General features: G+C 68.5%; 50 protein-coding genes, 1 tRNA gene and 5 pseudogenes (1 of these 56 running past the window's edge). 18 read left to right on the plus strand and 38 right to left on the minus strand.

The features are described from left to right. The 6 genes and pseudogenes from ADBZ6K_RS16780 to ADBZ6K_RS16805 form a co-directional block, all read right to left on the minus strand. A pseudogene (locus ADBZ6K_RS16780) lies at positions 1–611 on the minus strand (NAD(P)/FAD-dependent oxidoreductase); the annotation flags it as partial. Positions 612–779: 168 nt separating this feature from the next. After that, positions 780–1,811 (minus strand): annotated as a pseudogene (locus tag ADBZ6K_RS16785) (type III polyketide synthase); the annotation flags it as partial. A 120-nt stretch (positions 1,812–1,931) separates the two neighbouring features. Then, on the minus strand, positions 1,932–2,450 hold the full coding sequence (locus ADBZ6K_RS16790; protein ID WP_526348667.1) for a phosphate-starvation-inducible PsiE family protein: 519 nt from the start codon (positions 2,448–2,450) through the stop codon (positions 1,932–1,934). Between the two features lie 107 nt (positions 2,451–2,557). After that, positions 2,558–3,583, minus strand: a complete 1,026-nt coding sequence (locus ADBZ6K_RS16795; protein ID WP_526348865.1) for an NAD(P)-dependent alcohol dehydrogenase — start codon at positions 3,581–3,583, stop codon at positions 2,558–2,560. Positions 3,584–3,629: 46 nt separating this feature from the next. After that, positions 3,630–4,367: an iron-sulfur cluster assembly protein gene (locus tag ADBZ6K_RS16800; protein ID WP_526348669.1), complete on the minus strand. Its 738-nt coding sequence runs from the start codon at positions 4,365–4,367 to the stop codon at positions 3,630–3,632. Continuing rightward, the gene (locus tag ADBZ6K_RS16805; RefSeq protein WP_526348671.1) at positions 4,367–5,404 is read right to left on the minus strand and encodes an amidohydrolase family protein; all 1,038 of its coding nucleotides are present in this window, start codon (positions 5,402–5,404) and stop codon (positions 4,367–4,369) included. Before ADBZ6K_RS16805 ends, ADBZ6K_RS16800 begins: the two co-directional genes overlap by 1 nt. A gap of 174 nt (positions 5,405–5,578) precedes the next feature. Between ADBZ6K_RS16805 and ADBZ6K_RS16810 the strand changes: the two genes are divergently transcribed. From ADBZ6K_RS16810 to ADBZ6K_RS16835, 6 genes are all read left to right on the plus strand, one after another. Continuing rightward, on the plus strand, positions 5,579–7,072 hold the full coding sequence (locus ADBZ6K_RS16810; RefSeq protein ID WP_526348673.1) for an AAA-type ATPase lid domain-containing protein: 1,494 nt from the start codon (positions 5,579–5,581) through the stop codon (positions 7,070–7,072). A 152-nt stretch (positions 7,073–7,224) separates the two neighbouring features. Next, positions 7,225–7,362 carry a P1 family peptidase gene (locus tag ADBZ6K_RS16815; RefSeq protein ID WP_526348867.1) on the plus strand — a complete coding sequence of 46 codons (138 nt, stop codon included), beginning with the start codon at positions 7,225–7,227 and terminating at the stop codon, positions 7,360–7,362. 484 nt (positions 7,363–7,846) lie between these two features. Further along, the gene (locus ADBZ6K_RS16820; protein ID WP_526348869.1) at positions 7,847–8,875 is read left to right on the plus strand and encodes an ABC transporter ATP-binding protein; all 1,029 of its coding nucleotides are present in this window, start codon (positions 7,847–7,849) and stop codon (positions 8,873–8,875) included. A gap of 52 nt (positions 8,876–8,927) precedes the next feature. Further along, a complete protein-coding gene (locus ADBZ6K_RS16825) occupies positions 8,928–10,103 on the plus strand; it encodes a polyamine ABC transporter substrate-binding protein (protein WP_526348675.1) in 1,176 nt (391 codons plus the stop codon). A 3-nt stretch (positions 10,104–10,106) separates the two neighbouring features. Further along, positions 10,107–10,982 (plus strand): ABC transporter permease, encoded by an 876-nt coding sequence (locus ADBZ6K_RS16830; RefSeq protein WP_526348677.1) that lies wholly within the window; start codon positions 10,107–10,109, stop codon positions 10,980–10,982. Then, entirely contained in the window at positions 10,979–11,836 is an 858-nt protein-coding gene (locus tag ADBZ6K_RS16835) for an ABC transporter permease (RefSeq protein WP_526348679.1), read from the plus strand. The genes ADBZ6K_RS16830 and ADBZ6K_RS16835 overlap by 4 nt, the downstream gene beginning before the upstream one ends. Before the next feature lie 116 nt (positions 11,837–11,952). On the opposite strand, the gene ADBZ6K_RS16840 is transcribed toward ADBZ6K_RS16835, so the two are convergent. From ADBZ6K_RS16840 to ADBZ6K_RS16850, 3 genes are all read right to left on the minus strand, one after another. After that, a complete protein-coding gene (locus tag ADBZ6K_RS16840; RefSeq protein WP_526348681.1) occupies positions 11,953–12,819 on the minus strand; it encodes an EamA family transporter in 867 nt (288 codons plus the stop codon). A gap of 221 nt (positions 12,820–13,040) precedes the next feature. After that, positions 13,041–13,466, minus strand: a complete 426-nt coding sequence (locus ADBZ6K_RS16845) for a tautomerase family protein (RefSeq protein ID WP_526348683.1) — start codon at positions 13,464–13,466, stop codon at positions 13,041–13,043. A 27-nt stretch (positions 13,467–13,493) separates the two neighbouring features. Next, positions 13,494–14,195: an SDR family oxidoreductase gene (locus ADBZ6K_RS16850; protein ID WP_526348685.1), complete on the minus strand. Its 702-nt coding sequence runs from the start codon at positions 14,193–14,195 to the stop codon at positions 13,494–13,496. 100 nt (positions 14,196–14,295) lie between these two features. Here ADBZ6K_RS16850 and ADBZ6K_RS16855 point away from each other — a divergent pair, with 100 nt between their 5' ends. Then, positions 14,296–14,769 carry a winged helix-turn-helix transcriptional regulator gene (locus ADBZ6K_RS16855; RefSeq protein ID WP_526348871.1) on the plus strand — a complete coding sequence of 158 codons (474 nt, stop codon included), beginning with the start codon at positions 14,296–14,298 and terminating at the stop codon, positions 14,767–14,769. Positions 14,770–14,796: 27 nt separating this feature from the next. Here the strand turns inward: ADBZ6K_RS16855 and ADBZ6K_RS16860 are convergent, their stop codons facing one another. After that, entirely contained in the window at positions 14,797–15,861 is a 1,065-nt protein-coding gene (locus ADBZ6K_RS16860) for an alpha/beta fold hydrolase (RefSeq protein ID WP_526348687.1), read from the minus strand. A gap of 12 nt (positions 15,862–15,873) precedes the next feature. Beyond that, positions 15,874–17,424 carry an FAD-dependent oxidoreductase gene (locus ADBZ6K_RS16865; protein WP_526348689.1) on the minus strand — a complete coding sequence of 517 codons (1,551 nt, stop codon included), beginning with the start codon at positions 17,422–17,424 and terminating at the stop codon, positions 15,874–15,876. A 249-nt stretch (positions 17,425–17,673) separates the two neighbouring features. Here ADBZ6K_RS16865 and ADBZ6K_RS16870 point away from each other — a divergent pair, with 249 nt between their 5' ends. After that, positions 17,674–18,558, plus strand: coding sequence for a rhomboid family intramembrane serine protease (locus tag ADBZ6K_RS16870; RefSeq protein WP_526348691.1), 885 nt, complete (start codon positions 17,674–17,676; stop codon positions 18,556–18,558). Positions 18,559–18,562: 4 nt separating this feature from the next. Here the strand turns inward: ADBZ6K_RS16870 and ADBZ6K_RS16875 are convergent, their stop codons facing one another. Beyond that, entirely contained in the window at positions 18,563–20,293 is a 1,731-nt protein-coding gene (locus ADBZ6K_RS16875; RefSeq protein WP_526348693.1) for an amidase, read from the minus strand. Positions 20,294–20,703: 410 nt separating this feature from the next. Between ADBZ6K_RS16875 and ADBZ6K_RS16880 the strand changes: the two genes are divergently transcribed. Then, positions 20,704–21,426, plus strand: coding sequence for a TMEM165/GDT1 family protein (locus tag ADBZ6K_RS16880; protein WP_526348695.1), 723 nt, complete (start codon positions 20,704–20,706; stop codon positions 21,424–21,426). Between the two features lie 81 nt (positions 21,427–21,507). Further along, the gene (locus ADBZ6K_RS16885; protein WP_526348697.1) at positions 21,508–22,434 is read left to right on the plus strand and encodes a LysR family transcriptional regulator; all 927 of its coding nucleotides are present in this window, start codon (positions 21,508–21,510) and stop codon (positions 22,432–22,434) included. A gap of 10 nt (positions 22,435–22,444) precedes the next feature. Here ADBZ6K_RS16885 and ADBZ6K_RS16890 read toward each other — a convergent pair whose 3' ends face one another. The 4 genes from ADBZ6K_RS16890 to xylB all read right to left on the minus strand — a co-directional run bounded on the left by ADBZ6K_RS16890 (position 22,445) and on the right by xylB (position 25,109). Continuing rightward, positions 22,445–22,678, minus strand: coding sequence for a hypothetical protein (locus ADBZ6K_RS16890; protein ID WP_526348699.1), 234 nt, complete (start codon positions 22,676–22,678; stop codon positions 22,445–22,447). Beyond that, positions 22,665–22,895: a DUF6400 family protein gene (locus ADBZ6K_RS16895; RefSeq protein WP_526348701.1), complete on the minus strand. Its 231-nt coding sequence runs from the start codon at positions 22,893–22,895 to the stop codon at positions 22,665–22,667. Before ADBZ6K_RS16895 ends, ADBZ6K_RS16890 begins: the two co-directional genes overlap by 14 nt. A gap of 100 nt (positions 22,896–22,995) precedes the next feature. After that, the gene (locus ADBZ6K_RS16900; RefSeq protein ID WP_526348703.1) at positions 22,996–23,715 is read right to left on the minus strand and encodes an MBL fold metallo-hydrolase; all 720 of its coding nucleotides are present in this window, start codon (positions 23,713–23,715) and stop codon (positions 22,996–22,998) included. Beyond that, positions 23,712–25,109 (minus strand): xylulokinase, encoded by a 1,398-nt coding sequence (gene xylB / locus ADBZ6K_RS16905; protein ID WP_526348705.1) that lies wholly within the window; start codon positions 25,107–25,109, stop codon positions 23,712–23,714. Before xylB ends, ADBZ6K_RS16900 begins: the two co-directional genes overlap by 4 nt. 123 nt (positions 25,110–25,232) lie before the next feature. Between xylB and ADBZ6K_RS16910 the strand changes: the two are divergent. From ADBZ6K_RS16910 to ADBZ6K_RS16920, 3 genes and pseudogenes are all read left to right on the plus strand, one after another. Further along, positions 25,233–25,738: pseudogene (locus ADBZ6K_RS16910) on the plus strand (DUF6328 family protein). A gap of 38 nt (positions 25,739–25,776) precedes the next feature. Continuing rightward, the gene (locus tag ADBZ6K_RS16915) at positions 25,777–26,646 is read left to right on the plus strand and encodes a DoxX family membrane protein (protein ID WP_526348707.1); all 870 of its coding nucleotides are present in this window, start codon (positions 25,777–25,779) and stop codon (positions 26,644–26,646) included. A gap of 77 nt (positions 26,647–26,723) precedes the next feature. Further along, positions 26,724–27,215: an RDD family protein gene (locus tag ADBZ6K_RS16920; protein WP_526348709.1), complete on the plus strand. Its 492-nt coding sequence runs from the start codon at positions 26,724–26,726 to the stop codon at positions 27,213–27,215. Between the two features lie 50 nt (positions 27,216–27,265). Here the strand turns inward: ADBZ6K_RS16920 and ADBZ6K_RS16925 are convergent, their stop codons facing one another. After that, positions 27,266–28,738, minus strand: a complete 1,473-nt coding sequence (locus ADBZ6K_RS16925) for a GntP family permease (RefSeq protein WP_526348711.1) — start codon at positions 28,736–28,738, stop codon at positions 27,266–27,268. Then, on the minus strand, positions 28,735–29,244 hold the full coding sequence (locus ADBZ6K_RS16930; protein ID WP_526348713.1) for a gluconokinase: 510 nt from the start codon (positions 29,242–29,244) through the stop codon (positions 28,735–28,737). The genes ADBZ6K_RS16925 and ADBZ6K_RS16930 overlap by 4 nt, the downstream gene beginning before the upstream one ends. Positions 29,245–29,368: 124 nt before the next feature. Between ADBZ6K_RS16930 and ADBZ6K_RS16935 the strand changes: the two genes are divergently transcribed. Both ADBZ6K_RS16935 and ADBZ6K_RS16940 read left to right on the plus strand, forming a co-directional pair. After that, positions 29,369–30,085 carry a FadR/GntR family transcriptional regulator gene (locus ADBZ6K_RS16935; protein ID WP_526348715.1) on the plus strand — a complete coding sequence of 239 codons (717 nt, stop codon included), beginning with the start codon at positions 29,369–29,371 and terminating at the stop codon, positions 30,083–30,085. 8 nt (positions 30,086–30,093) lie between these two features. Continuing rightward, positions 30,094–30,832 (plus strand): annotated as a pseudogene (locus ADBZ6K_RS16940) (SCO6745 family protein). An 11-nt stretch (positions 30,833–30,843) separates the two neighbouring features. Here the strand turns inward: ADBZ6K_RS16940 and ADBZ6K_RS16945 are convergent. Together ADBZ6K_RS16945 and ADBZ6K_RS16950 are read right to left on the minus strand one after the other, a co-directional pair. Continuing rightward, positions 30,844–31,170, minus strand: coding sequence for a YnfA family protein (locus ADBZ6K_RS16945; RefSeq protein WP_526348873.1), 327 nt, complete (start codon positions 31,168–31,170; stop codon positions 30,844–30,846). Between the two features lie 83 nt (positions 31,171–31,253). After that, positions 31,254–33,188, minus strand: coding sequence for a primary-amine oxidase (locus ADBZ6K_RS16950; RefSeq protein ID WP_526348717.1), 1,935 nt, complete (start codon positions 33,186–33,188; stop codon positions 31,254–31,256). Positions 33,189–33,425: 237 nt separating this feature from the next. Between ADBZ6K_RS16950 and ADBZ6K_RS16955 the strand changes: the two genes are divergently transcribed. Continuing rightward, positions 33,426–34,112, plus strand: coding sequence for a hypothetical protein (locus ADBZ6K_RS16955; protein ID WP_526348719.1), 687 nt, complete (start codon positions 33,426–33,428; stop codon positions 34,110–34,112). Positions 34,113–34,125: 13 nt separating this feature from the next. On the opposite strand, the gene ADBZ6K_RS16960 is transcribed toward ADBZ6K_RS16955, so the two are convergent. The 7 genes from ADBZ6K_RS16960 to ADBZ6K_RS16990 all read right to left on the minus strand — a co-directional run bounded on the left by ADBZ6K_RS16960 (position 34,126) and on the right by ADBZ6K_RS16990 (position 40,556). Further along, on the minus strand, positions 34,126–35,244 hold the full coding sequence (locus ADBZ6K_RS16960) for an LLM class flavin-dependent oxidoreductase (protein ID WP_526348721.1): 1,119 nt from the start codon (positions 35,242–35,244) through the stop codon (positions 34,126–34,128). Between the two features lie 7 nt (positions 35,245–35,251). Next, positions 35,252–36,286, minus strand: a complete 1,035-nt coding sequence (locus tag ADBZ6K_RS16965; protein WP_526348875.1) for an ABC transporter substrate-binding protein — start codon at positions 36,284–36,286, stop codon at positions 35,252–35,254. A 44-nt stretch (positions 36,287–36,330) separates the two neighbouring features. Beyond that, a complete protein-coding gene (locus ADBZ6K_RS16970; RefSeq protein WP_526348723.1) occupies positions 36,331–37,098 on the minus strand; it encodes an ABC transporter ATP-binding protein in 768 nt (255 codons plus the stop codon). Next, positions 37,095–37,883, minus strand: a complete 789-nt coding sequence (locus ADBZ6K_RS16975; protein ID WP_526348877.1) for an ABC transporter permease — start codon at positions 37,881–37,883, stop codon at positions 37,095–37,097. The genes ADBZ6K_RS16970 and ADBZ6K_RS16975 overlap by 4 nt, the downstream gene beginning before the upstream one ends. 177 nt (positions 37,884–38,060) lie before the next feature. Then, positions 38,061–38,783 carry a hypothetical protein gene (locus ADBZ6K_RS16980; RefSeq protein ID WP_526348725.1) on the minus strand — a complete coding sequence of 241 codons (723 nt, stop codon included), beginning with the start codon at positions 38,781–38,783 and terminating at the stop codon, positions 38,061–38,063. A 90-nt stretch (positions 38,784–38,873) separates the two neighbouring features. Continuing rightward, a complete protein-coding gene (locus ADBZ6K_RS16985) occupies positions 38,874–40,058 on the minus strand; it encodes an alpha/beta hydrolase (protein ID WP_526348727.1) in 1,185 nt (394 codons plus the stop codon). Positions 40,059–40,205: 147 nt separating this feature from the next. After that, positions 40,206–40,556 carry a hypothetical protein gene (locus ADBZ6K_RS16990; protein WP_526348729.1) on the minus strand — a complete coding sequence of 117 codons (351 nt, stop codon included), beginning with the start codon at positions 40,554–40,556 and terminating at the stop codon, positions 40,206–40,208. Between the two features lie 125 nt (positions 40,557–40,681). Between ADBZ6K_RS16990 and ADBZ6K_RS16995 the strand changes: the two genes are divergently transcribed. Further along, complete coding sequence (locus ADBZ6K_RS16995; protein WP_526348731.1) at positions 40,682–41,020, plus strand: RNA polymerase-binding protein RbpA; 339 nt, start codon at positions 40,682–40,684, stop codon at positions 41,018–41,020. A gap of 2 nt (positions 41,021–41,022) precedes the next feature. Here the strand turns inward: ADBZ6K_RS16995 and lnt are convergent. The 8 genes and pseudogenes from lnt to ADBZ6K_RS17035 form a co-directional block, all read right to left on the minus strand. Next, positions 41,023–43,471, minus strand: a pseudogene (gene lnt, locus ADBZ6K_RS17000) (apolipoprotein N-acyltransferase). 64 nt (positions 43,472–43,535) lie between these two features. Beyond that, positions 43,536–45,140 (minus strand): amidohydrolase, encoded by a 1,605-nt coding sequence (locus ADBZ6K_RS17005; protein ID WP_526348733.1) that lies wholly within the window; start codon positions 45,138–45,140, stop codon positions 43,536–43,538. Beyond that, positions 45,141–45,680, minus strand: coding sequence for an FxsA family protein (locus tag ADBZ6K_RS17010; RefSeq protein ID WP_526348879.1), 540 nt, complete (start codon positions 45,678–45,680; stop codon positions 45,141–45,143). Between the two features lie 80 nt (positions 45,681–45,760). After that, the gene (locus tag ADBZ6K_RS17015) at positions 45,761–46,144 is read right to left on the minus strand and encodes a PPOX class F420-dependent oxidoreductase (RefSeq protein WP_526348735.1); all 384 of its coding nucleotides are present in this window, start codon (positions 46,142–46,144) and stop codon (positions 45,761–45,763) included. A gap of 31 nt (positions 46,145–46,175) precedes the next feature. Next, the gene (selB, locus tag ADBZ6K_RS17020) at positions 46,176–48,011 is read right to left on the minus strand and encodes a selenocysteine-specific translation elongation factor (RefSeq protein WP_526348737.1); all 1,836 of its coding nucleotides are present in this window, start codon (positions 48,009–48,011) and stop codon (positions 46,176–46,178) included. Beyond that, positions 48,008–49,339 carry an L-seryl-tRNA(Sec) selenium transferase gene (gene selA / locus ADBZ6K_RS17025; RefSeq protein ID WP_526348739.1) on the minus strand — a complete coding sequence of 444 codons (1,332 nt, stop codon included), beginning with the start codon at positions 49,337–49,339 and terminating at the stop codon, positions 48,008–48,010. The genes selB and selA overlap by 4 nt, the downstream gene beginning before the upstream one ends. Positions 49,340–49,399: 60 nt before the next feature. Continuing rightward, positions 49,400–49,495: transfer RNA gene (locus ADBZ6K_RS17030), tRNA-Sec, on the minus strand. A gap of 33 nt (positions 49,496–49,528) precedes the next feature. Then, positions 49,529–50,722 carry an RtcB family protein gene (locus tag ADBZ6K_RS17035; RefSeq protein ID WP_526348741.1) on the minus strand — a complete coding sequence of 398 codons (1,194 nt, stop codon included), beginning with the start codon at positions 50,720–50,722 and terminating at the stop codon, positions 49,529–49,531. 139 nt (positions 50,723–50,861) lie between these two features. Here ADBZ6K_RS17035 and selD point away from each other — a divergent pair, with 139 nt between their 5' ends. After that, positions 50,862–51,851 (plus strand): selenide, water dikinase SelD, encoded by a 990-nt coding sequence (selD, locus tag ADBZ6K_RS17040; RefSeq protein WP_526348743.1) that lies wholly within the window; start codon positions 50,862–50,864, stop codon positions 51,849–51,851. Positions 51,852–51,917: 66 nt separating this feature from the next. On the opposite strand, the gene nrfD is transcribed toward selD, so the two are convergent. The 3 genes from nrfD to fdh form a co-directional block, all read right to left on the minus strand. Further along, entirely contained in the window at positions 51,918–53,003 is a 1,086-nt protein-coding gene (gene nrfD / locus ADBZ6K_RS17045; protein ID WP_526348745.1) for an NrfD/PsrC family molybdoenzyme membrane anchor subunit, read from the minus strand. 61 nt (positions 53,004–53,064) lie between these two features. Beyond that, entirely contained in the window at positions 53,065–54,039 is a 975-nt protein-coding gene (locus tag ADBZ6K_RS17050) for a 4Fe-4S dicluster domain-containing protein (protein WP_526348747.1), read from the minus strand. Then, a protein-coding gene (gene fdh, locus ADBZ6K_RS17055) for a formate dehydrogenase (protein WP_526348749.1) crosses the window boundary here: on the minus strand, positions 54,039–56,441 show its 3' portion. 867 nt of this gene lie beyond the right edge of the window; the window shows 2,403 of its 3,270 coding nt (coding positions 868–3,270); its start codon lies off the right edge, out of view — the gene reads right to left on this strand; the stop codon is at positions 54,039–54,041. The genes ADBZ6K_RS17050 and fdh overlap by 1 nt, the downstream gene beginning before the upstream one ends.

The following is a 56,441-nucleotide window of genomic DNA, read 5'->3' on the forward strand; positions in this document are numbered from 1 at the left end:
TATCGGCCAAGCGCGTTCACGATACCGGCGAACGCCCCGGGCAGCGCCGTCGCGGCGGGCACGAGACGTGAACGCGCCGGCGGGCAGCCGCTCACGCCCAGCAGCGCCGCCGTGATCAGCCGGTAGCGCCGGGACATCCGCCGCCAGCGACGGTCGTAGTCGGCGGTCGATCCGTCCACGACGCAGCGCACCAACAGCTCCGCACCGCCGAATGCCAGGCCGAGACCTTCGCCGGTGAACGCGTCCACATAACCCGCCGCGTCGCCGACCAGTAGGACCCGCCCTGCGGAGCGGCTCTTGACGCGTTGGCGCAGCGGCCCCGCGGCACGGTCCTGGCCACGCTCCCGGCCCCGCAGCCGCTCGTTGAGGACCGGAAACTGGTCGAGGTGCCGATCGAATCGGCCGCGGCCCGACGTCAGTATCGCCACTCCGACACAGTCGTCGGCGACCGGCGTCACGTAGGCCTCCGCCCCACGGCCCCAGTGCACCTCGACGCAGTCCGTCCACGGGGCGATCCGGATATGGCGCCGAATCCCCCACCGGCGCCGCGCCTCGCCGGCGTGTTCCAGCCCGAGGGACCGGCGGATCGGCGAATGCAGACCGTCCGCCGCCGGTCAGCAGGCCACCGTGCAGCGCCACCATCACCGGGTAGTGGCCCGCACCGAATTCACGTGCGCTGCGCGCACGACTCCAATCGAGATTGCGTTTGGAGACCACCAACTCGGCCAATCGCCCGACAGCGACGGCCGAAAGCAGAAGCCCGTAGCGGCGTACCGACATCAGCACCACCGCATCAGGACGAGTTCGGAACAGAACCCCGGGCCCATCGCCACCAGGACGCCAGGACTTCCGGCGGGCGGACGTTTTCGGATGGCGTCGCGCAGGATGTGCAGGACCGACGAGGATGACAGATTGCCGACCTCGCTGAGGGCGCGCCACGTCAGGTCGAGCGCGTCGCCGGGCAATCCGAGCGTGGATATGGTCGCCTCGATCACCTTGGGCCCGCCGGGGTGGCTGATCCAGGTGGCGATGTCGTCGATACCGAGATCGTGGTCGGCGAGGAATTCGGTGACGTCACCGCCCAGAGAGCGTTAGACGAAGGCGGGCAGTTCCGGGCTCAGTACGATGTCGAACCCGTGGGTGCCGATCTTCCACCCCAACGCGTTCAGCGAGTCCGGATACAGGTGGCTGCGGGAATCCAGGATCTCCGGACCCGTCGCGTTGATATGTCGCGCGCGGCGTTGTCCGACCGCGACGACGGCAGCGGCACCGTCGCCGAACAGCGAACCCGCCACCATGGTGACCAGCGAAGGATTGTGCTTGCGGTTCAGCGAACACAGTTCTACCGAAACCAGCACTGCCACCGAATCGGGTGCCCCACTGAGGAAATCGTGCAACCGGGCGATACCTGCCGCGCCCGCAACGCAACCCAGCCCGAACACCGGGATCCGGCGGACGTCGGGGCGCAACCCCAGCCGGCCGGCGATATGGGCGTCCAGAGACGGAACGGCGGCACCGGTCACGGTGGTCGTGATGATGAGATCGACGTCCTGAGGCCGCAGTCCGGCCTCGTCGAGGGCTCCGGACAGGGCCACGCAGCCGAGTTCGGTTGCGTGCTCGATGAAAAGGTCGTCGGCGTCACCAAAGTCAGTCAGTCCGGCGTAATCCTCGATTGGCAGCACGAGATGGCGACTGTTGACCTTCGCGTTGTCGTGCAGGGTCCTGACGAAGTCCTCATGGTTGCCGAACATGGCCGCGACAGTAACGGCCGAACGGCGTCGGTGGGGGGCTACGTCGGCGGGTTCGCCTGCGCGGCCGGTGAATCAACCGATCGGTCCGCTGGCTGCTCCTCGAGCCCGACCCGCTGGTGCAGGCGCACCAGCGACTGCGCCGGTCTCCGTTCACGACGATCCCCCGTCTCAGGGGGCTACCTAAGGCGCGCGGCCCCGCTCCTGTTCTTCGCGGGCCGCCCGCTCGCCCGCATCGGCGGTGTCGCGGCGGCGCTCGCGCAGGACGTAGGCGGCCAGCGCCAGCACCAGAACGACCGCGCCGAGTATGCCGATCTCGACCGCCGCCCTCGCGAACTCAGGACCCCGGTCGAGCAGGGTGGCCGCCTCGACCGACAGGACCACGATCTCCTTGATCCCGGCGAGGATGCCGACGATGAGAAACGGCTCGGCCGCGATCTCGCGTGACCGCAAGCTCGACCGCACGGCGTAGAGCAGTTCGACGAAGATGAAGATCAGCAGCAGACCGTCGAGGATCTCCAGCATCACCGTGTTGGCCGGGGTGTTGCGCAGCCGCGCCATCGTGTTGAACTGGGCGACCAGCAACGCGACCGAGCCGACGGCCAGCACGACCGCGATCGCCCAGTAGATCGCGTCTTCCACGAGGCTCAGGACCCGGTCGGCGAACCGCTGACGGTCCTCCTCGGCCCGGTCGTCAGCCATGGCCGGTGGCCGGGGCCGGGGCACCCATACCATCTCCCTTCGCCCAGAGGCTGTACCCCGTTGGCGCGGCTACGAACCGTCCGGTGCAGCCCCCGGCCCAGCGGGTGTTACGGCGTGAGGATGGCCCGGCCCCGGACATTGCCAGAATCGAGATCGTCGATCGCGGACTGGAAATCGTCCAGCCGGTACTTCTGGGTGTGCAGATGCACCGCGCCACGCGCGGCCAGCGCCATCAGATCGCACAGGTCGTTGTACGAACCGACCAGGTTGCCGATGAAGTTGATCTCGGTGGAGATGATGTCGATGGTGGGGACGTCGATGTTCTCGCCGTAGCCGACGACGTGATAGTCGCCGTGCCTGCGCAGCATCCCGACACCTTGCTTGGTGGCGCCGCCCTCGCCGACGAAGTCGACGACGACCTCCGCGCCGTGCCCTCCGGTGAGTTCCTGCACCTGCTGCACCTGGCTGCCGTCGGCGAGCACACCGTGGTCGGCGCCGATCGCCTCGGCGAGCTTGAGCGCACCCGCATTGCGATCCACCACGATGAGCTCGGCCGGCGAAAGCGCCTTGAGTACCTGGATGCCGATGTGGCCGAGGCCGCCGGCGCCGATGATCACGCAGCGGTCCCGCGGCGTCAGCCGCCTGGCCGCCTTCGCGGCGGCGTGGTAGGCGGTCAGTCCTGCGTCGGCGAGGGCGGCGACATCAGAGGGCTCCAGAGAGTCGTCGATCTTGACGACGCTGCGCGCCGAGGTCTTCAGGTAGTCGGCGTAGCCGCCGTTGGTGTCGATGCCGGGGAAAGCGTTGGACTCACAGTGCACATCGTCGCCAGAGCGGCACGCCCGGCATAGCCCGCACGTGATCAGCGGGTGCACGATCACCTTGTCGCCCTCTTTGACGTTGGTCACTGCCGACCCCGTGGCATGGACCCAGCCGGCGTTCTCGTGGCCGATCGTGTAGGGCAACTGAACCTGCGTCTTCTCGGCCCACTGGCCTTCGAGGATGTGCAGGTCGGTGCGGCACACGCCGGCGCCGCCGATCTTGACGACGACGTCGAATGGTCCGGTCGGCTCCGGAATCGGCACCTCGGTCATCTCGAGGTTGGTGTGATAGCCGACCACCTGGACGGCTCGCATGGTGCTCATCGAACATGCTCCTTCTGTGATGCTGTATCGGTGGATATCACGCGTGCAGGAGTGCGGATATGGGGATGAATGTGGGGTCGGCGTCGTCGTCTCCGTAGCGGGTGCGCAGCAGCCCACGGCAGAAGTGCGCGTTGCCGTCGATGGAGATCCGCGTGGAGCGAGCACGCCGCAGCGCCAGCGGCACGTCGCCGGGCGGGTACCCCCGCCCCTCGTCGTCAACCATCACCAAAGCGTCTGGCGCCGTGGACAATCCGAGCGACTCCCGGCGCCGCAGCAGGGCCGTCGTGGTGTCACCGGCTGGCAGGTCGACGAGCCGGATGGTCCCGAGGGAGGCCTCGGTGCGGTCGGGCTGTGCCCGCAGCAGTGCCGTCAGGCAGCGCTCCATCGCCGCGGTGTGCGCCTTGCGCTTGAACGTCGCCCGTAGCTCATCCAGAGAGTACTCGGCCTCATGCCCGAAGGTGCCGCGGTAGCCGGCGTCCGCGGCAAGGCCGGCGTTGATGATCTCCGAATCGTGGTGGTCGTCGAGTTCGACCACCACGTGCCGCGTCCAATCCAGGGCTGCCAGAACATCTTTCGCGTCCGACGCCATCAAATAGGCGAAGTTGGGCGAGCAGAACGACGTCGGCAGCCGCAGGTGGACCTTTATGTTGCCGGCCGGCGACACAACCAGTGACCGCACGAAACCCAGATCGGTGATCGGCTCGTCCAGTTCGGGATCGACCACCGTCCCCAGCGCGGCGACAGCGGCGCTGTAGCGATCGGTAGGCGAAACCACTACGCGCCCACCAGATCATCGGCGCCTCGGGGTCCTACCGCGGGTTCGTCCGCCGACGGCAGCTGCAGCTCGGCGGGCACCGGGATGTCGTACATCTTCGCCGCGTTCAGCCCCAGGATCTTCTTCTTCTGGTCGGTCGAGATCTGCGCGTACTCCGTCATGTCCTCGGGAATCTGGAAGTCCACGAACTTCTCGATGAGCCACTTCGGGGTCCACAGCGCGTAATCCGACGAGAACTGGATGCGGTCCTCGCCCACCCAGTACAGCAGCTCACCCATGATCTGGGCGAAGTAGCGCGGCCGGGTGTGGATGAACGGCATCGCGACGGCAAGGCCGGCGTGGACGTTGGGCTCCTGGGTGGCGATCCAGCAGAAGTCCTCGAGCCGCGGCAGCCCACAGTGCTCGACGATGAAGTTCAGATCGGTGAAGTCGGTGGCGACCTTGTCCACGTCGGCGACGTCGAAGGCGTCGCGGTCCAGCGGCCGGATGGTCGGGCCCTTGTGGACATGGATGTTCTTGATCCCCAGTTCCCGGCAGGCCTCGAAATACCGGTAGGCCCACGGATCGTCGAGCTTCCATCCGCGGGACTCCCCGTGCCACTCGGCGGTATAGAGCTTGACGCCCTTGAGGTTGTACTTCTTGGCATCCAGCCGCAGCTGATCCAGGCCCACCTCGCCGTTGCGCGGGTCGAAGTTGTGGTTGTACGTCAGCTTGTCGGGGTGCTTGCTCGCCAGCTCGAAAGCCTCATCGGTCTGGCCGAAGCCCTTGTAGTAGAACTCGCCGAGGAAGGCGGGCTGGAAAATCGCGTGGTCGACGTAGCCGTCCTCGAACAGATCCTTCATCAACCGGTCGCCACCCTGATAGAGGTAGTCCTCGTAGCTCCACACCTCGGACTCGGGCGAGAGGTTGCGGTGATAGTCGTAGAAGCAGTCGATGAACTGCTTGCCGTGAATGTTGCGCTGATTCTCCGGTCGACCGTCCCACAGGGCTATGTGGGCATCGACGATGAAGTAGCTGTCAGCGTCCTTGCGATACATATGTGTGGCCCTTCTTTCACGTGACGGCTGTCACATCGGCAAGACCGAGCCTATGGTCGTCGCGGGTCTCCTAGCAGGCCGCTGATGTCTCAATCTGAGACATCTGGGGTAGCGCCAGCGGCGCGCGGATCAGCCACTCTGGTATGTAACGTGCGCCACACCGGAAGGAGGGCGGTGCCCGAAGGTCTGCCTGACCGCGTACGGCTTCAACGGACGCAGATCGGCGAAGCCGGCGGGCTCCCGCGCCGTCTGCTGGATTCCTGGCAGCGCAGCGAGGATTACGGGGTTCCGCTGGACATCATCGAACCCGTTTTCACCGGCACCGAGGGCCTCGGTTCGCTGTTCTACGAGTGCGGTAGCGCGGTGCTGGCCGACCTGCATCAGACCCTGGCCAACGAGCCCGTCAGCCTGATGCTGACCGACTCCGACGGCATCGTCCTCAATAGGCTCACCGGTGATCCCGCCCTGGCGCGGGCGCTCGACAATGTGCATCTGGCACCGGGTTTCGCCTACGCCGAACGCCATGTCGGCACCAACGGGCTGGGGCTGGCCCTCGCGGACCGGGCGCCCACCCTGATACGCGCCGATCAGCACTACGCCCTGAGCCTGTGCACGTTCACCTGTGCCGCGGTGCCGGTGCTCGACCCGACGACCGGTCACCTCGAGGGAGCCGTGAACCTCACCACGTGGTCCGAATCCTCCAGCGATCTGCTGCTCGCTCTGGCACGGTCGGCGGCCAGCAACACCGCCTCGCTGATGCTCGCGCGGTCGCACGGCCGACACCCCAGGAGCACTCCGCGCGGCCAGGTCTTCCGGGTGGAACTGCCGCGTACAGAACCCGGCTCGGGGACGGTGCGGACCCTGTGCCAGACCTGGAACGTGGCGGCGCAGCGGGCCGCGCAGGCGATGGCGGCGGGCAAGGTGGTCGCCGCGATCGGTGAGCCGGGGTGCGGACGCGGCACACTGCTCGGCCAGGCCGCGCGGCGCGCGTACCCCCGCGACCGGATTCTGTCGGCGGGCACCCCCGCCGTCTCCGATATCGAGACCTGGCTGAACCTGTGGACCCCCGAACTCGGCAAGGAACACACGGCGATGATCGTGCGCGACGTCGACATGCTTCCCGCATGGGTGGCCGGGCGGCTGCGGGACCTCGTGCTGGGTCGGTCGGTGGCCACCCCGGTGCCGTTCGCACTGACCGCCGAGCGGTTCGAAGACATCCCGTCCCCGCTGGCAGGCCTGATCGACACGGTCGTGCATGTGCCGCCGCTGCGGGAGCGCCCCGGCGACGTGATGCCGCTGGCCACCCATCTGGCCGCCCGCGCACGGGGGCGCGACGTGCAGTTCAGCCGGGCCGCGGTCCGGGCGCTGAAGGGGTTCGACTGGCCCGGCAACGTCGGCCAGCTGTCGCGGGCCGTGTCGCACGCCGCCCTGCGCGCGGATGTGGTGGACGTCGCCGATCTGCCGCCAGAGGTGTTGGCCGGCAACACCCGTCGGCTGTCGCGGATCGAGGCCTTCGAGCGCGGGGAGATCGTGCGGGTGCTCACATCGCCCGGGCGCGACGGCGCCCGCACGATGCAGGAGGCCGCACGCGACCTTGGGATGAGCCGGGCCACGCTCTACCGCAAGATCTCCCAGTACGGCATCCACGTCCCGCGCGACGCACCCTGACACCGGAGCGCGCGACCGCTCGACGCGCGCGGGGCCGGTCCGCAGCGGGGTGACCGCGGTCCTGCCCCCGCGGGCGTGACGGCGTCGGCACACCGTGTGCGGCGGGTTGATATTCGCTGAACGGCAACGGCGAGACGACCGGGACGACCTGGATCGATGAGGCGGGCTCCTTCGCACTTCCGGTGGTGCTATCCAACACCCACGCCGTCGGCGGCGGCACCGGGATGAACTGCTACGAGTTCAAGGGTGGAAACGGGACGGCTCACCTGCATTGCCACACGACCGGCTGACTGCCCTGCTGGGTTGACGTCGTAGCCGGATTGCAAGATGTGCTAACGATCGAGGCAGGTGCAACGGTTCCGGCAGCCGGAATCGCACCGGGCTGCAAAACTGGCTACGCGACGTTCTGTCGCACGGACGGAACCGGCCCAACCTGGACCGGCGGCGCAAGAAGCTGTCGTCCCCAGCGGATTCTCATGCTTCTAGGCACGACCGACGAAGGATTCCATTGTATAAATGTTAAATCGTTGCGGAATCGCTTGCGAACAACGCTTGAATCCGCAATGGTTATCCACAACCTCGCCGCGGTACTGAGGAGGATCTGTCCTGACCGGCACACATAGCACCGCCGTTGACCACAACACGGGACGGGACGGGACGACCTCGGCGAAGGGCGGCCCGGTCATCGAGATCGACCATGTCACGAAGCGGTTCAGCGACTACGTGGCCGTTGCTGACGCCGATTTCTCGATCGCCTCGGGCGAGTTCTTCTCCATGCTCGGCCCCTCCGGATGCGGTAAGACCACCACGCTTCGGATGATCGCGGGCTTCGAGACGCCCACCGAGGGAGCCATCCGGTTGGAAGGCACCGACGTCTCCCGCGTCCCCCCGCACAAGCGCAACGTGAACACGGTGTTCCAGCACTACGCGCTGTTCCCGCACATGACTGTGTGGGACAACGTGGCCTACGGGCCGCGCAGCGCCAAGATCGAGAAGGCCGAAGTCAAGCGGCGCGTGGACGAACTACTTGAGATCGTCCGGCTGACCGACTTCGCCAAACGCAAACCCGGCCAGCTCTCCGGGGGCCAGCAGCAGCGGGTGGCGCTGGCCCGCGCACTGGTCAACTATCCCAGTGCCCTGCTCCTCGACGAGCCGCTCGGCGCGCTCGACCTAAAACTGCGCCACGCCATGCAGTTCGAACTCAAACGCATTCAGCGTGAGGTCGGGATCACGTTTATCTACGTGACCCACGACCAGGAGGAAGCGCTGACGATGAGTGACCGGATCGCGGTGATGAATGCCGGCAACGTCGAGCAGATCGGCAGCCCGACCGAGATCTACGACCGTCCCTCGACCGTGTTCGTCGCCAGCTTCATCGGACAGGCCAACCTGTGGTCCGGACGCCAGACCGGGCGGACCAACCGCGACTACGTCGAGGTCGAGGTCCTCGGCAGCACGCTGAAGGCCCGTCCCGGCGACACCACGATCGAAGCCGGCGGTCAGGCCACCCTGATGGTGCGCCCCGAACGGGTGCGGGTATCGCTGGACGAGCCCACCGGCGACGTGGCCACGGTGCGTGCGACGGTGCGGGATCTGACGTTCCAGGGTCCGGTGGTGCGGCTGTCGCTGAGCGCTCCGGACGAGTCGACGATCGTGGCCCACGTCGGTCCCGAACAACAGCTGCCGCTGCTGCGCCCGGGCGACGAGGTCCACGTCGGATGGGATCCCGACGCCTCTCGGGTGCTGCCCGCCGCTGATATCCCGACCACCGAGGATCTTGAGGAGATGCTCGACGACTCATGACCGCCCAGCCGCCCTCCATCTGCCCCTCCCCGCAATGAAAGGCACAGTCGTCATGCCCCAAGAGATCGATCCCCAGCTCTCCCGATTCGCGGCGAACCGGACCAGCCGCCGCCGCTTCATCGGTGGCGGCGCGGCGGCCGCCGCGGCGATGGTTCTCGGCCCGTCCTTCCTGGCCGCGTGCGGTTCCAACGGCGGCGGCGGGGGCGGCACTGCAACCGACGAGGCCGCGGGCAACACGCTGCGGATCTCGAACTGGCCGCTGTACATGGCCGACGGCTTTGTCGAGGAGTTCCAGAATGCGACCGGCATCACGGTCGACTACAAGGAAGACCTCAACGACAACGAGCAGTGGTTCGCCAAGATCAAGGAACCGCTGTCGCGTAAACAGGACATCGGCGCCGACCTCGCGGTGCCCACCTCGTTCATGGCGGTCCGGCTGCACAGCCTGGGCTGGCTCAACGACATCAGCGACGAGGGCGTGCCGAACAAGAAGAACATCCGTCCCGACCTGCTGGAGGCCAGCGTCGACCCCGGCCGTAAGTTCAGCGCGCCGTACATGTCCGGCATGGTGGGGCTGGCGTACAACAGGGCCGCGACGGGCCGCGACATCACCAAGATCGAGGACCTCTGGGACCCCGCGTTCAACGGCAGGGTCAGCCTGTTCTCCGACGCCCAGGACGGGCTCGGCATGATCATGCTCTCCCAGGGCAACTCGCCGGAGAGCCCGACCATGCAGACCATCCAGCAGGCGGTCGACCTGGTCCGCGAACAGAAGGACAAGGGCCAGATCAGGCGCTTCACCGGCAACGACTACGCCGACGATCTGGCGGCGGGCAATATCGCTGTGGCACAGGCATATTCGGGTGACGTCGTGCAGTTGCAGGCCGACAATCCCGATCTGCGCTTCGTGGTGCCCGAAGCGGGCGGCACCACGTTCGTCGACACGATGATCGTCCCCTACACCACCCGCAACCAGGCCGGTGCCGAGACGTGGATCAACTACGTCTACGACCGGCCCAACTACGCCAAACTGGTGGCGTTCGTCCAGTACGTGCCGGTGTTGTCGGATATGACCGACGAACTCAACAAGATCGACCCCGGCCTGGCCAGCAACCCGCTGATCAACCCGCCGGCGGAGATGCTCGCCAACCTCAAGAGCTGGCCCGCGCTCACCGATGAGCAGACCCAGGACTTCAACACCGCCTACGCCGCGGTGACCGGCGGCTAGCCGATGGCAGGTGTCGCGTCCAGCAGCAGGCAGCGGAGCAAGATCGCTCCGTACTTGATGATCCTGCCTGCGCTGATCTATCTGGGGATCTTCTTCGTCGTGCCGTTCGTCTCGCTCGCACGCACGTCGCTTTCGTCGATGGGCGGCTCGGTGTTCCTGCCGACGTTGACGTTCTCGTGGAACTTCGGCAACTACGCCGACGCGTTCAGCCACTACCGCGACCAGATCTTCCGGTCGTTCTCCTACGCGTTCGTCGCCACGGTGCTGTGCCTGCTGCTCGCGTTCCCGCTGGCCTACGTGATCGCGTTCAAGGCGGGCCGATACAAGAATCTCCTCCTCGGCCTGGTCATCCTGCCGTTCTTCGTGACGTTCCTGATCCGGACGATCGCGTGGAAGACGATCCTTGCCGACGACGGCTTGGTGGTCAGCGCGCTGGGCACGGTGGGCCTGCTTCCCAGCGAGGGCCGGTTGTTGTCGACCAGCTGGGCGGTGATCGGCGGGCTGACCTACAACTGGATCATCTTCATGATCCTGCCGTTGTACGTCAGCCTGGAGAAGATCGATCCGCGGCTGCTGGAGGCGTCGAAGGATCTGTATTCGAGCGCGCCGCGCAGCTTCCGCAAGGTGATCCTGCCGCTGTCGATGCCCGGTGTGCTGGCCGGCAGCATGCTGGTGTTCATCCCCGCGGTCGGCGACTTCATCAACGCCGACTATCTCGGCAGTACCCAGACCACGATGATCGGCAACGTGATTCAGAAGCAGTTCCTGGTGGTCAAGGACTACCCCGCCGCGGCGGCGCTGTCCATGGTGCTGATGGTGATCATCCTGGTCGGCGTGCTCCTCTACACGCGGGCGCTGGGCACCGAGGATCTGGTATGACCACGCAGGCGGGGGCCGTCGCCGCCGGGGCGACCGAGGACACCCCGAAGCCGAAAACCGTCAAGGGCGGTGGCAAATGGGGCGACCTGGTGGTCCGGATCATCGCCGGACTGGTACTGCTGTACCTGTTTCTGCCGATCTTCGTGATCGTGCTGTTCTCGTTCAACAACCCGCAGGGCAAGTTCAACTACACCTGGCAGGGCTTCACGCTGAACAACTGGCTGAACCCGTTCAAGTATCCGGCGCTGACCGAAGCGTTGAAGCTCAGCATCAACGTCGCGGCGGTCTCCACGTCGATCGCGCTCGTCTTCGGCACGCTCGTGGCGATCGCCCTGGTGCGTCAGCGTTTTCGCGGCGACCGGGCGCTGGACACCTTCCTGGTGCTGCCACTGACCGCACCCGAGGTGGTGATGGGCGCATCGCTGCTCACGTTGTTCCTCGACCTCGGCTGGGCAGCGGGCTACACCACGATCGTCATCGCACACATCGCGTTTCAGATCAGCTTCATCGCGATGACGGTGCGGGCCCGGGTCCGCGGGTTCGACTGGACGCTCGAGGACGCCTCGATGGACCTCGGCGCCAGCCCCACCCGGACCTTCTTCAAGGTGACGCTGCCGCTGATCGTCCCCGGCATCGTCGCGGCGGCGATGCTGTCCTTTGCGCTGTCCCTCGACGACTTCATCGTCACGTACTTCGTCAGCGGGTCGACGGTGACCTATCCGCTCTACGTCAACGCGGCGGTGAAGGCGGCGGTGCCACCGCAGATCAATGTGCTGGCGACCGCCATCCTGGTGATCAGCCTGCTGCTCCTGGCGGTGGGAACGCTGTACCGGCGCAAGCGAATCGACGTCTGAGGTCTTCCCCGTTCGGGCGGCTCTGGCTCCGCCACGCCCCGAAGTCGACGTTTGGCAGAGATCCACTCGACGGTTAGCTGTAAAAAGTCGATCTGGGCGCGACGGGCGCGACGGGATCAGCCGACCTCCACGGGCACCGGCGCGGTTCTGGCTCCCCCGCGCGCGGCCCCGATCCCGGCGGCGACCACCAGCACGATGCCGAGCACACCGCCCACGCCGGGCACCTGATGCAGGATGACGAACCCGACCACCATGGCGAAGGCCGGCTCGAGGCTCATCAGCGTCCCGAACGCCGCGGTCGTCAGCCTGCGCAGCGCCAGCAGTTCGAGCGCGAACGGCACCACCGGGAGCAGGATGGCCAGCCCCATCCCGATGAGCAGGATCTCGGGGGTGAGCTTCGGCAGGACGGACGGGCCCGCGACGACGGTGGCCACCAGGCCCGCGACCGGCATCGACACCGCCAGCCCGTTGATGCCGGCCACCTCGTCGCCCACGCGTTGCGTCAGCACGATGTAGCAGGCCCAGCCGACGGCGGCGCCCAGCGCGTACAGCACGCCGATGGGGTCGACGCCGCCGCCGAACGGCTGGGTCAGCAGCACCACACCGATCGCGGCCACCCCGGGCCACACCATGCGGTCACGCCCGCGCCCGCTGAGGACCGCGACGCCCAACGGGCCCAGGAACTCCAGCGCGCTGGCGGTGCCGAGCGGGATGCGTCCGATCGCCGCCATGAACAGCAACGTGATCGCCGCGGTGACCACACCGAGCAGGACGCACACCCGGAACGTGGCCCAGGTGAACGCCGCGACGCGGGGCCGCACGATGACCAGCAACAGCACGCCCGCCCACGCCAGTCGCAGCCAGGCCACACCTTCGGCGCCGATCTGGTCGATCAGACCGACGGCGATGGCCAGTCCGACCTGGACACAGAGCATCGACGCCACCGCCATTGCGGTGCCGGTGCGCGCCTGAGTGATTGCCATGTCCTGAATTCAACGGCACCCGTTCCGTTCGCGTCCACGTGTTATTCATGGATATACCGTTCATGATCAATGAACGGTTCTTCGGCCGGGCGTTTTACCGGGTGCCCCGCGCCGCCCGGTGTGACCTGAGGGCGAGTTTTCGGCGACTCCAAACGCGCCCTGACGTCACATGCGGCGACGGGGACGGCGCTGATTCAGGCGACCGTGCGCTCGAGGCCGGCTCAGTAGGGCGACGTCGCGTTCGCCGTCGCCCAGGCCCGCTCGGCCTCGGATCGGGGCGGCGGCGGGACAAGACCGTTGATCATCCACAGGTCCGCGCTGGTCTCATCGACGTGGAACTCCCAATGCAGCCCCTCATGCCTGGCGAGGCTGGGTTGAACGATGTCGTTGATCCAGTGCGCGACCCGGCGGCGGCTCGCTTCGTCGGGAAGCCGGCGGGCGATGTGATCGATCACGATACGCACGCCGACCGGCGTCTGCTCACCGCCGACGTAGATGTTCTCCGAGGCGATTTCGTGGAACGCGGCGACGACGTAGAACCGGGGAAGGCCCGCCCGCTCGTAGCCATCGGTGATCCGGCCGGCCAGCTCGCGCTTGTCCTGCTCGGTGAAGATTCCGGGAGTGTGATAGATCGTCCACAGGGGCATGGTGGGGCTCCTCGTCGGTCGTGCCGGTCAGTGCGACAGGGCGAAGGTCAGGTTCTCCACCGGGCCCGACAGCGCCGCCTTGGCGTGCACGGTTGCGTCATCGGCGAGCACCTCGATAGCCCCGTTCTCCAGACCGTCGACGATGCGTGTCGCGATGTCGGCGGGCGTGGTCTTCGGGACGGCGAGCCCGGCCACCATGTCGGTGTCGATGAAGCCGGCGTGGACGCCGACGACCTGTGTGTTCTGGCCGGCCAGCTCCGCGCGGAGCGAGTTCGTGATCGACCAGATTGCCGCCTTCGACGCGCCGTAGGCGCCCGCACCGCCGAGCCAGGACAGCACCGAATGCACGTTGACGACCGCTCCCCCGCCGTTGCCGGCCAGGATCGGCGCGAAGGCGCGTACCACCCGCAACGGTCCCAGTGCGTTGACGTCGAAGGTGGTGATGACGTCGTCGAGATCGCCAGACAGCAACGCACCCCCCAACAGCACGCCTGCGTTGTTGATCACGATCTGGACATCGGTGGCCACCGCGGCCAGTTCGGCGACCGACTCCCCGGAACGCACCTCGAGTGCGTGGGTCACCACCGCGGCGCGCTCATCCGGGTAGGCCTGCCGGGCCGTGGCGTAGACCTTGTGCGCACCTCTGCGCAACAGCTCGTCGACCAGGGCCGCGCCCAGTCCGCGCCGTCCGCCCGTCACCAACGCGACCGCATCCTCAACTCTGACCATTCGACCCTCCAGGTGCCAGCTAGATAACGTTATCGTTATTCAGAACTAAACCACACCGACCCTGAGTAACGCAAGCATTAGTTATACTCGGGTCGTGGCGATGACGTTCGAGGCGCGAATGAGCGACCGCGGCAGGTGGTCGATCGGCGACGCCTGCTCGATGTCCAGGACCCTGGACCTACTCAAGACGAAGACCGTGTTTCTGGTGATCCGCGAATGCTTCTACGGGACTTCACGATTCGAGGATTTCGTGGAACGGACCGGCGCCTCGGCGCCCGCGGTCTCCCGCGCTCTCGACCAACTCGAGGGCGCAGGCGTCCTCACCCGCGTGCGCTACCAGGAACCCGGCGAGCGCGCACGCGACGGGTACGAACTGACAGCGGCCGGTGAGGACCTCCTGCCGGTCTTCTTGGCCCTCATGCAGTGGGGAGACGCCCACCTGCAGGACGGCGCCGCGCCGCTCGCATTCGTCGATGCCGCCACAGGTGAACGAGTCAGCGTGCGAGTGGTTGCCGGTGGCCGCCGGTCATCGCGGAGTTCGGACGATATCGAGATCCGTCGCGCCGCGCCGTGACTCGGTAGGCGCCCACCGCGGCGCCACTCACCGCTGCGTCGACGATGCGAACCGCGTGCGCAGCCACCCGTTGACGATGGCGACCACCTCGGGCGACCTCGACATCGCGCAGTGACCGGTGTCGGTCATCAGGTGCACCTCGGTGTCGGATCGCCCCTCGAAGACCCGCGTGTCGGATTGCGGCACGAAATAGTCGTCTGCGCCATTGATCACCAACATCGGTGAATTACGCTTCTGGGATAGAAGATTCGCACGTGACAGGTCGCTCATGCGAGCAACGAGATCCTCGACGGTCGGTGGACGCTGCAGGTGCATGGCGTTGCCGATGATATCCCGCATCCCGTAGGGCAGGCCCGCGCCGTGCGCCACGGTGAACGCGTCGAGCACAGGCCCGCCGACATCGACGGCGGCGTCGACGAGGCCGGACAGGCCCGACATTGCCGAGAAGTTACCGCCGAACGACATCCCGAAGTGGGCGACCCGTCCGTCGCCGATCGACCGCGCGAAGTCCACGATCCCCGCGATCATCTCGTCGCCCGCGATATCCAGCGGCACCGGCGACTCTCCGGTCCCCGGCATATCGACGGCCACGGTGGTCACCCCGGCATGCAAGGTGAAGGCCAGACAGAACGGATGGAAGTCCATCTTGAAGGTGTCGACCCCGCCGTGGGCGACCAGCACCGGCCGTGCCGGGTAGTCGCCGTCGACCGAATACACGTGCACGGGCACCTCGATCTCGCCGCCGCGGTAGCCAACCGCGATGATGCGCCGTTCGAACCTCACCGGAAAGTCCTTGGCGGCCAATTCGAAGTGTTCGATCTGCTTGCCCAGCGCGCGGACCCGCGCATCGGTGTTCAGGCACGGAAAGTGCGCGCAGCCGTAGGCGTACGCGGCCAGCCCGTGGTTGCCTGCGCGGGCGTAGCACTCGGCCACAGCGGACCATTCGTACGACCATCCGCCCGGTGCGTCGGCCCACATGTCGGTGACCGCGGCGCGCACCCGCCCGATATCCGAGCGCGGGATGCCGAATCCCTCGAACTGATGCGCCCGGTCATCGAACATGGCCTGGGGATCGATCTCATAGGTGTACACGGGATGTCTCCTCTACCGGGCGATGAGGGCGAAGTACTCGCCAACGGTGGTCGTATCGTCGAGGGTGGCGATCGCACCGATGTAGGTGTCGGGCCGCACGACGACGCGCCCCCCTGCGGGCAGTCCCAGCCGCCGCGCGACGACCCGCTCCGGGTCGGCGATCACGATGTCAAAGCCCGTTACCGGGGTGTCATTGTCGGTGACGAGAACCTGCAGCCCGGCTCGGCCTGCGGCGGGGGTTCCCTGACCCGCCGCGACCGTCACCGTGGTGTGGCCGACGCCCCAGCAGCCAGCCACATACTTCTGCACATCGTCATCACCGAGATACGGGAAGTGTTCGCCGGCAACCACTTTGGCACCGCGTGGGGCCGACCCGACCACGATCGGGCTGCGGCGATAGCTGATGTTCACTTCGGCTGCGGATGCGGCCACGGCGCGTGGGACCGAGCCGACGTGAGCGAGCACCCTCATCAGGGCGTTGCGGATGTGCTGCGGCGCACCGGTGAGGGTGCCCGCCTTGCTGATCCGTTCGGTGAACTCGATCATGCTCTTGGCCACCGTATATCGTTCCGCGTGATAGCTGTCCAGCAGGCTGTCACCGGCGTGCCCACCGATGACGGCCGCCAGCTTCCAGGCCAGGTTGAACGCGTCCTGCATACCCGTGTTCATGCCCTGGCCACCCGCCGGACTGTGAACGTGCGCCGTGTCGCCTGCCAGAAACACTCGGCCCCAGCGATATTGGTGCACCTGGGCGTGATGGAGCTCGAACGAGGTCATCCAGTGCGCCTTGACCAGCCTGATGCCGCCGACCCTGCGATCGACCACCTCCTGCAACTCCGCCATGGTCGGATGGAGATTCAGCGGCACTCCGGGAGCATCGTGGGTTTGGGCCATCACCCGCGCACGCCCGTCGCGCATCGGCATCACGAGCACCGGGCCTTCCGGTGAGAAGAAGGTGTACATCGCCTCGGGGTCGAGGTCGTGCTCCGCGTCGACGTCGCCCAACAGGAACCGCTCGCCCACGAAGGACCCCTCGAGCTTGCCGCCGACCAGGCGTCGAACCGTGCTGTGTGCACCGTCGGCACCGATCACCCACGGCACGGTCACCTGCTCGCCCTCACCGTCGGCGTGCCGCAGGTCGACGTGCACCGCGTCGGCGTCCTGCGTCAGCCCGGTCAGTTCGACGGAGCGCTCGACGGTGACCCCCAGATCCGACAGGTGCTTCGTCAGCACGCGTTCGGTTTCGGTCTGGGGGGTGTTCAGGCTGAAGCGGTACGCCGCATCGACGCGGTCGAGAGGGACGCGCAGCAGCTTGCGACGCCCGCAGCTGAGCTCCATGCCGCGCGCCTTCACCCCGGTGGCGATCAGCTCGTCGACCACGCCCATCCGGTCGAGCATGTCGAGGCTGCGCGCGTGAACCGCGATCGCGCGGGACTCGTCCGTCGGCGCTGCCAGCCGGTCGATGATCCGCACCGCCGCGCCGTGGCGGGCGAGTTCGGCGGCGGCGACGAGTCCGACGGGTCCGGCGCCCACGACCAGCACGCCGGGATGGGTGAGGCTCATTTGGTACTCCCTATTTTCACGCTTCGTTGAGACTAAGTGTCACTGTACGTTGAGACCCACTCCGGCGCAAGCCTAATTTCATGACATGTTGAAATTCGGCCGCCGCGGCGCCGCCGAGTGTGAAGAGGGGGCGAAGTTTTGGCGTTTTTCTCGCCGCGGGTTCACACTCGGCGCGCGAGCAGGGTGATCCGTCGTCCCTGTTGCCTGGCGGCCGCGGCCGCCACGGGATACTGGAACGGTGAGCGCCCGATGAGCATCCCGAGGCCCCCAGGAACACCGGCGGAAACCCCGGCCTGCTATCGGCATCCCGACCGCCAGACCTATATCCGCTGCACCCGCTGTCAACGACCCGTCTGCCCCGAATGCATGCGCGCGGCCGCTGTCGGACATCAGTGTCCCGACTGCGTGCACGACGGCGCGGCCTCGGTTCGACCGGTACGCACCCAGTTCGGCGGCCGTCAATCGAACTCGACCACGCCGATCGTCACCTATGTCCTCATCGCACTCAACGTGGCGGTGTTCATCCTTCAATCGACCTCGCAAGATCTGGAGCGGCGGTTCTCACTGTGGCCGCCCGCGGTCGCCGACGGCGAGTTTTACCGGCTGGTGACCTCGGCGTTCCTGCACTACGGGGTGACGCACATCCTGTTCAACATGTGGGCGTTGTACGTGATCGGTCCGCCGTTGGAGGCGTGGCTGGGCCGGCTGCGTTACGCCTCCCTCTATGCGCTCAGCGCGCTGGGCGGATCGGTGCTGGTGTATCTGCTCTCCCCGCTGAACTCCGCGACGGCGGGCGCCTCCGGTGCCGTGTTCGGGCTGTTCGGGGCGACATTCGTGGTGGCCAAACGCCTCCGGATGGACGTCCGGTGGGTTACCGCGCTCATCGCGATCAACGTGGTATTCACGCTGGTCTACCCGATGATCAGCTCGCAGTCGATCAGCTGGCAGGGCCACCTCGGCGGGCTGGTCAGCGGCGCGCTGATCGCATGGGCGTACGCCTACGCTCCCCGGGAGCACCGCAACCTGATCCAGGCGGCGGTGACGTTCACCGTCGTCGTGGTGTTCGTCGCGGTCATCGTGTGGCGCACCGACGATCTGCTCGCCATGTTCGGTGGTTCACTCGGGCACGGCTGACCGGTCACAGCGCGGGCGTGCGCGGCGGCACCGTCCTGCGCGAGCCCGTGGCCTCGAAGGCGGCCGCAATGCGCAGCAACCGCACGTCGTCGTGTGCCCGCCCGGCGAATGTCAGACCGACGGGCATGCCGATGTCGGCCATCGTGCCCATCGGGACCGTCACCGTCGGGATACCGAGGTGGCGTGGCACCAGATTGCCGTTCGCGACCCAGACGCCGTTGCGCCAACCCAGGTCGGCCGAGGCGGGATTGACGTCCATATCCGCCGGGCCTACATCGGCGACGGCCGGGAACGCGACGGCATCCAGGCCGAGCTCATCCATCCACTGCTCGAGATCGATCTGCCGGGTTCGCTCCAGCCCGCGCAAGCCCTCGGCGAGGTGCGGGATGTCGAGGAAAGAGGCGATCGGGTTGTCGCGGATGAACGCCGGATAGCTCGCGATGTCATCGTCGAACCCGGTGTAGCGGTCGGGCAGCGCGCCCTCCGGGTGCGGGAAGATCCGCGCACCGTCGACGTCGGCCAGCCGGTTCAGCGCGGGGTCGCCGTTGGCGCGCAGGAAATCGTCCCAGGCCCATGCGGAGAGATCGACGATCTCGCGGCGTAGGTACTCGGCGCTGACGTACCCCCGGGTGGCGATCGTGGGTGCGCCCGGCCGGTCGCCCTCGTAGTTGCTTACCACCGGAAAGTCGACGTCGACCGTCTGCGCGCCCGCGTATTCCAGATCGCGACGCGCGCGGTCGAACAGGTCGAGCACCGAAGGGCGGGTCTCGATCCGCTGACCGGTCGAGCCGCCGATACCCGGGCTGGAGGCCGTGCCCGCCTCGGCGTCGGCGTTGATGTACATCCGCGGAACACCGAACCGCAGACCGCTCAGCGTCCGGCGCACGTCCGCGCCGTCGCGCGGGCGCAACGCCGGGTAGGACGCCGGCCGCCCCTCGCTCGCGCGCGGCAGCATCACCCACGGCTGCATGCGCCAGAAGTCACCCCGGCTGTCGGGATCGTCGGCGACGATGACGTCGAGGATCTCGAGCAGGTCCGCCATGGTCCTGGTGTGCGGCACGACGACGTCCATCGTGGGAACCAGCGGCCAGTTACCCCGCATCGAGATCACCCCGCGCGACGGTGTGTAGGCGCACAGCGAATTGTTCGACGCCGGCGCGCGACCCGATGACCAGGTCTCCTCGCCCAGCCCGAACGCCGCAAACGACGCAGCAGTGGCCGTGCCCGATCCGTTCGACGACCCCGAGCCGAATGCGGAGGTCAAATAGGCTGCGTTGTAAGGGCTTTCGGCACGTCCGTAGAGTCCGCGCTGCATGCCGCCGTTGGCCATCGGGGGCATGTTGGTCAGCCCGAGCAGAACCGCGCCCGCGTCACGCAGCCGTTCGACGGTGAACGCATCGCGCTGGGCCACCAGACGCGCGAACGCTGGGCTGCCCGATGCCGCGGTCAGGCCGCGCGCGAGGTAGCTGTCCTTCGCCGTGTAGGGAATCCCGTCCAGCGGCCCCCTGGTACGGCCGGCGCTTCGCCGCGCGTCAGCGGCGGCCGCCGCGGCGAGCGCGCCGGGGTCGAGGACCACCACGGAGTTGAGCCGTATTCCGCCGTGGTCGTATGCGGCGATGCGTGCGAGGTAGGCCTCGACAAGCCCGACCGCTGTCACCAGGCCGTCATCAAGGGCTCCGCGGAGCCCGGCAATGGAGGCTTCCACCACGTCGAAGGAACCAGACGGCGTCGCCATGACTGCCGTTCTACCGCAATCCATCACCCCGCGGACCGGAACAGCTGCGCCGCGCCGGCCTGGCACCCGGGCGACAGGCCCACCTGATGTCGGTGTTGCGCCAGGCTGATGTTCATGTGCGGGTCGCCTAACTTTCCCGGCAGGTACGCCAAACTTGTTGGAATGGAACACATTTCGGATTGCCCGAGTTGCACGGTTTTCATCGTCGCTGGTAGTGTGGCCGACAACGAAGGGGAGTAGCCCCGAATCGGTTGATCGACACACTGGCTAGCGGCCACACCGCGCTGCCCGGTCATCCGAACCGGCCAGGGCCGGTGGGCGAGACCTTCGGCCGCGCAGACTGTTTGGCTGTTGGCCGAAGGCATCACTCTATCTTCGGCGGGCAGTCACCGACCGAGGAGATCCTTCGAATGTTCGCCGCGTTGCTTCTGAGCTTCGGCGTCATTTTCATTGCGGAGCTGGGCGACAAATCCCAGCTGATGGCGATGACCTTCGCGCTGCGCTACCGCTGGTGGGTGGTGCTCGGCGGGATCACCGTCGCCACCACCGTGGTCCACATCCTTTCCGTGGCGATCGGCCACTACCTCGGCGCCGCCCTGCCTACACACCTGCTCGGCATCCTCGCCGGTGTGGCGTTCGTCTTCTTCGGCCTCTGGACCCTGCGGGGCGACAAGCTCTCCGATGAGGAGGCGACCCGTGCGCAGCGGGCGACCGCACCGGCGTTCTTCGTGGTCACCTCCGCGTTCCTGCTCGCCGAGCTCGGCGACAAGACGATGCTCGCGACGATCACCCTCGCCGCGGACAACGACTGGTTGGGTGTGTGGATCGGCTCGACGCTCGGCATGGTCGCCGCCGACGCACTGGCGATCATCGTCGGGGCGGTCGCGGGCAAGCATCTCCCCGAGCGGGTCATCCAGCTCTCCTCGGCAGCCCTGTTCCTCGCGTTCGGCGGCTACATGCTCCTGGAGAACCTCTTCCCGGCAGCCCCGGGTGTGGTCGTCATCGGCAGCTCCGTCGGCCTGGTGGCGGCCGTTGCGGCCACTCTGCGCGCACTGCCGGAGCGGTTGCGCCCAAGCGTGCTGCGGACCGAATCCCCCACCCCGGCCGTGAGCGCTCCGCCGTCGGAAGCGTGACATCCAGCCGGGACCGCGGCGAAGTCCGGCAATCTCGGACGGTATGACCCCCACCGTCGCATTTGACTGCACAATCATGCGATGGACACCCGCCGCCTGGACCTGTTGCTGGCACTCTCGCGGCTAGGGTCGATGCGCGCGGTCGCCGAGGCGTATCACCTGACCACGTCTACGGTGTCGCAGCAGATCGCGGCGCTGGCCAAGGAAACCGGTGCCCAGCTCATCGAGCCGGAGGGCCGCCGGGTGCGGCTCACCCCGGCGGGACGCCGCCTGGCCGATCACGCCGTGACGATCCTGGCCGCGGTCGATGCCGCGCGCCTCGATCTCGATCCATATGCCGAACCCGCGGGGACGGTGCGGGTCGGGGGGTTCGCGACGGGCATCCGGGTCTCGCTGCTGGCCAACGTCGCCGCGCTGGCCGAGCAGTACCCCCGCGTCGACCTGGTGATCAGCGAGTACGAACCCATCGAGGCGTTCGCACAACTCACCGACGACGATCTCGATCTGGCCCTGACCTACGACTACAACCTGGCGCCTGCCTCCCCTGGTCCGGTGCTCGAGACGGTGGCGCTGTGGTCGGTACCGTGGGGCCTCGGTGTCCCGGCCGGTGTCCCGGCCGGCGCGGCCGACGGGCCAGTGTCGGTGGAGTCGTTCGCCGACTGGACCTGGATCGTCAATTCACGCAACACCGCCGATGAGGATGCGGTGCGCACGCTGGCCGCGATGGCCGGGTTCTCACCGCGGATCGCCCATCAGATCGACAGCCTGGATCTGGTGGAGGATCTGATCGTGGCCGGGTACGGCGTCGGCCTGCTGCCCCTGGACCGGCCGACGAGCAGCGGTGTCGAGGTGCTGCCGATCGCCAATGCCAGCCCTGTGCTGACCGCCTACGCGGTAACCCGCAAGGGGCGGTCCAGATGGCCGCCGCTGCGTGTGGTGCTTGACCGGTTGCGCCCCCCGCCGGGTGCGCCGCCGCCGCGGCGCATATGGCCGCGCCCGGTTCCCTAGCGAAGGCGGGTCAGGCCGCGCGCCAGCTGCGGCGCTTGCGCTTGTGCGTATCTGTCGACCACAGGTAGGTGCAGTTGGGGCACTGCAGGTGCACGACGGTTCCGCGGTTGCTCAGCAGGTACTGCCAATGCGTGGCGCAGTTGCGACGGTCCGCGCAGTCGCCGCAGCCGCGGTGGTGTTCACATGCCGGGCAGGGCAGCCAGGCGCGCCGGGCCCGGTCGGCGGTGGGGTCAATCGGCAACACGGTCCACCGCCCGCTCCGGTAGGACACCGGCACTGACCAGCTCGTCGTACACGCGCTGCTGCTCGGCGTCGAGGTTGGAGTAGAGCATGTCGTACGCCCGTTCCTCCTCGGCGAGGACGGCGCCGGGATCCCAGTCCGCGCCGATCGCCTCCAGGACCGCGGTGCGGCGCCGGGCTTCATCGAGCGTCAGGTCATATGCGAAGTCGTGCTCAGCCATGGTCGGTGGATCCCCGATCGTGATGCAAACAGATAGGCAAGGCTTGCCTTTTGAAGCCAACTTCGCAATGACGCGGGTCACAATCCCGGCTAGATGTTCGTCACAGCCGGTCACGCAGCCACCGCTGCTGACCACGCACAAAAGCGGCGCCGACGGCCGCGCCGTGGCCGGGGACGAAGACGGCGTCGTCGCCGCCCGCGTCGAGCACCCGATCCAGCGCGGCGACCCAGCCGGCGACGTCGGAATCGGTGCCGATCGCCGGATCGGCGGACTCCTCGACCAGATCACCGCAGAACACGATGTTTCGGTCACCGGCCCCGCCAACCCCGCCGGCCCCGCCGGCGACGAGGGCGATCAAGTCGTGATCGGTGTGACCGGGCCCGGGGTGGCTGATCCGCACGACCCGGTCGCCGAGATCGACCTCTGCGTCGCGAATCTGATGGTCCGGTTGGCGCAGTGCGGCGATGGCTCGGTCGACCTCGGCGGCGGACGCCCCGTACCGGATGGCATCGATACGCAGGTGCTCGGCGCCCGCGGACATGGCGGCCGCAACCTGCGGTGCGGCGTAAATCGCCGCGCCGGGGAACGCCGAACTGCCCAGGACGTGGTCGAAGTGTGCGTGGGTCAGCAGCACGTGGGTGACCGGCCGTGGGGTGAGGGCGGCGATGCCGCGCCGGATCACGCGCGCCTCGGTCAGCGTGGTGCCCGCGTCGACCAGCAGGGTGCCCGTCGAGCCGACGACCACCCCGACTGTGACGTCGAGAAACGGCAGGCGGCGCCGGAACACGCCCGGGCCCAGGCGCTCCCAGCCCGCGGTCACTGCCCGAGTGTCAGCGACCGGGCGGCGTGGTATTGCTCGATGACCTGCGGGGTGGCTGGGGCGTCGTAGGTCGCTGTCAGGCCGAATGTCCATTCCGGCGGCGAATCCCCTTGCGCCAGAACCCATGCCGCCTGCCGTGCGGCGCCGAGCGCGACATACTCCGCTGGGGTCGGCACATGCACCGGCCTGCCCCACAACGCGGGCGCGATCCGCCTTATCGCTTCCGACCGCGCGCCGCCGCCTACCAGGATGATCCGCTCGACATCGACTCCCTGCGCCGAGATCTTGTCGATGCAGTAAGCCAGCGAAGCGACCAGGCCTTCGACGGCCGCGCGGGCCACGTTCGCGGCAGTGAGATTTCGCGTGGTCAGCCCCTGGAAGGCGCCCGCCGCGCCCGGCAGGTTCGGTGAGCGCTCCCCTTCGAAGTAGGGCACCACCGTCACGCCCTGTGCCCCCGCAGGGGCCTGCAGCGCAAGCCGGTCAAGTTCGTCGAAATCCACCCGCAGCAGGCCTGCGACGGCGGCAAGCACCGGCGCGCCGTTGAGCGTGCACACCAGCGGCAGCTGCCGTCCGGTGGCGTCGGCGAACCCGGCGACCAGCCCTTCGGGGTCATGCGGGGCCGCCGTGCCGACCGCGCTCACCACTCCCGACGTGCCCAGCGACACCACACAATCGCCCGCCACCGCGCCGAGGCCGAGGGCGGCCCCGGCGTTGTCGCCCGCGCCGGGGCCGAGCAGCACCCCGCCCGGCGTCTGCCCGGCCACCTCGTGCGGGCCCAGCACGTGGGGCAACGCAGGGCTGCGTCCGCGCATCGCCAGTTCCAGCAGGTCGGATTGGTAGGTGTCGGTCTCCGACGAGAAGTATCCCGTGCCGCTGGCATCGCTTCGGTCGGTGCGCAGCTCGCCGACGTCCGTCGAACCGGTCAGCCGCCACGCCAGCCAGTCGTGCGGTAGGCACACCGCCGCCGTCGCGTCCGCATGCTCCGGTTCGTTGTCGGCCAGCCAACGCAGCTTCGTCGCGGTGATCGACGCGACCGGGACGACCCCGATGCGGTTGGCCCACTCGGCGGCACCGCCGAGCTCCGCGATGAGTTCGCTGGCCGCATCGCCGGAGCGAGTGTCATTCCACAGCAAGGCATCTCGCACCACTGCCCCACTCGCGTCCAGGCACACCATGCCATGCTGCTGGGCGCCGACCGAGACCGCTGCGACATCGTCGAGCCCGCCCGCGCCCGCAATAGCGGCCTGTAACGCGTCCCACCACAGCCGCGGCGCAACCTCGGTTCCCGCGGGGTGCGGCGCCGACGCCGACCGCACGATCTTCCCGCTGTCCGCATCGCAGATCAGGACCTTGCACGACTGCGTGGATGAGTCGACTCCCGCAACGAGCGCCAACGCGACCTCCTCGGTTGTGCTGAACTATCCAGCGTAGTCACGGGCGGTGGTCCATAGATCCGGCCGACGCGGCGTCATTCTCATCGGCCAAATCACGGGCATACACGGTGAGAGGATCGGCGGATGGACGGCGAGCGTCAGGCAGATGAGGACGACGATCGCGACCCGGGCCGGGCGGAAACGGAAACCGAACGGCTGGACCGCCATTGGGCGAGCCTGCTGCAGGAGCTCCGGGTGGCGCAGACGGGTGTGCAGGTGCTCACCGGTTTCTCCTGACGCTGCCGTTTCAGCAGAGGTTCACCGAACTGAGCCACGTCACCCGGGTCGTGTATCTAGTGACCGTCGCCTGCTCCATCGGCTCGACGGTGATGCTGGTCGCTCCCGTCAGCATGCACCGCGTGTTGTTCCGCCAGCACCAGCTTGATGCCCTGGTGGCCACCTCGCACGCGTACGCCCTCGTCGGCCTGCTGCTGATGGGTTTGACGCTCTCCGGCGCCGCCATCGTCGTCTTCGATGCGGTGCTGGGTCCGGTTCAGGCATGGACCGCCGGCGGGTGCACCCTGCTGGCGCTGACGGCCCTGTGGTTCATCCTCCCGATTCGGGAAAGGCTCAGCAGGTTTGGCCGGTAACGCGTTTGCACGGTGCCAAGTGCGGGAACATAGGATCCATGTTGATCCGACGAATCGCGCGCCCCATGCTGTCGGCTGTCTTCATCGGGCGCGGCGTGGAAGCCCTGCGCAGTCCGAAATCCGCCGCGGACGCAACCCGGCCCACCCTCGAAACCCTGGCAAAGCTGCCCGAACCGGTGGGGCCCGGCGTCCCGTCCAACGCCGAGCTGGTGGCCAGGGTCAACGGGGCCGTACAGATCGGCGGCGGGCTGCTACTCGCCTCCGGCAGGTTGCCCCGGGTGGCCTCGGCCGCGCTGGCGTTGAGCGTGGTTCCCGGAAGCCTTGGCGGACACCAGTTCTGGAACCAGAGTGATCCGCAGCGCCGGGTAGACGAGCGGCGCGCCTTCCTGACCGATGTGAGCCTCATCGGCGGTCTGCTCATCGCAGCGGTCGACACCGAGGGAAAGCCGTCCCTGGGCTGGCGCGGCCGCCGCGCGGCACACAAGATGACCGAGGCGGTCGCGGCCGCACTGCCCGGCGGGGCCGCCGCGGGTGGGGCGCTCGCCGACAGCGCGCTCGCCGACAAGCTTGGTCACGGCCTGCATGCCGGCGCCGAACGTGGCAGGGAGCTGGCTCACGTCGCCCGTGAACGCGGCGCCGAATTCGCCGACGCCGCCCGTGAACGCGGCGCAGAATTCGCCGAAGTGGCCAGGGAGCGTGGCGCGGAACTCGCCGAAGTGGCTCGGGAACGAGGCGCGGAACTCGCCGACGTCGCCCGTGAACGCGGGCCCGAATTCGCCGACGCCGCCCGGGGTCGCCGGGTCGAGTTGGCCGGGGCGGCGGCCGACTTGGCCGACGCGGCACGCGAACGCGCGGGCGAATTCGCCGACACCGCCCGCGATCAGGCCAAGCGGCGCTGGGGCCGCTGATCGCGACGTCGAACCCGCACTCCCCGGCTGCCGGTAGATTGGCGGCATACGTCCTTGCGGCCAGGGAGCACAAACCGATGACATTCGGCAACTATCAACCGTATGGCGATCAACCGTATGGCTATCCGGGCGGTAACCAACCGGCCGGTCTGCGCCCGGGGGGTCTGCTGTCTCGGTTCTTCGCGCGGTTCATCGACGGGATGATCGTCGGCATCGCCGGGTTCTTTCTCGCGTTCTTTACCGACACGTTGTCCAACATCTGGGTCACCGGGTTGTTCACCGGACTGCTCACGTTCGTGTACTTCTTGGTCTTCGAGATCACCCAGGGTTGGACGCCCGGTAAGAAGCTGCTGGGTCTGCGGGTGCTCGGCCCCGCGGGCGCCAGCAAACCGACGGCCCAGCAGTCCGCGATTCGCAATGCATGGACGCTGCTGCCGATCATTCCCTTCGTGGGCGGCCTGCTCGCCTTCGTCGCCATCATCGTGATCGCGGTGACGATCAGCGGCAGCCCGACCAAGCAGGGCAAGCACGACGAGCTCGCAGGAGGAACGCAGGTCGCCAAGGTTTGACGACCTGCGTTCCCGGGTCGGGCGATTAGGGCCCGATTTCAGACCACGCGTCAGATGACGAGGCCCAGTAGCAGCACGAACACCAGGCCCGACACCGACAGGATGGTCTCCATCAACGACCAGGACTTGATGGTCTGACCCACCGACATCCCGAAGAACTCCTTCACCAGCCAGAACCCGGCATCGTTGACGTGGGAGAAGAACAGCGAACCGGCACCGACGGCGAGCACCACCAGTGAGACCTGGCCCGTGCTCATACCGTCCACCAGCCCCAGCATCAGTGAGGAAGCGGTGATGGTGGCCACCGTCGCCGACCCCGTGGCCAGCCGGATGAGCACCGCCAGCACCCAGGCCAGCAGGATCACCGAGACGTTGGCGCCCTTGGCCCAGTCCGCGAGCAGCGTGCCGATGCCGCTGTCGACCAGCACCTGCTTGAAGCCGCCGCCTGCGGCAACGATGAGGATGATGCCCGCGACCGGCGGCAGCGAGGTCTCGATGCATTTGACGATCTGATCGCGGGTCATCGCCGCGCCGCGGCCGAGGGTGAAGATGCCGACCACCACCGCGATCAGCAGCGCCATCAGGGGACGGCCGAGGGTGTCGAAGGTCTGGCGCACCAGGTTGCCCTTGTCGTCGATGAAGATGTCGACCAGCGCCTTGCCCATCATCAGTGCTACGGGCAGCAGGACGCTGAACATGGTGACCGCGAAGCTCGGCCGCACTCGCTGGGTGTTTGCGGCGGTCTGCAGGCTGGTGCCGACCCCGCCGCCCTGCTCGGCCCTGGCGCCGCCACCGCCGCCACCCGGGCCCGGTGTGAAGTCGTCGGCGTCAAACCGGTCCGGCACGTCGAGGACCACCCAGCGGCCGGCGAGGCGTCCGAACAACGGCCCGGCGATGACGACGGTCGGGATGGCGACGGCGACGCCCATGGCCAGGGTCACGCCCAGGTCTGCGTGCAGCAGGTCGATCGCGGTCAGCGGGCCGGGATGCGGCGGAACCAGGCCGTGCATCGCGGACAACCCGGCCAGCGCGGGGATACCCACTGTGATCAACGACAGACCCGATCGCCGGGCCACCAGGTAGATCACCGGCATCAGCAGCACAAGGCCGATCTCGAAGAACATCGGCAGGCCGATGATGGCGCCCACCAACGCCATGGCCCACGGCAGCGCGCGTGGAGAGGAGTGTCCGACGATGGTGTCGACGATCTCGTCGGCACCGCCGGAGTCGGCGAGCAGCTTGGCGAACATTGCGCCGAGGGCGATCAGGATGCCGACGCCTGCGGCGGTGGTACCGAATCCGTCGCTGAACGACCCGAGGACGTCGCTGATGTTCACCCCCGCGACGATGCCGACCGTCAGCGCACCGAAGATGAGCGCGAGAAACGGATGCAGCTTCGTGATGGTGATCAGCACGACGATGAGCGCGATCCCGGCGAGTGCGGCAAGCACCAGTTGCCAGCCGCCTGCCACCGGCTCGGGTAGTTCCGCATCGGCCGCCAAGACGGCCAGTGTTGTGTTCATCGGTTCTCCTGTTCTTCGGTGGACAGCGACCCGACGTAGCTGTCGATGATGGAATCGATCTCCTGGCCGACGTCGATGCTCACGCCGCGCTCATCGGGTTGCAACGGCTCAAGGGTCTGGAACTGCGAGGCCAGCAGCGACTCGGGCATGAAGTGCCCGGGCCTGCTGGCCTGGCGCCGTCCGATGACCGCCAGCGACCCACTCAGATGCAGGAATTCCACGTCCGGCCGATGCCTGCGGAGCTGGTCACGGTACTTGCGTTTGAGGGCCGAGCAGCTCATCACGCCGCCCTCGTCATGTTTGGCCAACCACTCCCCGATGGTTTCCAGCCAGGGGTAGCGGTCGTCGTCGTCGAGGGGCAGCCCCGCCGACATCTTGGCGATGTTCGCCTCTGGATGAAGGTCGTCGGCGTCGGCGAATGGAACGCCGAGGCGCTGTGCGAGCGCTGCGCCGACGGTCGATTTCCCGGACCCCGAAACTCCCATGACCACGATTGGTGACGCCATCGCCTCTCCCTACATTCATGTGCTTGACGTCACAAAGCATGCATTAAAAGTCAGACGATTGCAACCAGAAACTTGATTCATATGCTTTTAACTCATCCCAGCAAACCTATGGCAGGATGTATCGGTGGATTCGCTACCAAACGGCGGCGCCCTGCATGACAACCTGCTCGACGCGCTGGGAACCGGGATCGTCTCCGGCCTGTATCAGGCGGGACAGGTCATCACGCTCGAGGGAGTCAGCGCCGAACACGGGGTGTCACGAAGCGTGGCCCGTGAGGCGGTGCGGGTCCTCGAATCGATGGGCATGGCGCTGTCGAGGCGCAGGGTCGGGATCACGATCCAGCCCCCGGCGAACTGGAATGTCTTCGACCCGAGGCTGATCCGCTGGCGGCTCGACGCCGGCGACCGGGCCGCGCAGCTGGAATCGCTGTCGGAACTTCGGCGCGGATTCGAACCAGCCGCGGCCGCCCTGGCCGCGCGTCGCGCCGACCCCCACCACTGCCGGGTCCTCGCCGCCGCCGTCTCGGACATGTCGGTGCACGGCCGGTCTGGCAATCTAGACGCATACCTGTTGGCGGACAAGGTATTTCACCGAACTCTCCTGGAAGCCAGCGGCAACGAGATGTTCCGGGCGCTCAACGGCGTCGTCGCCGAGGTGTTGTCGGGCCGCACCCACCACGGCATGATGCCCGCGACCCCCAACCCCGCCGCCATCGAACTGCACGACGAGGTCGCCCGGGCCATCCGCACCGGTGACCCCGCTGCCGCCGAACGCGCCATGCGGGCGATCATCGACGAGGCCTCAGCGGCGGTCGCCGAGGAGCTCACCGGCGATGGTTAGCTGTGTCGATGGCCAGAAAACCCGTCCTCGCACGACGGCTGTTCGACCGGTTCGAGCCGATCCATGCCATCACCTATTTCGCTCCGGAGCCCCGCGGCGCTCGACGGCCTGGGCTTGCGCGGGTTCTGGACGGGGTATTTCGCCGCCCGCTCGGCACCGCTTGGCGTGGTGCCCGCCGAGGTCGTAGCCGCGATCTTCTAAAACTTGACACCCGAACGGGTGGCCAAGGCCCTGCCCGCCGTCTGGCAGCTGACCGACCCGCAGCGGCTGCTGGACTGCCGGGAGCATTCCGCGGTGGCGGTGCTGTGGCACGCGGCGACGCTGCTTCGCGAACAGCGCGGCGACGGGCATGTGGCCGCGCTGACCGCCGAGGGGGTCAGCGGACGCGACTGCAACGTCCTGCACGCCGCGGCGGGCCGGGTGCCGCGGGAGATGATCATGCGCAGCCGCGACTACGACGACGACCAGTGGGCCGACCACACCGAACGGCTGCGGCGGCGGGGACTGCTCGACGCCGGCGGAGAGCTGACGACGGCAGGCTGGGACCTGAAAAACCACATCGAGGACACCACCGACGCGCCGGCCCTGCGCGCCCTCGATGCCCTCGACGACGCCGAGGTCGACACGCTGTTCAGGGCGCTCACGCCGCTGACCCGGGCCGTTGTCGCCGCGGGCGACATCCCCGCCGCCACCCCGATGGGCCTCCGGCGCGACGAGCTCGACGACGACGCCGCGCACCTGTCCTGACCGGTCACACCTCAGCGGGGCGCGTACATGATCAGCCCGACACCGAGGAGAGACACCGTCGCCCCCGCCACATCCCAGCGGTCGGGCCGAAAGCCGTCGGCTACCATCCCCCACACCAGCGAACCCGCGACGAACACACCGCCGTAGGCGGCGAGCACCCTGCCGAAATGGGCGTCGGGCTGAAACGCGGCGACGAACCCGTACGCGCCAAGGGACATGATGCCCGCGCCGACCCAGATCCAGCCGCGGTGTTCGCGCACCCCCTGCCACACCAGCCAGGCGCCACCGATCTCGAGCACCGCGGCGAGGACGAACAGCGCTATCGACTTGAGCACCATCACGCTGCAAGCGTGCCGCGCCCGAGCGATTTCGGCGCGGTTACCGACGGTGAGCGTCGATAACCGCGCCGAAATCGCGGGTGTCAGGGGGTCATGTGGCACGAGGAAGGCGGGCTGGCGGCCACGTCCAGCGACGGATTGCGGTCGAAGAAACCGAAAGGCTTAAGCCAGAACGAGACGACGTCGACCGGCATCACCGGCCACTCCTCCGGCCGGGTGATGTGGTGGATGCCGAACACGTACCACAGCACAACGTCGGTGTTGTCGATCGAGCGGTCGGCCTTGGTCCACGCCCCCAGCCCGGTGTCGGTGGCTGACTGGTTGACGAACTCCCCCGCCGGCCAGCGTTCCTCGGCATGGTTCGGGGTGACCCACAGTGTGTGACCGATGACGGTGGCGCGCTGGAAGACTGGGGACGCAGGGTCGAACATCGCCGGGAACGCGCCACCGGGCACCAGCTTGTAGGCCGGATGGGTGCCCAGGCCGTTGGTGACGTTGGTGTTGACCACCTTCCAGCCCCGCTGGGTTTCGTAGTTCATGTCCTGCATGCCTTCGGACTCGGTCCGCAGCGGCACGCTGCGCTGAACGACCGACAGGCCATAGGGATTGTCCGGCCCCATCGGTTCGGCGAAGGACTCGGACATGTAGACCGTGTTGTCGGTGCCGTCGACGTCGAGGTCCAGCCGGGCCACCAGGAAGTGCTGATGGTAGGGAGCGTAGGTGCGTTCGTCGACCAGCGTCCCGTTCGGATTGGGCTGTCCCGGCGCCAACGGCGTGGTCACCATGATCCCGGTGGCGCGCACCTCGCACTCGATGTTGCCGTCCTGATAGAACCGCCAGTACACCAGGTACTCGTAGTTCGCGACGGTGACGTGCGACGAGACGGTCAGCCTGCGCATGCGCCGCACCTCGGCCCCGATGTCGGCGTCGACGTGTTTCCACAGGATCGCGTTGTCCTCCTCGTGGATGCAGATCGCGTTGCGGATGGTGTACGGCTCACCTTTGCTGTCATGCAGAGTGGCGTCGACGTAGCGGATCTCGCCGAGGCAGTCGCAGCCCAGCTCCAGTGACGTCGTCATGAACCCGAGGCCCCACTCACCGATGTCGAAGGCCGTGCGGCGGTAATGGTCCACGGACGAGTCGCGATACGGAACCATCATCTCGGCGAACGACATCCGGTAGGCGATCGGACGATCGCGTTCGCCGTCGCGGTAGCTGACGGTGTGCAGCGTCATACCTTCGCGGTGGTTGAATCCCAGCCGCAGCGACCAGTTCTGCCAGCGCAACAGGTTGCCGTCAAGGGTGAACGACGGCCCGTCGGACTGCACGATGTCCAGCGGGGTGAGCGGATCGCGTCGCCAGCCGGCCTTGATCCGCTCCGGAATATGTTTGGGCACATACTCGCCCATCACGTCGGGCGAGGTGGCGCCGCCGTCGGAGAACGGCCCGCTGTCCTCGATGCTGAGCAGTTCCATGGTGTTCAGGTCGATGACGCAGTGCAGCCCGCTCACCGGATGGGCGTAGGGGTTGGCGCCCGGTTCCTTCTTCACCCACGTGTCGGACCAGCCGATGCGCCGGTCGCGGTACTCGGGCGGCGCCACCGCATTGCCGTAGGTCCAGGTGTCCATGAACACCAGATCCAGGTCGGTGATCCCGCGCTTGGCCAGCGCGGCGATCACATCGGGGTGCTTGCGCAGCGCCTCGTCGCATTCGTGGAACTCGTCGACGGTGAAGTTCACCTGCACGCCGGGGATGTGCTCGAAAGACTCGATGCGGTCGTCGGTCAGCGACACCACCGACCGGTAGGTCGCATTCTTCGAGCGGTCCAGGCACAGCACCAGAGCCTTGCGCGGTGGGCGTGGCCCGCCCGCGTCGAACGCGGCGATGTCGGACTTCGCAGGCTCGAGCATCTCGATGCACGCGATGCGCCAGCCGTCGCCGACACCCCGATCACGCCGCAGGAGCGCGGCCACGTTGCTGAACTCGTCACCCGACAGCGGATCCAATGGATGTTTCACGCGATTACGCAATCACATCCGCCGAAGTTGCGCAGGCATTCTTCGGCTTTTTGCGGATCACGCACAGCGCTATCGGACGTTGGCTATCTGACGGTGAGAGTGAAACCTCCCACGCCTGCCTGCGCCGCGAATCCGGGTCGCTCTCGACACGGCTGTCCCTGTCGAACACCGGTGGCGATGCGGACGGCCCGGCCGCGCCTGCCCACCGATGGCGCGCCGGGCCGATAGCCTGACCGTATGCGGATTGCTGTGATGGTCGCGGCGTCTGTGCTGGTGACGGGCTGCTCACAGTGGGTGGTGGGCGATTCGGAGCGCGCCGCTCCGGCAAACGCGCCCTCCTCGAGCCTGGCCGGACACGCTCCCGCGGCGCCTGCTGATCCCGGTGCCAAGTCGGAATCTCCGCGTGCCGGAGCGCCCATCGCCGAGGTCATCGACTGGATCGAGGCGGGCAGTCCCGTGGATGCCGGTGCGTACCGCACCGCGACCCGCGACGGCCAGGCCACACAGTTGGGTGAGGACGTCGCGTTCACCACACCGGCGGGGTCTTCGGTCAACTGCATGACCGACGCGCGAAGCGGGGGTGCGCTGGCCTGCCTGGTCGATCTCACCGAGCCGCCAGCGCAGCCGGCGGAGGTCTACGGCGAGTGGGTCGGCGGCTGGGTGGATTTCCCGGGCCAGACTCTGGAAATCGGCTCCGTGCACGGCGATCCCGGCCGTTTCACCCGCGGCACGGGCCCGTTGGTGCCGCAGGGGCGCACACTGAGTTTCGGCGACTACCGCTGCCGCACCGAATCCGCCGCCGCGGTTTGCGTGAACTATGCGCACCAGTCCGCGGCGCGTTTCTCTGCCGAGGGCATCGAACCGTTCGGCTGTCTTCGGCGCGTCACGCCGCCGGCCGACGTCGGCGTCAAGTTCAGCTGCTGAACGAACGCGTGCGTCAGGCGACGCCCTTCTGCTGGAGCAGCGGCAGCACACCCTCGGCGAACCAGTACGCCTCTTCCAGGTGCGGATACCCGGACAGGATGAACTCGTCGAAGCCCAGCGAGTGGTACTCGCAGATCAGGTTGGCCACCTCGGCGTGACTGCCGACCAGCGCGGTGCCTGCACCGCCGCGCACCAGCCCGACACCGGCCCATAGGTTGGGGTAGATCTCCAGCTGGTCGACCCGCCCACCGTGCAGGGCGGTCATCCGGCGCTGTCCTTCCGATTCCGAATGTGCGTGCAGCTGTGTGGCGTTGGCGATCTGCTCGGGGGAAAGCCCCGCCAGCAGTTCGTCGGCGACCGCCCACGCCGCCGCCGACGTGTCCCGGCTGATGGTGTGCAGCCTGATGCCGAACCGCACGGCGCGGCCACGCTCCTCGGCCAGCCGGCGCACCTCGGCGATCTTGGCCGCCGCGGCCGGCGGTGGTTCGCCCCAGGTGAGATAGACGTCGGCGTGTTCGGCCGCCACGGGCAGCGCCGCGGCCGACGAACCGCCGAAATAGATCTGCGGCACCGGATCCGGCGGAGCCGACACCCGCGCATCGGTCACGTCGTAGTAGCGGCCCGCGAAGTCGACGGTCTCCTGCCGCCACACCGCGTTGACGATGTGCAGGAATTCGGAGGTACGCGCGTACCGCTCGTCGTGGCTGAGCGAGTCGCCGAACCGCCGCTGCTCCTTGTCGTCACCCCCGCTGACGATGTTCAACAGCACCCGCCCACCGGAGAACCGCTGCAGCGTCGCGGTCTGCTGGGCGGCCAGCGTCGGCGGCACCAGACCGGGCCGGAAGGCTACGAGGAACTTCAGCCGTTCGGTCTCGGCCAGCAGCGCCGCCGCCGTCAACCAGGCGTCCTCGCACCAGGTTCCGGTCGGGGTGAGCACCCCCTCGAACCCGAGCCGGTCGGCCGCGCGGGCCACCTCGGCGAGATATCCGCGGGTGGGCGGCCGGTAGTTGGCGGGCACGGTGTGATGCGACGATGCGTGCGACGCGCCAACAATGGACCTGCTGTCACCGTTGGTCGGCAGGAACCAGAAGAACTTCCCGCGTGCGGCCGACGTTTCGGGTTGAACGCTCATTTCACTCCTAGCTGGCGCTGATCAGGCCGGGACGCAACACATCGTTGTAGCGTCGGTCCACCCAGTTCTCGATATCCGGCGCGGTCGCGATCTGGCCTGATTGTGCGAACAGGTCTGCGATCTTCTGCTCGGACGCGATCACCTGATCGTCGAGTTCGGTGGGCAGCCGCAGGCTGCGCGACTGGGATACCTCGGCGACCTGGGGGTCCAGGCCCACCGCCGCGGCGTAGCTTGCCGCCCATTGCTCGGGATGCTCACGCGCCCATCGCGCCGCCTTCTCGAACCGGACCAGCAGGTCGGCCAGCGCGGTGTTGCGTTTGGGGTCGGCCAGCGACTGATCGGAGGCGATGCCGAACCAGTAGCCGTTGGTGACGTCCTTGGCCTGCCCGATGCTGCGCACCGGCAGCTGCGCCGCGGCCTGCGCGGTGTAGGGATCCCAGATCGCCCAGGCGTCGGTCTGGTGGCCGGTGAACGCCGACAGCGCGTCCGCGGGCTGCAGGAACACCAGCTTCACGTCCTCGGGTGTCAGCCCCGCCCGCTGCAGCTGGGCCAGGATGTGGCCGTGCGCCGAGCTGCCCTTGCCGACGGCGATGCTCTTGCCGCGCAGGTCCGCGATCGACTGGATGGGCGAGTCGGCGTGCACCAGGATCTGGTCTCCGACACCACCGCCGTTGTAGGCGGAGACCACCTTCACCTTGGCGCCGGATGCGGCGCCGAAGATCGGCGGGGTGTTGCCGGTGATGGCGAAGTCGATCTTGCCCGCGGTGGCCGCCTCCACCTGCGGCGGGCCGGATGTAAAGGTGGAGAACACCACCGTGTAGGGCACACCCTCCAGTGCGTTCGCCGCCCTCAGCAGCGACTCCGTGCCGCCCTTCTGGTCGCCGATCTGCAATGTCACGTCGGTGAGTTCCGACAGCGGCACGGTTGGGGGCGCCTCTTGCGCCCCCTGGGTCTCCTCGCGCGATACACAGCCGGCGAGAAGGCCGGTGCTCAGCAGCAGGACGGCCGCGCGGGCCGCGATCGCTCGTCCGGCAGTGGACATGGCGGACATGGCTGTTCCCTCTTTCGTGTTGCTGGGGTGCTGTGTCAGATCCGCACGCCGAGTCTGTCAAGCAGTTCGGCGCGGTAACGCTCCGTGTTCGGCGACGGGTCGGCCGATGAGCGACGCGTATCGGTGATGTCGAGTTCGTGCACCACCCGCCCGGCTTCGAGCACCAGGACACGGTCGGCCAGCGCGACAGCCTCGTCGACGTCGTGGGTCACGAGCAGCACACCGAACCGGTGCGCTCGCCACAGCTCAAGCAGCAGCGCACGCATGCTCAACCGGGTCAACGCATCCAGCGCGCCGAACGGTTCGTCGAGCAGCAGCAGCTCGGGTTCACCGACCAGCGCCCTGGCCAGCGAAACCCGTTGGGCCTGGCCACCGGACAGCGTGAGCGGCCAGGCCTCGGCGCGGTCGGCCAGCCCGACGGCGGCCAGCGCCACCGCCGCACGCCGGGCAGCTTCGGCCTTCGACACCGTGAGTCGGGTCAGTCCGTAAGCGACGTTGGTCCGCACGTCACGCCAGGGGAACAGCCGCGGCTCCTGAAACGCCAGCGCCGGGGCGCCCGCCACCGTCCGCTCACCGGTGTGGTCGGTGGACAGGCCCGCCAGCACCCGCAGGACTGTCGATTTGCCCGATCCGCTGCGCCCCACCAACGCCACGATCTCACCGCGAGCGACCCGCACGGAGACGTCGACGAGCGCGTGGTGCTCGCCGTACCATTTGTTCACCCCGCTCAACTCGCCGACGACATCGCTGTCGGATTGTGCGGCAACGTGATTGGCGTCCCCGCCCGGGAATGTCACGGTCATGGCCGGTACCTGAGGGCGCGGCGTTCCAGCACCCGCACGATCGCGTCGGTGCCGATGCCCAGCATCGCGTAGACGATCAGCCCGACGATGATGACGTCGATCCGGAGGAAGTCGCGGGCATTGTTGATCAGGAAGCCGATCCCCTTGTCGGCGTTGATCTGTTCGGCGACGATCAGGGTGAGCCACGCGATCGCCAGCGCCTGCCGCAGGCCGACCAGCACTTGGGGCGCGGTGCACGGCGCGATGATGATGCGGAACCGCTGCCAGAACGAAAAGCCCAGAACCTGAGCGGTTTCGAAGAGTTTGGGATCGACCTGGCGGATGGCGGAGAAGGTGTTGAGGTAGAGCGGGAAACTCACCCCGAGCGCGACAAGCAGCACCTTGGGCAGTTCACCGATGCCGAACCACAGGATGAACAGCGGGATGAGGCCAAGATGCGGCAACGCCCGCAACATCTGCATCGGCGGGTCGACGGTGGCCTCCGCCCACCGGGACAACCCGACCGCGGTGCCGAGGACGACGCCGACGACCCCGCCGAGCAGCAGACCTTCGATCACCCGGACACCCGACACGCGCAGCGCATCGGCCAGTTCGCCGGTGCGGACGAGTTCCACGCCGGCCCCCGCGATCAGCGACGGGGCGGGCAGCACATCCTGTGGGATCAGACCCGTGGCGCTGCCCAGCTGCCAGAGCCCCAGCAGCACGATCGGAGACACCAGCCGAACCAGGCCCCAGGTCCGCGCGCTCCGGGCACCCTTAACGGCCGCCGCGGCTGACGCGGGCACCGATCCGACGAGGCTTGTCACGAGAAGTGAACGGTATGCACCGCGACCGCGGGAATGAAGGGTTTGGTTCGCCGTGAGGAAAACGTGAGCAAACGTGAGCAAAGCAGCAGCCCCGCCGGAGTACCGATGCGGATCGGCACTGCGGCGGGGCTGCGGGGCAAGGGGCGCTTCGACCGCTCAGCTAAAGCGGAACTTTCCGGTCACCAGGGTGGCGGTCACCGGCCTGTCATTGATGGTGGATCCGAAGGACCCGTTCTGCAGCCGGGTGAGCTGGTTGGCCTGCTGCAGCAGCCGCTTGTTACGCACCTCGGAGCGGAACTGGTCGTCCCTGAGGATCTGCAGTTCGGCCTGCTCGAAGTTGCGCCCGCTCAGTCCGTTGAACTGAACGCCCGTAGCGGAACCGTTGGGCCGCAGCACCCAGGAAGCGCGCACGCCGTCCAGCTCGGCGGTGTACATCCCGGCGGGATCGACCACCGGAAGGGCGGTGAAGGTGTAAGTGACGCCGTCCATCGTCAGGTCGCCCTCGACGTCGGTCCCGTCGAACGACGCTTTGAGCGTGTCACGGAACCGCGAGGTGATGTCGATGGCGCCGTCGGCCTGATCGCCGAAGAACCAGGCCTCGTCGTCGGTGCCGTTGCAGGCGTAGGCGGCGATCTCGTCGCCCTCGACGGAGATGCCGATGGTCATGGTCTTGCCGTCCTTCTCCATGTCGGCGATGTATCGGGCGTTCTCGGGGAAGGGTGCGGCGGTCGCGGGCGCGGTCGTGGCGGCCGGCTCGGAAGGCTCGGACGGAGAAGCCGTCGATGCCTCCGTTGAGGTGCCACTCGAGCAAGCAGTCAGGGTGCCGAAGGCGAACATCGCGCCGACACCGAGGAGCAGGATGCGGGTGTGGGTTTTCATGTGACCAGCATGGATGGCGGGAAGCCCTGGCACATGGAGATCGCGTGGAGATTGCGTGGAGATCCGCAGCGACCTTGGAGCAAAGCGTCGTCAGGCCGCGAGGAAGCCACGTAACTCGTCGCGGAACATCGGCCAGGCCGGCTCCGTGGCGGTCAGCAGGTGGTTGTTGCTGGCCAGCGCCACCAAACTGGAGTCGGGAATCAGGCTGGCCAGTTCCTCGCCAAACCGCAGCGGTACCCGGTGGTCGTCGCGGGAATGCATGATCAGGGTGGGACAGCGGACCTGGCCTGCTTCCTCGCGCACATCGATACGGGCGAACTCGGTCAGGAATCGCACCGCGTTCTCCGGTGAGGTCGTGCGGCGCTGCAACTGGTCGAACGCCGCCCAGTCGGCCCGGGTGCCGTCGGGCTGGAACTGTGCGGCGAACACCTGGCGGAACACCGGATCGTCACGGCCCCAGCCGACCCGCGCCAGATCGAGATCCAGTGCGGCGGCACGCTTTTCCTCGTCATCAATAGCCCGGACGGCGCGCCCGCGGGCGTACGCGCCGCACAGCACGAGCTTGCTGACCCGGTCGGGATGACGAGCGGCGTAGGCCACCGCGACGGCGCCGCCCTGGGACACCCCCAGCAGCGGGAAGCGGTCCAGTCCCACCGCCTCGACCACCGACTCCAGGTCGGTGACCCAGTCGTCGAACGTGAAATCCTTTGCTTCCCAGTCGGATAGCCCGCAGCCACGTTCGTCGTAGCGGATGAACGTGTGCGTCATCGCCAGATCGCGCACCCAGTGTTTCCACACCGGACTTTCGATGTCGTACCCCAGGTGGGTCATCCAGTTGGCTGCCCGCACCAGCGGTGGGCCCTCCCCCGCCACCGCGTAGGCCAGCCGGATGCCGTCGGCCGCACGGCAGAAGGCGATGTGCTGGCGTGGCACCGGCGGTTCGGGTAGCGGCTGCTCACGCGGGCCGCCGTCGGCCATGATGGTGCCGACGAACTGATACCCGCGCCCACGCACCGTGCGGATGTAGCGCTGCGACTCGCCGTCGTCGCCCAGCGCCCGGCGTGCCGCCTTGATCCTGCTGGTCAGCGCGGCCTCGCCGACGAACCGCCCGCCCCAGACCGCGTCGAACAGCTCCTCCTTGCTGAGGAACCGGTCGTGGTTGCGGACGAGTTCGGTCAGCACGTCGAACACCTGCGGCTCGACCCGGATCACCTCGCCCGCGTGCCGCAGTTCGTACGTGCCGGTGTCCAGCACGAATTCGTCCCACCGCCACACGCGCGCCGGTGCTGGTTCGGTGCTGGCCAACGTCCGCGATACCCCGTCTCGGCTAGGTCTTTCCGGGTTCGATTCGTGTCATCCGGGGCCAATCGTACGGCCTACCTGCCGCTCAGCTGTGGCTGTGCTGTGAGCGCCGCCCACGGGCTAGCGCCAACCATCCGCCGCCCGCGCCGCACGCATGAGTTCGTCGCACAGCTGCCTCAGCTCGGCGCCGGGCGCCCCCTCCTCGATCGCGATCGCGACGTCCTCTGCGGCGCAGCGGACCTGGTAAACCCGGTCGGAAAGCTGGGAGGCCTCCTCGGCGGACAGCACGACGGCATCGGCGGCGAGCATGGTGCCCTTGATCATGGCCCGCTGCTCGTAGGCCCGCTGACGGCAGGACTGTCTGCAGTACTGGCGCCGCCTGCCCATCCCGGAATCGGGCACCTCGCGGCCGCACCAGCGGCACGGCTGGAGACGTCGCGAACGGCTCGGTCGGGTGATCGAGGATGCCACGGAACCCGACTGTAGACGGCCCACCGGCGGAAACCGCGTATCATCTCCGGCTGAGTCGGGAACTTCGCGGACGGCCTCCGCGTTGGATATCCGGACAAAACGGTTCGTGCAAGGGAGTGTTGACGATGGCTGATCGTGTCCTGCGAGGCAGTCGCCTCGGAGCTGTGAGCTACGAGACCGACCGCAACCACGACCTGGCGCCCCGTCAGGTCGCTCGCTACCGCACCGACAACGGCGAGGAGTTCGACGTCCCGTTCGCCGACGACGCCGAGATCCCCGGCACCTGGCTGTGCCGCAACGGCATGGAAGGCACCCTCATCGAGGGCGACATTCCGGAACCCAAGAAGGTCAAGCCGCCGCGCACCCACTGGGACATGCTGCTGGAGCGCCGTTCGGTCGACGAGCTCGAGGACCTGCTCAAGGAGCGCCTCGAACTGCTCAAGTCGCGCAGACGCGGTAGCTGAGGCTACCGCCGTCCGGCCTGGACCGACGCGGCCCCGCGGGCCCGGTCCAGGCGGGCGCGGATACCCCATTCGGCGACCTTGAACAGCGCCTCCCGGATGTTGGAGCCGCTCATCTTCGACTCGCCGAGTTCACGCTCGGTGAATGTGATCGGCACTTCGGCGACCACGAAGCCGTTGTTGATGCTGCGCCAGGTCAGGTCGATCTGGAAGCAGTAGCCCTTGGAGTCCACCGCCGTCAGGTCGATCTTCTCCAGCACCTCGCGCCGATACGCGCGGTAGCCGGCGGTGATGTCGTGGATGTCGACACCGAGCAGGATCCGCGAGTAGGTGTTGGCGGTCTTCGACAACGCCAACCGGCGCCAGGGCCAGTTCCGCACGGTCCCACCCGGGACGTACCGCGACCCGATGGTCAGGTCCGCGCCTGCGTCGATCGCATCGAGCAGCCGGTGCAGTTGCTCGGGTGCGTGACTGCCGTCGGCGTCCATCTCCACCAGCACCGAGTAACCGCGGTTCAGCCCCCAGGCGAATCCGGCGAGATACGCCGCGCCCAGGCCGGCCTTGGCGGTGCGGTGCATGACGTGGATCCGGTCGGCATCGTCCAATGCCAGCTGATCGGCCAACTCGCCGGTGCCGTCGGGGCTGCCATCGTCGACGATGAGCACGTGCACGTCGGGACAGGCGCTGTGGACGCGCCCGACGATCAACGGCAGGTTCTCCCGCTCGTTGTAGGTGGGAATTATCACCAGGGTGCGCTGACTCGGGCGTTCACCGTTGCCGGATGTATCCCCGGGCCGCCCGGTGCTACCCCCTGAGACGGTCATGTGGCTCCTTCAAGGTTGCGGTCGTCGTGGGCGTGACCGGGCTGGTCGTGTCACTCCGACGACGCACGAACCTTCCATTCTGCAGCATCGCGGCGAGCACCGAAGCGACTCCGACCGCAACGAGGAACAGCTGAATGGCCGGTCCCCATCGGGTGGCGGGAGTCAGGTCCGTCCTGAGCCGGATCGCGACGTCGAGGTAGGCGGGCTCGAACCAGCCGGTGCGGGCCAATTCCCTGCCGTCGGGCGCGATCACGGCGCTGATCCCGGTGGTCCCGGCGACGACGGTGTACCTGTCGTGCTCGACGGCCCGCAGCCTGCCGAACGCGAGCTGTTGTTCGCTCATGGCTTGGTCGAAGGTGGCGTTGTTGGACGGCACCGCCAGCAGCTGTGCCCCGTTGAGCACCGACTCGCGGGCGGCGCGGTCGAAGATGACCTCCCAGCAGGTGGTCACCCCGATGGGCACACCTGCGGCGTGCACGACGCCGGTGCCGTCGACGGGCACGAAGTATCCCGCGCGGTCCGCGTAGGACGACAGGTGCCGGAAGAAGCTCCGCCAGGGCAGGTACTCCCCGAACGGCTGCACGATCTGCTTGTCGTGCCGGTCGGTGGGGCCGGACGCCGGATCCCACACGAGCACCGAATTGGTGGCCACGGGGTTGTCGCGGCTGTAGCCGGGCGCGGCCAGCACGGTGCCGACCAGGATCGGGGCCTGGATCGCTTCGGCCGCCGCAGAGATCTGCTGCGCGGCGTCCGGGTTGGCCAGTGGGTCGATGTCGGAGGCGTTCTCCGGCCAGATCACCACCGCCGGTTGGGTGGCGCGCCCCGCGCGGACGTCGTCGGCCAACCGCTGGGTTTCCCGCACGTGGTTGTCGAGCACGGCGCGCCGCTGCGCGTTGAACTCCAGCCCCAGCCGCGGCACGTTGCCCTGCACGGCCGCCACGGTGATGGACCGGTCGTCGACAGCGCCCGCCGCCGAATGCCGCAGCTGCGGCAAGATCAGCGCCGTGGCCAGCAGCACGAGGCTGATGCACACGCCGGGTATCAGCACCGCGGGCGGCGCGGCGGCCCCGCTGTCGTCGTGTCGCCACCAGCCGACGATCTCCAGCCCGATGGCCGCCAGGCTGAACCCGGTCACCGCGACGGCGAACGACAGCAGCGGCGCACCACCCATCTGAGCGATGGCCAGCAGCGGGCCGTTGGTCTGCCCGTAGGCGGCGACACCCCACGGGAACCCACCGAACGGCACCGACGACTTGACCCATTCCTGTGCCACCCACAGCGCGGCGAACCACAGCGGCCAGCCCGGGAGCCGTCGCGCCACGACCGCCAGCGCCCCGAACAGGGCGGGGTACAGGGCCTGCACCAGTGCCAGCATCAACCACGGAAGCGCGCCGACCAGACCGCTGATCCAGGGCAGCAGTGGCACGTAGAACGCCACCCCGAACAGAAAGCCGTACCCGAGCGCCCCGGCCACCGTGGTCGCAGGACGGGTCAGCAGCCACCCGAGCAGGGCGAACGCGACGAACGCGGTATACCACCAGCCGTACGGGGCGAAGCTGATGCACAGCAGCAGGCCGGCGATCACGGCGACCAGCAGCCGGGGTGCGCGAGCGGCCAGCGCCCTGCCGATTCGCCCGGCGCGCGACGGTGACGGGCCTGCCGCGGCGTCGTCGCGTGCAGGCTCGGGTGGTGCGCTAGCCATGGAGCACGGCACCGCGGTGGACGGTCTGCCTGCAGCGCGGTGTCGTGTCGTCGGCTCCCAGCCGGGGCAGGGCGGGCACCCGCGACCGCGGATCGATAGACCAGCGCAGCACGCCCGCCGAACCCGCATGCCGGGGCACCGCGATCTCGAAGTCGTCGGTCTCCCACACCGCGTACGACGCCGGGGCGCCGGGGACGAGGGTGCCGGTGACGCCGTCGCGGACACCACCTGCGCGCCAGCCGCCGCGGGTCGCCGCGGCGAACGCCGCCCTGGCCGACACCGAACTTTCCGGCGTGCGGTGAGCGCTCGCGGCGCGCACGGCCGCCCACGGATCCATCCTGGTGACGGGGCTGTCCGAGCCGAACGCGAGGGGCACGCCTTGGGATGCTAACAGCGCAAAAGGGTTGAGCCCCCGGGCCCGATCGACTCCGAGGCGCTGGGCGTACATGCCGTCGGCTCCGCCCCACAGCGCGTCGAACGCGGGCTGCATGCTGGCGATCACCCCCAAGGACCCGAGCCGATGGGCCTGCTCCCCGCTGACCATTTCGAGGTGTTCGAGCCGGTGCCCGCACCGGGCGATAGCCGGCGAGCCGAGGCGCTCGGCGACCCGCTCCAGCGCATCGACGACGGCGGTCACGGCGGCATCACCGATCACGTGGAACCCCGCGGTGACCCCGGCTTCGGTGCAAGCCAGCAGGTGAGCCTCGATCGCCTCGCCGTCGAGGTAGGCGTTACCGCAGCAGTCGGGCGCGTCGGCGTAGGCCCGGTGCAGCCACGCGGTGCGCGAGCCGAGCGCCCCGTCCACGAACAGATCACCGGCCAATCCCGACGCGCCCGTCGTGGCGATGAGCTCGCGGGCCTGCGCCGCGGTCGTCACCGGCTGACCCCAGTAGCCGATCACGTCGACGCCGTGGTCGATCGCGCGCAACTCCAGCCAGTCATCGAGGCCGCCGATGTCGGGGCCCGCGCATTCGTGGACGGCGACGATGCCCCGCTGGGCGGCGGCGTCGAGTGCGGCCACCCGGGCCTGATGGCGCTGCTGCGGGGTGAGCATGCCGCGTGCGGCGGTGCGTACCCGGTGGTGGGCGTCGGCGGTGAGAGGGCGCCGCGGGTGGTATCCGGCCGTTCCGTCCAGGCCGGGAGCCATCCGGCGCAGCGCCGATGTCACCGCAGCCGAGTGCACGTCGACGCGGGCGAGGTAGGCCGCCCGGTCGCCGAGCAGCCGATCCAGGTCGTCGGTGCTGGGTGCGGCGCGCTCCGGCCAACCCGACTCGTCCCATCCGTGACCCCAGATCGGGCCGTCGGGTTGGGTGCGGGCGTAGTCGTCGATGAGCGTCAGGCAGTGTTCGAGTGACGTGGCCTGCCGCAGGTCGAGGCCGGTGAGGCTGAGGCCCGTCGCGGTCACATGGACGTGGCTGTCGACGAACGCGGGCGACACGAAGCCGCCGTCGAGGTCGACGATGTGCGCATCCGGGTACTGGGCGCGACCGACGGCGTCGCTGCCCAGCCAGGCGACCACGCCGTCACGAACGGCCATCGCGGTCGCGTCGGGCGCGGCCGGACTGTGCACCCGGCCGTTGAGGAGAAGGGTGGTCACTTAGTCGGTTTTGCGCTCCAGCGCGGACGGCTGGGTGTCCGTGGTGGGATCGGGCGCCGTGTCGACGACCTCGATCACCTCACCGTCGATGTAGTCGGCGAGCCCGCCCGGTTGGCTGCCGCGATAGGTCCGGTAGCCCTGGGCGGCCGCCCCCACACCTGTAGCTCCGGCGGTGATGAATGCGACCTTGCGCGCCGCAAGCGCGGTCACCAGCGGTCGCGCGACCGCCCGCGTCGGCGGCAGCAGCAGCAGCGCGCCGACCAGCGAACTCGCCAACCCGGGCACCACCACCAGGACGGTGCCGAGCGCCACCAGCAGGCTGTCGGTGGCCAGTCCCATCTGCCCCTGCACCCCCGGACCGGACAGGCCCGCCTGCAATCGCTGCACGTGGCGCCGGAGCTGAGAGCCGGCCAGCGCCAGACCCGCGAGGAAGGTCCCGGCCAGGGCCAGGACCGTCCAGCCGAAACCGATGGTCGCCGTGAGAGCGACGATCACCGCCATCTCGACCACGGCGTAGATCAGGAACAGCCGCATCACCATGTCCCACCAACGATCATGTCCCACCAACGATCCGCATCGGCATCGGGTTCCTCACGCTACTCGCGCCGGTCAGGGTGGAGTCAGCCCGCAGCCCGCAGTTCCAGCCCGATGTTCTTGGTCATGCCGCCGCGCAGCTTGCTGAACATGTTGAACACCTTGCCGACCAGGCCGTATCGCTTGCCGATCGCGTCGTACACCACGCCGGTCTGGGACCGGTCCAGGATCGCCGCCGTCGCGTCGACGGCCTCACCCTTGACATTGCCGCGCACGTCGCAGGGCGCGATCGTGACGCGTGGCGTGTTGCGGATCCGTTTGACCTTCCAGGAGTCCGCCTCGGTGATCACCAGCAGGCGATCGCCGTCCGGGGCAGCCCAGATGGGTGTCGGTTTGGGCTTGCCGTCCTTGGTGAAGGTGGTGAGCTGGATGTACTTGGCGGTCGCGACGTCGGCGAAGGTGGGAGCCATGACTCCAACGTAGCCGGATGCCCCGACAGGTTCAGCGGACCACCTCGCGGTGTCCGGCGTCGAGCCGACGGGTCCAGCCGCGGACGTCGAGGTGTTCGAGGAGCGGGATCATCACCCGCCTGGTCGTTCCCAGCGTCACGCGGGCCTGGCTGGTGGTGAACGGCTGGTCGAGCCGTGCCAGTGAGCGCATCGCCAACGCCGGAGCGGTCGGAAGCAGCACCACACCGTCACCCAGTCGCAGCAGACGCCCGGCCCGCTCGGCCGCCGCCAGCTCACGACTGCCGAGGCGAAGGGCCGCCAAGTCGTAGGCCTCCGGCGCCCGGAACGGCTCGGCCCGCAACCGCTCCTCCAGCTCGGCGACCGCCCGTTCGGCGGGACCGAGGTCGGCGCTTGCGCCCGCCAACCGGACGTGCCCGCCGTCCCGCTCGAGTCCGGCGTCGCGTGCCACCGCGCCCAGCAGAGATTCGGCGGGCAGGGCGAGTAGGTCACGGGCGGCACCGTGGGAAAGGCCCGGCGCCAACGGGTCTCGGGTGTGCAGTTCATCCAGCGCCGTGCGAAGCCGTTGTTTCCACGCGTCGTAGGTCGCGCCGTGCACCCACCACCCGTCCAGCTCCAGTACTCCGTCGGGGACGGGAGCGTGCCGGTCGGGCAGCAGGCCCAACCGGCGCAGGTGAGTCGCCTCGACGGCACCCCTGCGGGCCACTTCGACAGTGACGTCGCCGCCGGGGTCCATCGCGCCAAGCGCCGCCGCACGGCGTGCGCCGTCACCGCGTCGACGCAGCGTAGGAGGATCTGCGTCGAGCACCTGGGCTCCGGCGATCATTCGGCTGCCGGGGTCGCGCAGCACCAGCCGGTCACCGAGAACCAGCGGCAGCGGGCGGTCCAGTGTCAGGCGGGCGTGGTCGTCGTCGAACGGTCGCAGCCGGGCGGGCACCGACGCGGTGCCGACGTGCACGTGCAGTTGCTCGACGGCCTCGCTCAGCAGGCCTCCGGTGGTGCGACGAACGTCCACGGTGCCGGTTGTCGGCCAGGCGTCCGGGGTCAGCAGTGTGTCGCCGCGGCGGACGTCGTCGTGGGACACGCCGCGCAGGTTCAGCGCCACCCGGGCCACCGGTCCCATCGCGGGGAGCGAGGCGCCGCGGCTCTGCAGTCCCCGCACCACCACCGGGTTTGCACCGCTCGCGCCGAACAGCTCCAGCCGGTCGCCGAGCGCCACCGTCCCGGCCGACAGGGTCCCGGTGATCACCGTCCCCGCGCCGGTGATGGTGAAGCACCTGTCGATCCACAGCCGCACGCGCGCATTGGCGGCGGGTGGCGGAACGCGGGCGAGGACTTCGTCGAGCGCTGCGCGCAGCGTGTCCAGCCCGCTGCCCGTAACCGCCGACACCGTGACCGCGGGAGCGTCGCGCAGCCCGGTGTCGGCCAGCTCGGCGCGCGCCTGCGCCAGTGTCTGAGCGATGCGGTCAGGGCTCGCCCGGTCGGCCCGCGTGAGCACGATCAGCCCGTGGCGGATGTCGAGGGCGGCGATCGCGTCGCGATGATCGCAGGACTGCGCCTGCCAACCCTCGTCGGCAGCCACGACGAAACACACCACCGGCGCAGGACCGAGCCCGACCAGCGTGTTGCCCAGGAAACGCTGATGGCCGGGAACGTCGACGAATGCCACCTCGCGGCCGGAAGGCAATGTGGCCCAGGCAAATCCGAGATCGATGGTCAGCCCGCGACGGCGTTCTTCCGCCCAGCGGTCCGGCTCGATACCCGTCAGCGCACGGATCAGGGTGCTCTTGCCGTGATCGACGTGTCCGGCGGTGGCTACCACAAATCCGGCAGCGGATTCCAGGGTGCCGTTCATGTCAGTTGCCGTCATTGAGCCAGCGCGGCACGCACCGCGGCGAGCAGGCGCTCGTCGTCGGCCTCCGGGACGCAGCGCAGGTCCACGAGGCACGCGCCGTCGTGCACCCGAGGCAGCACGGCCGGGTCACCCGTTCTCAGGCGTGCCGCGACGCCCTCGGGGAGCCGCACCGCCCAGCCGTGCAGCGGGACGCCGGGTGCTCCCCCGCCGCCGACCCGGCCGTCGTGCGCGACGATCGTCGCACCCACCGCGTTCGCGAGTTTCGTTGCGCGCGAACGCAGTGAGTCGGCGGCGGCGTGCAACGCGGCCGTCACCGGCGGCGCCCCCGCGACCAGCGTGGCCTCCAGTGCCGCGAGGGTGAGCTTGTCGGCGCGCACGGCGCGGGCAAGCGGATGGCACGCCATCCGGGCGATGACCTCCGAGGCGCCCAGCACGATGCCGGCCTGGGGTCCGCCGAGCAGCTTGTCGCCGCTGGCGGTGACGACGTCCGCACCTTGGGTCAATGCGGTGGCGGCGTCGGGTTCGTCGGGCAGTAACGGATCGGGTGTCAGCAGCCCGCTGCCCAGATCGTTGAGCAGCGCAATGCCGTTGGCAGCCGTGAGCTCCTTGAGCTCGGGCAAGCCGACCGCAGTGGTGAAACCCTGCACCCGGAAGTTGCTCGGATGCACCTTCAGCACGCAGCCGGTGTGCGGGCCGACGGCTTCGGCGTAATCCTTGAGGTGGGTGCGGTTGGTGGTCCCCACCTCGCGCAGGTGCGCACCCGTTGAGGTGATCAGGTCGGGCAGCCGGAACCCGGCGCCGATCTCGATGAGTTCGCCTCGGCTGACCACGATCTCGGGGCGTCCGAGGCCGACGGCCAGCGCCGTGGTCGCCAGCACCAGCGCGGCGGCGCCATTGTTGACCACAAGCGCATCCTGGGCGGCAGGACAAGCGGCGAGCAGTGCCGCGCGCGCCGCGACACCGCGTTTGGAGCGGGTGCCGGTCACCAGGTTGAGTTCCACATCGACGTAGCCACTTGCGGCGACCAGCGCTTCGAGCGCGGCCTGCGACAGCGGGGCCCGCCCGAGGTTGGTGTGCACGAGGACGCCGGTGGCGTTGAGCACCGGCCGCAGCGTGGTGACCGGACGCGCGGCCAGCGCCGCCATCACCGCTTCGGCCACCGCGTCCGGCGACAGATCGCCTCGGCGGGCCCGCTCCTGGGCGTCGCGCACCGCCTCCCGCACGACGTGCTCGCCCAGCCGGGTGCGGGCCCGCGCGACCTCCGCAAGCGCCAGCAGTGCGTCGGTACGCGGGATGAGGCGACGTGGGTCGGTGCTCACCGGCTCCTCGCTTGCGCTGCTCATGCGCGATCCGCCTCCGGCTCCTCGCTTGCGCTCATGCGCGATCCCTCCTCGGCGGGCCGTTGGCGGAGGCGGACGGGAATCGAACCCGCCAGACCGAGATACTCGACCTCACCGGTTTTGAAGACCGGGGGGCCCACCAGGAACCCAAACGCCTCCGAGGTGAACCTAGCGCTCAACCTAGCGCGTGGGTCATGTGCCCTTGCAGTTGAGGATCTGGCGCAGCTCGTGGCAGACCTCGATCAGCGATGCCGCGTCGGCGATCACCTGCTCGACGGGCTTGTAGGCATCCGGGATCTCATCGACCCAGGCCTCACCGTGCCGGTACTCGATCCCCGCCATGCGCGCCGCCAGGTCGTCGACGGTGAACAGCTGGCGGGCCTTGGTGCGGGAGTAGCGCCGGCCCGCACCGTGCGGCGCCGAGCACAGGCCCGCCGCCGATCCCTTACCCCGCACCACATACGAGCGGGTGCCCATCGAGCCGGGAATCAGACCCATCACGCCCTCGTGCGCGTCGATCGCACCCTTGCGGGTCAGCCACACGTCCTGCCCGCCGTGATGCTCACGCTTGGTGTAATTGTGGTGGCAGCCAACACGTTCGACCTCGATCTCGACGGCGACCGCGGCGTCGCCCCCCATGTACCGGGCCAGCGCCAGGCGGAACCGGTCGAGCATCTCCTCGCGGTTCTCGTAGGCGAATCGCTGCGCCCACGAGAGATCACGCAGATACTCGCCGAACTCCGCAACACCTTGCGGCAGGTATGCCAGATCCGGGTTCGGCAGGTCGACAAGCCGACGCTTGCACAGGTTTTGCGCGGTCTTGATGTGCCGCTGGGCGATCTTGTTGCCGACGCCGCGGGAACCGGAGTGCAGGAACATCCACACCCGGTCGGCCTCGTCGAGACATAGCTCGATGAAATGGTTTCCGCCACCGAGCGTTCCGAGCTGGTCGCGCCATTTCGGACTGTGCTGCAGGTCGACGCCCTTGTCCTCAGCCTCCGACTCGAGCATCGCGATGCGCCGCTCGGTGAACTCGAACCGGCCCGTGCCGCGGTTGTAGTTGCCCGCCGACATCGGAATCGAGGCTTCCAGTGCCGCGCGCAGTTCCTTCAGCGGCGGCCGATCCGCGAGATCGCCTGCGGTGTAGACGGTGCGCGCGGCCTGCATCCCGCAGCCCAGGTCGACTCCGACCGCGGCCGGAATGAGTGCATCAACGGTCGGGATGACGGCCCCGACGCTGGACCCCTTGCCGTAGTGGGCGTCCGGCATGAGGGCGACGTGCGGGTGCACGAATGGCATCGACGCGATCTCACGTGCCTGCTGCAGCGTCAGATCGTCAACCTCGCTGGCGAAGTTGACGAGCTTGGGCGCGTTCGTCTTGAGCATGACCACTATCGTCCCGCCGGTCCGGTGGGCATTTCAATCGAATCTTGCGCGTCCGTCACCCATCCGCGCAGTCCCCGTCGCGGGTAACGTCACGGCGGCGTCCGGCTCGATTTCCGACCGTGGCGTTACGCTCGCGGTCATGGCCACCACCTCCCAGGCGATGCGACTGACCGGCTACGCACACGGCGGCGGCTGCGCCTGCAAGATCCCGCCGGGTGAGTTGGAGGACGCGGTGCGGGGCCTGACCGGCCAGGCCGGTGAGCACGTGCTGGTCGGTCTCGACGACGGCGACGATGCGGCCGCGGTGCTGGTCGGCGACGTCGCGGTGCTCTCCACGGCGGACTTCTTCACCCCCGTCGTCGACGATCCCTACGACTGGGGCCGCATCGCGGCGGCGAATGCACTGTCGGACGTGTACGCGATGGGCGGGCGACCGGTGGTGGCGATCAACCTGGTGGGCTGGCCTCGGGACGTGCTGCCACTCGAACTCATGACAGAGGTGCTGCGCGGCGGCCTGGCGGTGGGCTCACAGGCTGGGTGCCCCGTGATCGGCGGACACTCCATCGACGACCCCGAACCCAAGTACGGCATGGCGGTGACGGGTGTGGCATCTCCAGATCGCTTGCTGCGCAACGATGCCGCCACGCCGGGCCTGCCGCTGACTTTGACCAAGCCGCTGGGCACCGGCCTGCTCAACAACCGCCACAAACAGACCGGTGAGGTGTTCGCCGACGCCGTGGCGGTGATGACGGAGCTGAACCGCGACGCCTCGGAAGCGGCGGTGGCGCTCGGCGTACGCGCCGCCACCGACGTCACGGGCTTCGGGCTTCTGGGACACCTGTACAAGATGTGTCGAGCGTCGGGTGTAGGCGCGGTGATCGACCGTGCCGCCGTACCGGTCATCCCCGCCGCGCTCGACGCGCTACGCAACGGCTTCGTCTCCGGCGGGACCCGTCGCAACCTCGACTGGGTGCGGCCCCATTTGTCGTGCAGCCCAGATGTTTCCGAGGACAATCTGCTTCTGCTGGCCGACGCCCAGACCTCGGGAGGGCTGTTGGTGGTCGGCGAGCTGCCGGGACACCCGGTGATCGGGTATACCGTCGCCGGGTCGGGCATCGAGGTGCGCTGACCGTCGTGATTTCGGCGCGCTTTCAGGCGCTCAGCGTCGATAAGCGCGCCGAAATCACTCGGGAACTCAGCCGGCGGTGGTGATCGAGTCGTCGGTGATACCCGCCGCCCGCCGGGCGGCCAGCCTGCGCTTCTGCGGCTCGATGGTGTAGCGCGGGTCGCGGGCCGACTCGAGCCCGGCCTCGAATACCCCGAACCGGGTCAGCGCCGACGCGGCCATCAGCGCCAGCCCCGACAGCGCCGCCACACCGCGGTGCCGCCCACCCAGCAGAGTCCCCAAACCCCCGGCGATGACCAGCCTTTCGCTCCATGTGAGCATCGTCCCGGGAGTGCCGTGATGCAGCGGCTCGGCGGCGACGGGGTCCATCCGCCGTTCCATGTACTTCATCGCGGCCAGGTCGCCCAACACGCCGAGCACCGCCAGCCGTCGCGCCGGGCCCGCGTCGGCGACGGGGGTGGTCACCATCGCCAGCCCCGACGCGGCCAGGCTCGCCGAGCTGACGAACACGAACGGCAGATCCTCGTGGGCGGCGTTCCAGGTCGGCGTCGCGGTGTCGGCCAGCAGCACCGCGGTGTACACCGCCAGCGGCGCAGCGAACACCCCCGCCTCCAGCCCGGCCGGGCCCTCCACCGCGCGCAGCACCGGGCGCAGCGGCCCCAGCGGCAGCCGCTCCCCCGTCATCCGGTCCACCTCGGCGACCGCGGTCACCGAAATGCCCGCGCTGAAGCCGCTGAGGATCCACGACCCCAGGCTCATCGGCGACGTCAGCTTGACCGTGCGCAGCATGTTCAGGAATCGCTCCGGCCTGCCCAGGTCCATGACGAGGGCGACGGCGCTCAGGATCACCGCGACCATCGCCGACAGCCGGGCGTTGCGCCGCAGCGTGGCATGTCCCGTCAGCTGCGCGCCCGCGGCCAGCAGACCAGACCCACCCGCGACGCCGCCGAGGAACAGGTAGGCCCCGACCTCGTGGCCCCACGGTGCGGGTTTGACCACCGGCCTGCCGTAGTACGAGATGAACTCCGCCTCTGGCACCATCGGCATCTCACGAGCGCCGTCGCCCCCTCCGCGACGCTTGCCGCCACCCTTACGAAACAGCTTTCGCCCCACAGGTTCCGGTGGACGCAGGCTGTCGTACTCCGACGTGCTCACCGACGTCCGCTCTTCGCTCGATGGCTCCTCGCGCGAGCGCTCGTCGCGGCGCAAGCGCTCATCACCGGCTCCTCCAGAAGGCGAGCGCCGCCGCGGCCACCATTCCCGTCGCCGCCATTCCCGCCCGCTTGAACATCTGCATCAAGTCGGCGGTGCACACCCGCGGGTCGGGCGGCAGACCGTACACCTCCGGCTCGTCGAGTAGCAGGAACACCGAGCCGGTACCGCCGACGCCGTCGTGTTCGTTGACGCCGTACAGCCGGGCCTCGGTCATACCGCGGGCATGCAGCTCGGCCACCCGTTCGCGGGCCATCTCCACGAGATCGTCGTGGTCGCCGAACTTGATCGAGGTCGTCGGGCAGGTCTGGGCGCAGGCCGGGATCTGGTCGTCGACGAGGCGGTCGTAGCACAACGTGCACTTCTGGGCCACACCGACATTGGGGACGTTCGGGACGTGCGCCGTACGCTGGGCGCGGGTGGCAGGAGTCTCTACGGTGCCGTCGCGGCGGCGTTCCACGACCCCGAACGGGCAGCCCGCCACACACGTGCCGCAGCCGTTGCAGACGTCGTGCTGCACGACGACGGTCCCGAACTCGGTGCGGAACAGGGCGCCGGTCGGGCAGACGTCGAGGCAGCCCGCGTGGGTGCAGTGTTTGCACACGTCCGACGCCATCAGCCAACGGAACTCCGGGGTGTCCGGCGGGGTGGTGTCGACCTTTGCGGCGCCGACGGCCGGTATGCCCAGATTGACCAGCGCCCTTCCGGATTCGCGGGCCTGTGCGATCCGGTCGCCACCCTGCTCGATGAAGGCGACATGCCGCCAGGTGCTGGCCCCCAACTCGCCGGTGTTGTCATACGACGACCCGAGGATCTGCAGATTGCCGTCCAGCGGGTTGCGGTTCCACTCCTTGCACGCCACCTCGCACGCCTTGCAGCCGATGCAGATCGACGTATCGGTGAAAAACCCCTTGCGCGCGACATGTTCGGGCCAGCGCGCATCGGTGGCGGGGTCGGTCGGTCCGGACAGCTGGCCCATCAGCCCTCCCGGTTCGGGTCGGTGATCCTCGCGTTGCCGGTCTCCACGGTGGAACCCGCCCGCGATTGATACTCGGCGATCAGCCGCAGCAGGTCGTCACCCTGCGGGCGCCTGCCCGGGATGATGTCGCATGAGGCCACCTTGGACTCCTGGATCTGCACGTTCGGGTCCAGTGTCACCCCGAGCAGGTCGTTGGCGGCGTCACCGCTGACGACCGCGTCACTGCCCACACCCCAGTGATACGGCAATCCGATCTGATGCACCGTGCGACCGCCGATGACCAGCGGTGTCATCCGCTCGGTGACCAGCACCCTGGCCTCGATGGCCGACCGCGCCGAGATGAGCGTCGCCCACCCGTAGGGCTCAAGCCCGCGTTCGGCGGCCAGCTCCGGGGACACCTCGCAGAACATCTCCGGCTGCAGTTCGGCCAGATACGGCAGCCAGCGGCTCATGCCGCCCGCGGTGTGGTGTTCGGTGAGCCGGTAGGTGGTGAACACATACGGGTAGACGTCCCAGCCGGGTTCGCCCGCACTTGGTGCCCACAGATTGTCCTTGCGCGGGAACAGGACTCGCGACGGGTTCTGCTGCTGCGGGTACAGCGCGTTGGCGACGGGCGACTCCTGCGCTTCGTAGTGCGTGGGCAGCGGACCGTCGACCATTCCCTTGGGCGCGAACAGCCATGCCTTGCCGTCGGGCTGCATGATGAACGCGTCATCACCCGCCAGCCCCTCCGGCCCGCCCACCGACGGGTCGGGGCGCGCATCCGGTGCGCGGTCTGCGGGGAAGTCGGGGACGTCGTCGCCGGTCCAGCGGCGCTGGTCTTCGTCCCACCACACCAGTCGTTTGCGCTCGCTCCACGGCCTGCCGTCGGGATCGGCCGACGCACGGTTGTACAGGATGCGCCGATCGGCGGGCCAGGCCCAACCCCACTCCACCTGGGCCGGCGTCGGGCCGCCGCGCGGGACGCGCCGCTCCGATTGGTTGACGCCGTCGGCGTACACCCCGGTGTAGATCCAGCAACCGCCCGACGTCGACCCGTCGGCGCGCATCTCCGTGTACGCCGAGAGCGTCCTGCCCGCGTCGGGGCCTGCGAGGTGGTAGCCGTTGATCTCGGCCAGCACCGCATGCGAATCGGCCTCACCGTGCTCGTCGACGGGATAGTCCCAGGCCAGTTCCAAAAGCGGCCGGTCGCGCTCGTCCGTCGACCCGGCCAGCCGGGCCCGGATCCGGTTGCCCAGGTCGACGAAGAACTGTAGTTCGCTCTGGCAGTCGCCGGGCGGCGCGACGGCCTGATGCCGCCACTGCAGCAGCCGCTGGGTCTGGGTGAACGTGCCCGCCTTCTCGACGTGCGTGGCGGCGGGGAAGAAGAACACCTCGGTCTCGATCTCCTCGGTTTTCAGTTCACCCGAGGCGATTTCGGGGCCGTCCTTCCACCAGGTGGCCGACTCGATCATGTTCAGGTCACGGACCACCAGCCATTTGAGATGCGCCATGCCGAGGCGCTGCAGCCGGCCGTGAGCCGACCCGACAGCCGGGTTCTGGCCCAACAGGAAGTAGCCGTCGACCGAGTCGTCGAGCATGGACATGACGGTCTGGTAGGTGCCGTGCGGGCCGGTCAGCCGCGGCAGGTAGTCGTAGGCCCAATCGTTGTCCTCGGTCGCCGCGTCACCCCACCACGCCTTGAGCAGACTGATCAGGTAGGCGTCGGCATTGGCCCAGTACCCCTTCTGGTCCTTCGACGACACCGCATCCAGGTACTGCCGCAGGGTGTTGTGCTCACCGGCCTTCGGCATCGGCAGGTAACCGGGCAGTAGATTGAACAGGGTCGGGATGTCGGTGGAGCCCTGGATGCTGGCGTGGCCGCGCAGCGCCATGATGCCGCCGCCGGGACGGCCGATGTTGCCCAGCAGCAACTGCAGGATCGTCGAGGCCCGGATGAACTGCGCGCCCAGCGAGTGCTGGGTCCAGCCCAGCGCATAGGCGAAGCAGGTGGTGCGTTCGCGGCCCGAGTTCTCGACGAGCGCCTCGGCGAGATAGGTGAAGTCCGCCAGGGAGATACCGCAGACGTCCCGCACCATCTCCGGGGTGTAGCGGGCGTAGTGCCGCTTGAGGATCTGGAACACCGTGCGCGGATGCTGCAGCGTGTCGTCGCGCAGCACCCGGGCGTGTTCGAGTGGCGCGCCGCCGCTGCCGCGGGCCTCCGCGGCCGCGGTGTCGACGGGCTCGTCGGCACGGTTGCCGTCGTGGCCGGCGTACGCCCATGTCGACGGGTCGTACCGTCCGGTGTCCGGGTCGAAGCCGGAGAACAGTCCGCCGTGGTCCTCGGCGTCGCGGTAGTTCTCGTTGATCAGGGTCGCGGCGTTGGTGTAGGCCAGGACGTACTCCGTGAACCAAAGGTCATG

The sequence above is a fragment of the Mycobacterium sp. genome (assembly GCF_044223235.1).
In the GTDB taxonomy this organism is placed as follows: Bacteria; Actinomycetota; Actinomycetes; order Mycobacteriales; family Mycobacteriaceae; genus Mycobacterium.

Excerpts from the sequence above, each read along its gene's own strand:
- ADBZ6K_RS16790 (WP_526348667.1), bottom strand. The coding sequence starts at position 2,450 with ATGGCTGACGACCGGGCCGAGGAGGACCGTCAGCGGTTCGCCGACCGG.
- ADBZ6K_RS16795 (WP_526348865.1), bottom strand. The coding sequence starts at position 3,583 with ATGCGAGCCGTCCAGGTGGTCGGCTATCACACCAACCTCGAGATGACC.
- ADBZ6K_RS16805 (WP_526348671.1), bottom strand. The coding sequence starts at position 5,404 with ATGTATCGCAAGGACGCTGACAGCTACTTCATCGTCGATGCCCACATA.
- ADBZ6K_RS16820 (WP_526348869.1), top strand. The coding sequence starts at position 7,847 with ATGCTCGGCCCCTCCGGATGCGGTAAGACCACCACGCTTCGGATGATC.
- ADBZ6K_RS16825 (WP_526348675.1), top strand. The coding sequence starts at position 8,928 with ATGCCCCAAGAGATCGATCCCCAGCTCTCCCGATTCGCGGCGAACCGG.
- ADBZ6K_RS16830 (WP_526348677.1), top strand. The coding sequence starts at position 10,107 with ATGGCAGGTGTCGCGTCCAGCAGCAGGCAGCGGAGCAAGATCGCTCCG.
- ADBZ6K_RS16835 (WP_526348679.1), top strand. The coding sequence starts at position 10,979 with ATGACCACGCAGGCGGGGGCCGTCGCCGCCGGGGCGACCGAGGACACC.
- ADBZ6K_RS16840 (WP_526348681.1), bottom strand. The coding sequence starts at position 12,819 with ATGGCAATCACTCAGGCGCGCACCGGCACCGCAATGGCGGTGGCGTCG.
- ADBZ6K_RS16845 (WP_526348683.1), bottom strand. The coding sequence starts at position 13,466 with ATGCCCCTGTGGACGATCTATCACACTCCCGGAATCTTCACCGAGCAG.
- ADBZ6K_RS16850 (WP_526348685.1), bottom strand. The coding sequence starts at position 14,195 with ATGGTCAGAGTTGAGGATGCGGTCGCGTTGGTGACGGGCGGACGGCGC.
- ADBZ6K_RS16855 (WP_526348871.1), top strand. The coding sequence starts at position 14,296 with ATGACGTTCGAGGCGCGAATGAGCGACCGCGGCAGGTGGTCGATCGGC.
- ADBZ6K_RS16865 (WP_526348689.1), bottom strand. The coding sequence starts at position 17,424 with ATGAGCCTCACCCATCCCGGCGTGCTGGTCGTGGGCGCCGGACCCGTC.
- ADBZ6K_RS16870 (WP_526348691.1), top strand. The coding sequence starts at position 17,674 with ATGAGCATCCCGAGGCCCCCAGGAACACCGGCGGAAACCCCGGCCTGC.
- ADBZ6K_RS16875 (WP_526348693.1), bottom strand. The coding sequence starts at position 20,293 with ATGGCGACGCCGTCTGGTTCCTTCGACGTGGTGGAAGCCTCCATTGCC.
- ADBZ6K_RS16880 (WP_526348695.1), top strand. The coding sequence starts at position 20,704 with ATGTTCGCCGCGTTGCTTCTGAGCTTCGGCGTCATTTTCATTGCGGAG.
- ADBZ6K_RS16885 (WP_526348697.1), top strand. The coding sequence starts at position 21,508 with ATGGACACCCGCCGCCTGGACCTGTTGCTGGCACTCTCGCGGCTAGGG.
- ADBZ6K_RS16895 (WP_526348701.1), bottom strand. The coding sequence starts at position 22,895 with ATGGCTGAGCACGACTTCGCATATGACCTGACGCTCGATGAAGCCCGG.
- ADBZ6K_RS16915 (WP_526348707.1), top strand. The coding sequence starts at position 25,777 with ATGTTGATCCGACGAATCGCGCGCCCCATGCTGTCGGCTGTCTTCATC.
- ADBZ6K_RS16920 (WP_526348709.1), top strand. The coding sequence starts at position 26,724 with ATGACATTCGGCAACTATCAACCGTATGGCGATCAACCGTATGGCTAT.
- ADBZ6K_RS16925 (WP_526348711.1), bottom strand. The coding sequence starts at position 28,738 with ATGAACACAACACTGGCCGTCTTGGCGGCCGATGCGGAACTACCCGAG.
- ADBZ6K_RS16930 (WP_526348713.1), bottom strand. The coding sequence starts at position 29,244 with ATGGCGTCACCAATCGTGGTCATGGGAGTTTCGGGGTCCGGGAAATCG.
- ADBZ6K_RS16945 (WP_526348873.1), bottom strand. The coding sequence starts at position 31,170 with ATGGTGCTCAAGTCGATAGCGCTGTTCGTCCTCGCCGCGGTGCTCGAG.
- ADBZ6K_RS16955 (WP_526348719.1), top strand. The coding sequence starts at position 33,426 with ATGCGGATTGCTGTGATGGTCGCGGCGTCTGTGCTGGTGACGGGCTGC.
- ADBZ6K_RS16960 (WP_526348721.1), bottom strand. The coding sequence starts at position 35,244 with ATGAGCGTTCAACCCGAAACGTCGGCCGCACGCGGGAAGTTCTTCTGG.
- ADBZ6K_RS16965 (WP_526348875.1), bottom strand. The coding sequence starts at position 36,286 with ATGTCCACTGCCGGACGAGCGATCGCGGCCCGCGCGGCCGTCCTGCTG.
- ADBZ6K_RS16970 (WP_526348723.1), bottom strand. The coding sequence starts at position 37,098 with ATGACCGTGACATTCCCGGGCGGGGACGCCAATCACGTTGCCGCACAA.
- ADBZ6K_RS16980 (WP_526348725.1), bottom strand. The coding sequence starts at position 38,783 with ATGAAAACCCACACCCGCATCCTGCTCCTCGGTGTCGGCGCGATGTTC.
- ADBZ6K_RS16995 (WP_526348731.1), top strand. The coding sequence starts at position 40,682 with ATGGCTGATCGTGTCCTGCGAGGCAGTCGCCTCGGAGCTGTGAGCTAC.
- ADBZ6K_RS17010 (WP_526348879.1), bottom strand. The coding sequence starts at position 45,680 with ATGGTGATGCGGCTGTTCCTGATCTACGCCGTGGTCGAGATGGCGGTG.
- ADBZ6K_RS17015 (WP_526348735.1), bottom strand. The coding sequence starts at position 46,144 with ATGGCTCCCACCTTCGCCGACGTCGCGACCGCCAAGTACATCCAGCTC.
- selB (WP_526348737.1), bottom strand. The coding sequence starts at position 48,011 with ATGACGGCAACTGACATGAACGGCACCCTGGAATCCGCTGCCGGATTT.
- selA (WP_526348739.1), bottom strand. The coding sequence starts at position 49,339 with ATGAGCAGCGCAAGCGAGGAGCCGGTGAGCACCGACCCACGTCGCCTC.
- ADBZ6K_RS17035 (WP_526348741.1), bottom strand. The coding sequence starts at position 50,722 with ATGCTCAAGACGAACGCGCCCAAGCTCGTCAACTTCGCCAGCGAGGTT.
- selD (WP_526348743.1), top strand. The coding sequence starts at position 50,862 with ATGGCCACCACCTCCCAGGCGATGCGACTGACCGGCTACGCACACGGC.
- ADBZ6K_RS17050 (WP_526348747.1), bottom strand. The coding sequence starts at position 54,039 with ATGGGCCAGCTGTCCGGACCGACCGACCCCGCCACCGATGCGCGCTGG.